This window comes from Bacteroides sp. 3_1_23 (assembly GCF_000162555.1).
Classification (GTDB): Bacteria; Bacteroidota; Bacteroidia; order Bacteroidales; family Bacteroidaceae; genus Bacteroides; species Bacteroides ovatus.
The window spans coordinates 49,339-107,009 of sequence record NZ_GG774955.1; the positions used below are offsets into that span (position 1 = coordinate 49,339).

51 protein-coding genes and 2 pseudogenes (1 of these 53 running past the window's edge) are annotated in these 57,671 nt (G+C 42.5%); 39 read left to right on the forward strand and 14 right to left on the reverse strand.

Going from position 1 to position 57,671, the window contains the following annotated elements; genetic code table 11:
* Nucleotides 1-220: pseudogene (locus tag HMPREF9010_RS26390) on the reverse strand (ISL3 family transposase); the annotation flags it as partial.
* Between the two features lie 479 nt (nucleotides 221-699).
* On the opposite strand from HMPREF9010_RS26390, the gene HMPREF9010_RS06415 reads away from it, so the two are divergent.
* The 11 genes from HMPREF9010_RS06415 (at nucleotide 700) to tsf (ending at nucleotide 17,489) form a co-directional block, all read left to right on the forward strand.
* Complete coding sequence (locus HMPREF9010_RS06415) at nucleotides 700-3,303, forward strand: DUF4962 domain-containing protein (RefSeq protein WP_008650434.1); 2,604 nt, start codon at nucleotides 700-702, stop codon at nucleotides 3,301-3,303.
* A gap of 26 nt (nucleotides 3,304-3,329) precedes the next feature.
* Entirely contained in the window at nucleotides 3,330-4,067 is a 738-nt protein-coding gene (locus HMPREF9010_RS06410) for a DUF3575 domain-containing protein (RefSeq protein WP_008650436.1), read from the forward strand.
* A 37-nt stretch (nucleotides 4,068-4,104) separates the two neighbouring features.
* Nucleotides 4,105-5,115 carry a DUF6562 domain-containing protein gene (locus HMPREF9010_RS06405; protein ID WP_004305572.1) on the forward strand — a complete coding sequence of 337 codons (1,011 nt, stop codon included), beginning with the start codon at nucleotides 4,105-4,107 and terminating at the stop codon, nucleotides 5,113-5,115.
* Between the two features lie 48 nt (nucleotides 5,116-5,163).
* Nucleotides 5,164-6,714, forward strand: a complete 1,551-nt coding sequence (locus HMPREF9010_RS06400) for a hypothetical protein (protein ID WP_008650439.1) — start codon at nucleotides 5,164-5,166, stop codon at nucleotides 6,712-6,714.
* 125 nt (nucleotides 6,715-6,839) lie between these two features.
* A complete protein-coding gene (locus tag HMPREF9010_RS06395) occupies nucleotides 6,840-9,386 on the forward strand; it encodes a DUF4962 domain-containing protein (protein ID WP_008650442.1) in 2,547 nt (848 codons plus the stop codon).
* A gap of 40 nt (nucleotides 9,387-9,426) precedes the next feature.
* Nucleotides 9,427-12,642, forward strand: a complete 3,216-nt coding sequence (locus tag HMPREF9010_RS06390; protein WP_032852870.1) for a SusC/RagA family TonB-linked outer membrane protein — start codon at nucleotides 9,427-9,429, stop codon at nucleotides 12,640-12,642.
* 21 nt (nucleotides 12,643-12,663) lie between these two features.
* On the forward strand, nucleotides 12,664-14,358 hold the full coding sequence (locus tag HMPREF9010_RS06385) for a RagB/SusD family nutrient uptake outer membrane protein (RefSeq protein WP_008650446.1): 1,695 nt from the start codon (nucleotides 12,664-12,666) through the stop codon (nucleotides 14,356-14,358).
* A 203-nt stretch (nucleotides 14,359-14,561) separates the two neighbouring features.
* On the forward strand, nucleotides 14,562-15,023 hold the full coding sequence (gene rplM / locus HMPREF9010_RS06380; protein ID WP_008650448.1) for a 50S ribosomal protein L13: 462 nt from the start codon (nucleotides 14,562-14,564) through the stop codon (nucleotides 15,021-15,023).
* Nucleotides 15,024-15,029: 6 nt separating this feature from the next.
* The gene (gene rpsI, locus HMPREF9010_RS06375; RefSeq protein ID WP_004297203.1) at nucleotides 15,030-15,416 is read left to right on the forward strand and encodes a 30S ribosomal protein S9; all 387 of its coding nucleotides are present in this window, start codon (nucleotides 15,030-15,032) and stop codon (nucleotides 15,414-15,416) included.
* A gap of 122 nt (nucleotides 15,417-15,538) precedes the next feature.
* Entirely contained in the window at nucleotides 15,539-16,375 is an 837-nt protein-coding gene (gene rpsB, locus HMPREF9010_RS06370; protein WP_004305566.1) for a 30S ribosomal protein S2, read from the forward strand.
* 121 nt (nucleotides 16,376-16,496) lie between these two features.
* Entirely contained in the window at nucleotides 16,497-17,489 is a 993-nt protein-coding gene (gene tsf / locus HMPREF9010_RS06365; protein ID WP_004305564.1) for a translation elongation factor Ts, read from the forward strand.
* 121 nt (nucleotides 17,490-17,610) lie between these two features.
* Here tsf and HMPREF9010_RS06360 read toward each other — a convergent pair.
* Together HMPREF9010_RS06360 and HMPREF9010_RS06355 are read right to left on the reverse strand one after the other, a co-directional pair.
* Nucleotides 17,611-18,120: pseudogene (locus HMPREF9010_RS06360) on the reverse strand (TlpA family protein disulfide reductase).
* Nucleotides 18,121-18,137: 17 nt separating this feature from the next.
* Nucleotides 18,138-18,488 (reverse strand): translation initiation factor, encoded by a 351-nt coding sequence (locus tag HMPREF9010_RS06355; protein WP_032852930.1) that lies wholly within the window; start codon nucleotides 18,486-18,488, stop codon nucleotides 18,138-18,140.
* Nucleotides 18,489-18,653: 165 nt separating this feature from the next.
* Here HMPREF9010_RS06355 and HMPREF9010_RS06350 point away from each other — a divergent pair, with 165 nt between their 5' ends.
* From HMPREF9010_RS06350 to HMPREF9010_RS06335, 4 genes are read left to right on the forward strand one after another with little or no spacing between them, the layout of a single operon-like run.
* On the forward strand, nucleotides 18,654-19,304 hold the full coding sequence (locus HMPREF9010_RS06350) for a redox-sensing transcriptional repressor Rex (protein WP_008650453.1): 651 nt from the start codon (nucleotides 18,654-18,656) through the stop codon (nucleotides 19,302-19,304).
* Entirely contained in the window at nucleotides 19,304-19,918 is a 615-nt protein-coding gene (locus HMPREF9010_RS06345; protein ID WP_004297209.1) for a fumarylacetoacetate hydrolase family protein, read from the forward strand. The genes HMPREF9010_RS06350 and HMPREF9010_RS06345 overlap by 1 nt, the downstream gene beginning before the upstream one ends.
* A gap of 39 nt (nucleotides 19,919-19,957) precedes the next feature.
* The gene (gene ispF / locus HMPREF9010_RS06340) at nucleotides 19,958-20,440 is read left to right on the forward strand and encodes a 2-C-methyl-D-erythritol 2,4-cyclodiphosphate synthase (RefSeq protein ID WP_004297210.1); all 483 of its coding nucleotides are present in this window, start codon (nucleotides 19,958-19,960) and stop codon (nucleotides 20,438-20,440) included.
* A gap of 19 nt (nucleotides 20,441-20,459) precedes the next feature.
* Complete coding sequence (locus HMPREF9010_RS06335; protein WP_008650456.1) at nucleotides 20,460-21,467, forward strand: metallophosphoesterase family protein; 1,008 nt, start codon at nucleotides 20,460-20,462, stop codon at nucleotides 21,465-21,467.
* On the opposite strand, the gene HMPREF9010_RS06330 is transcribed toward HMPREF9010_RS06335, so the two are convergent.
* Nucleotides 21,457-22,320 carry a hypothetical protein gene (locus tag HMPREF9010_RS06330; protein ID WP_008650458.1) on the reverse strand — a complete coding sequence of 288 codons (864 nt, stop codon included), beginning with the start codon at nucleotides 22,318-22,320 and terminating at the stop codon, nucleotides 21,457-21,459. The two genes, HMPREF9010_RS06335 and HMPREF9010_RS06330, sit on opposite strands and share 11 nt — an antisense overlap.
* A gap of 110 nt (nucleotides 22,321-22,430) precedes the next feature.
* On the opposite strand from HMPREF9010_RS06330, the gene mnmA reads away from it, so the two are divergent.
* From mnmA to HMPREF9010_RS06290, 8 genes are all read left to right on the forward strand, one after another.
* Nucleotides 22,431-23,516, forward strand: coding sequence for a tRNA 2-thiouridine(34) synthase MnmA (gene mnmA / locus HMPREF9010_RS06325; protein WP_004297213.1), 1,086 nt, complete (start codon nucleotides 22,431-22,433; stop codon nucleotides 23,514-23,516).
* A 24-nt stretch (nucleotides 23,517-23,540) separates the two neighbouring features.
* Nucleotides 23,541-24,908 (forward strand): S8 family peptidase, encoded by a 1,368-nt coding sequence (locus HMPREF9010_RS06320; protein ID WP_008650461.1) that lies wholly within the window; start codon nucleotides 23,541-23,543, stop codon nucleotides 24,906-24,908.
* Between the two features lie 12 nt (nucleotides 24,909-24,920).
* A complete protein-coding gene (xseA, locus tag HMPREF9010_RS06315) occupies nucleotides 24,921-26,210 on the forward strand; it encodes an exodeoxyribonuclease VII large subunit (protein ID WP_008650464.1) in 1,290 nt (429 codons plus the stop codon).
* Nucleotides 26,211-26,270: 60 nt separating this feature from the next.
* The gene (xseB, locus tag HMPREF9010_RS06310) at nucleotides 26,271-26,480 is read left to right on the forward strand and encodes an exodeoxyribonuclease VII small subunit (RefSeq protein ID WP_004297216.1); all 210 of its coding nucleotides are present in this window, start codon (nucleotides 26,271-26,273) and stop codon (nucleotides 26,478-26,480) included.
* Nucleotides 26,481-26,504: 24 nt separating this feature from the next.
* On the forward strand, nucleotides 26,505-27,551 hold the full coding sequence (locus HMPREF9010_RS06305) for a branched-chain amino acid aminotransferase (protein WP_083792394.1): 1,047 nt from the start codon (nucleotides 26,505-26,507) through the stop codon (nucleotides 27,549-27,551).
* Between the two features lie 45 nt (nucleotides 27,552-27,596).
* Nucleotides 27,597-28,214: a DUF975 family protein gene (locus tag HMPREF9010_RS06300; RefSeq protein ID WP_008650469.1), complete on the forward strand. Its 618-nt coding sequence runs from the start codon at nucleotides 27,597-27,599 to the stop codon at nucleotides 28,212-28,214.
* A 112-nt stretch (nucleotides 28,215-28,326) separates the two neighbouring features.
* Nucleotides 28,327-29,085, forward strand: coding sequence for a tRNA (guanosine(46)-N7)-methyltransferase TrmB (gene trmB, locus HMPREF9010_RS06295; protein WP_008650470.1), 759 nt, complete (start codon nucleotides 28,327-28,329; stop codon nucleotides 29,083-29,085).
* Nucleotides 29,086-29,175: 90 nt separating this feature from the next.
* Nucleotides 29,176-30,276 carry an Mrp/NBP35 family ATP-binding protein gene (locus HMPREF9010_RS06290; protein ID WP_008650472.1) on the forward strand — a complete coding sequence of 367 codons (1,101 nt, stop codon included), beginning with the start codon at nucleotides 29,176-29,178 and terminating at the stop codon, nucleotides 30,274-30,276.
* A gap of 307 nt (nucleotides 30,277-30,583) precedes the next feature.
* Here HMPREF9010_RS06290 and HMPREF9010_RS06285 read toward each other — a convergent pair whose 3' ends face one another.
* The 3 genes from HMPREF9010_RS06285 to HMPREF9010_RS06275 form a co-directional block, all read right to left on the reverse strand.
* The gene (locus HMPREF9010_RS06285; protein WP_008650474.1) at nucleotides 30,584-32,497 is read right to left on the reverse strand and encodes a TlpA family protein disulfide reductase; all 1,914 of its coding nucleotides are present in this window, start codon (nucleotides 32,495-32,497) and stop codon (nucleotides 30,584-30,586) included.
* A 189-nt stretch (nucleotides 32,498-32,686) separates the two neighbouring features.
* Nucleotides 32,687-34,504 (reverse strand): M56 family metallopeptidase, encoded by a 1,818-nt coding sequence (locus HMPREF9010_RS06280; protein ID WP_008650475.1) that lies wholly within the window; start codon nucleotides 34,502-34,504, stop codon nucleotides 32,687-32,689.
* An 18-nt stretch (nucleotides 34,505-34,522) separates the two neighbouring features.
* Nucleotides 34,523-34,888: a BlaI/MecI/CopY family transcriptional regulator gene (locus HMPREF9010_RS06275; protein WP_004305524.1), complete on the reverse strand. Its 366-nt coding sequence runs from the start codon at nucleotides 34,886-34,888 to the stop codon at nucleotides 34,523-34,525.
* Between the two features lie 398 nt (nucleotides 34,889-35,286).
* Between HMPREF9010_RS06275 and HMPREF9010_RS06270 the strand changes: the two genes are divergently transcribed.
* Complete coding sequence (locus HMPREF9010_RS06270; protein ID WP_004314733.1) at nucleotides 35,287-35,856, forward strand: porin family protein; 570 nt, start codon at nucleotides 35,287-35,289, stop codon at nucleotides 35,854-35,856.
* Between the two features lie 154 nt (nucleotides 35,857-36,010).
* Here HMPREF9010_RS06270 and HMPREF9010_RS06265 read toward each other — a convergent pair whose 3' ends face one another.
* The 5 genes from HMPREF9010_RS06265 to mdh form a co-directional block, all read right to left on the reverse strand.
* Nucleotides 36,011-37,270: an ABC transporter permease gene (locus HMPREF9010_RS06265; protein ID WP_004297229.1), complete on the reverse strand. Its 1,260-nt coding sequence runs from the start codon at nucleotides 37,268-37,270 to the stop codon at nucleotides 36,011-36,013.
* Nucleotides 37,271-38,452 (reverse strand): ABC transporter permease, encoded by a 1,182-nt coding sequence (locus tag HMPREF9010_RS06260; RefSeq protein ID WP_008650478.1) that lies wholly within the window; start codon nucleotides 38,450-38,452, stop codon nucleotides 37,271-37,273. It abuts the gene before it with no gap.
* Between the two features lie 2 nt (nucleotides 38,453-38,454).
* Nucleotides 38,455-39,447 carry an HlyD family secretion protein gene (locus HMPREF9010_RS06255; protein WP_008650480.1) on the reverse strand — a complete coding sequence of 331 codons (993 nt, stop codon included), beginning with the start codon at nucleotides 39,445-39,447 and terminating at the stop codon, nucleotides 38,455-38,457.
* A gap of 106 nt (nucleotides 39,448-39,553) precedes the next feature.
* The gene (locus HMPREF9010_RS06250; RefSeq protein WP_004305509.1) at nucleotides 39,554-41,017 is read right to left on the reverse strand and encodes a TolC family protein; all 1,464 of its coding nucleotides are present in this window, start codon (nucleotides 41,015-41,017) and stop codon (nucleotides 39,554-39,556) included.
* Nucleotides 41,018-41,289: 272 nt separating this feature from the next.
* The gene (mdh, locus tag HMPREF9010_RS06245; RefSeq protein ID WP_004297234.1) at nucleotides 41,290-42,231 is read right to left on the reverse strand and encodes a malate dehydrogenase; all 942 of its coding nucleotides are present in this window, start codon (nucleotides 42,229-42,231) and stop codon (nucleotides 41,290-41,292) included.
* Between the two features lie 885 nt (nucleotides 42,232-43,116).
* Between mdh and HMPREF9010_RS06240 the strand changes: the two genes are divergently transcribed.
* Nucleotides 43,117-43,989 carry a hypothetical protein gene (locus HMPREF9010_RS06240; protein ID WP_004297244.1) on the forward strand — a complete coding sequence of 291 codons (873 nt, stop codon included), beginning with the start codon at nucleotides 43,117-43,119 and terminating at the stop codon, nucleotides 43,987-43,989.
* Nucleotides 43,990-44,621: 632 nt separating this feature from the next.
* Here the strand turns inward: HMPREF9010_RS06240 and HMPREF9010_RS06235 are convergent.
* A complete protein-coding gene (locus tag HMPREF9010_RS06235; RefSeq protein ID WP_004305502.1) occupies nucleotides 44,622-45,491 on the reverse strand; it encodes an NAD kinase in 870 nt (289 codons plus the stop codon).
* Between the two features lie 148 nt (nucleotides 45,492-45,639).
* Between HMPREF9010_RS06235 and HMPREF9010_RS06230 the strand changes: the two genes are divergently transcribed.
* The 14 genes from HMPREF9010_RS06230 to folE all read left to right on the forward strand — a co-directional run bounded on the left by HMPREF9010_RS06230 (nucleotide 45,640) and on the right by folE (nucleotide 57,357).
* Entirely contained in the window at nucleotides 45,640-46,356 is a 717-nt protein-coding gene (locus tag HMPREF9010_RS06230; RefSeq protein ID WP_004297247.1) for a pyridoxine 5'-phosphate synthase, read from the forward strand.
* Nucleotides 46,353-47,069 carry a MotA/TolQ/ExbB proton channel family protein gene (locus HMPREF9010_RS06225; protein ID WP_004297248.1) on the forward strand — a complete coding sequence of 239 codons (717 nt, stop codon included), beginning with the start codon at nucleotides 46,353-46,355 and terminating at the stop codon, nucleotides 47,067-47,069. Before HMPREF9010_RS06230 ends, HMPREF9010_RS06225 begins: the two co-directional genes overlap by 4 nt.
* Nucleotides 47,070-47,076: 7 nt before the next feature.
* Complete coding sequence (locus HMPREF9010_RS06220; RefSeq protein WP_004305499.1) at nucleotides 47,077-47,493, forward strand: ExbD/TolR family protein; 417 nt, start codon at nucleotides 47,077-47,079, stop codon at nucleotides 47,491-47,493.
* 6 nt (nucleotides 47,494-47,499) lie between these two features.
* Nucleotides 47,500-48,375, forward strand: a complete 876-nt coding sequence (locus HMPREF9010_RS06215) for a cell envelope integrity protein TolA (protein WP_008650484.1) — start codon at nucleotides 47,500-47,502, stop codon at nucleotides 48,373-48,375.
* 27 nt (nucleotides 48,376-48,402) lie between these two features.
* Nucleotides 48,403-48,954 carry a DJ-1 family glyoxalase III gene (locus HMPREF9010_RS06210; protein WP_004297251.1) on the forward strand — a complete coding sequence of 184 codons (552 nt, stop codon included), beginning with the start codon at nucleotides 48,403-48,405 and terminating at the stop codon, nucleotides 48,952-48,954.
* A gap of 7 nt (nucleotides 48,955-48,961) precedes the next feature.
* Entirely contained in the window at nucleotides 48,962-49,621 is a 660-nt protein-coding gene (locus HMPREF9010_RS06205; RefSeq protein ID WP_008650485.1) for a 2-C-methyl-D-erythritol 4-phosphate cytidylyltransferase, read from the forward strand.
* Complete coding sequence (gene recG / locus HMPREF9010_RS06200; RefSeq protein ID WP_008650486.1) at nucleotides 49,622-51,718, forward strand: ATP-dependent DNA helicase RecG; 2,097 nt, start codon at nucleotides 49,622-49,624, stop codon at nucleotides 51,716-51,718.
* Nucleotides 51,719-51,941: 223 nt separating this feature from the next.
* A complete protein-coding gene (ndk, locus tag HMPREF9010_RS06195; RefSeq protein WP_004305483.1) occupies nucleotides 51,942-52,406 on the forward strand; it encodes a nucleoside-diphosphate kinase in 465 nt (154 codons plus the stop codon).
* 20 nt (nucleotides 52,407-52,426) lie between these two features.
* Entirely contained in the window at nucleotides 52,427-53,299 is an 873-nt protein-coding gene (locus HMPREF9010_RS06190; RefSeq protein ID WP_004297256.1) for a peptidoglycan DD-metalloendopeptidase family protein, read from the forward strand.
* 122 nt (nucleotides 53,300-53,421) lie between these two features.
* A complete protein-coding gene (locus HMPREF9010_RS06185) occupies nucleotides 53,422-53,964 on the forward strand; it encodes a DUF1599 domain-containing protein (RefSeq protein ID WP_004297257.1) in 543 nt (180 codons plus the stop codon).
* Nucleotides 53,954-55,312 carry a BT_3928 family protein gene (locus HMPREF9010_RS06180; RefSeq protein ID WP_004315468.1) on the forward strand — a complete coding sequence of 453 codons (1,359 nt, stop codon included), beginning with the start codon at nucleotides 53,954-53,956 and terminating at the stop codon, nucleotides 55,310-55,312. The genes HMPREF9010_RS06185 and HMPREF9010_RS06180 overlap by 11 nt, the downstream gene beginning before the upstream one ends.
* A 107-nt stretch (nucleotides 55,313-55,419) precedes the next feature.
* A complete protein-coding gene (tpiA, locus tag HMPREF9010_RS06175; protein ID WP_004297259.1) occupies nucleotides 55,420-56,175 on the forward strand; it encodes a triose-phosphate isomerase in 756 nt (251 codons plus the stop codon).
* A 140-nt stretch (nucleotides 56,176-56,315) separates the two neighbouring features.
* Nucleotides 56,316-56,759 carry an SPOR domain-containing protein gene (locus tag HMPREF9010_RS06170; protein ID WP_004297260.1) on the forward strand — a complete coding sequence of 148 codons (444 nt, stop codon included), beginning with the start codon at nucleotides 56,316-56,318 and terminating at the stop codon, nucleotides 56,757-56,759.
* A gap of 7 nt (nucleotides 56,760-56,766) precedes the next feature.
* The gene (gene folE / locus HMPREF9010_RS06165) at nucleotides 56,767-57,357 is read left to right on the forward strand and encodes a GTP cyclohydrolase I FolE (RefSeq protein WP_004297261.1); all 591 of its coding nucleotides are present in this window, start codon (nucleotides 56,767-56,769) and stop codon (nucleotides 57,355-57,357) included.
* A 29-nt stretch (nucleotides 57,358-57,386) separates the two neighbouring features.
* Here the strand turns inward: folE and dnaG are convergent, their stop codons facing one another.
* On the reverse strand, nucleotides 57,387-57,671 hold the final stretch of the coding sequence (gene dnaG, locus HMPREF9010_RS06160) for a DNA primase (RefSeq protein WP_004305478.1). The gene runs 1,797 nt beyond the window's last position; the window shows 285 of its 2,082 coding nt (coding positions 1,798-2,082); its start codon lies beyond the right edge, outside the window; the stop codon is at nucleotides 57,387-57,389.

The following is a 57,671-nucleotide window of genomic DNA, read 5'->3' on the forward strand; positions in this document are numbered from 1 at the left end:
TGTGCAATCGGTGACTGAAATGTCCGCAATAAGGACAGGAAGCCCCTTTGCCAGCCGTATGTAGAAAGACCGTCAATGAGCCAACAGCTTCAGAGATACCATCTTGTTGCAGATTATCGTAGCCAAGACTGAATCTGAAATCATGGAATAATCCCCTATTTGTAGGAGCATTTTCTTTTTTTGATGTATATTTGTACGTTGTAGATATGACTTGTTGCATTGTAACTCTTAATGATGTGGTGTCTTTAAAGTTACTAAAAAGCAAACATATCTACAACTTTTAATAGGATTAAGAAAGAAGAAGACAGTTGAAATAAAAAAGAGATTACCACCAAATTTGACGAAGAACCATTTTTTCAACTTTATGGTAGGAGGATTACGCATCAAAATTAGGGTCACCACTGTAAGTCATAAACCAAATTCACCTCTGTGTCCTCCGCGTCCTCTGTGGTGAAAACCTAAACAAGAACTAATAACCTTCATCTTTCTATCAATTCCAGTCATTCCGTTTTGGGGGCTATTTTACCCTTTTACCCTCTTTGTAGCTTCCTGTAACGCTTGTTTTGGACGAATTTTAAGTTGAAATGAACGAAAACAAAGTCCTGTTAGACAGTATCAGAGAAGGAAGAAATGAATTGAAAGTTCCGTTTCGGACGGTTTATCTACATTTGCCTACAGAAAAACCAATCATTTGATATCATGAAAAAAGTATTATTGATTTCATTCGTAATCTTGTCTGTGACTGCACAGATGACACATGCGCAAAAACAAGCAGTTATTAAGCTGACGGAGAAGACATTGATGCACGAAATGCGTGCCACTCCTTATCCTCTTGATAAAGCGGTGGTTAATGACCGCGCGGTTTCTTTCCAATGGCCGCTCCGTTCGGACATGAACTCGCAGGACAGTCCGTTGGATGGATTCGAACACAAAGTAAAGAAGGTAGATAAAACAAAGATTACCTATCGGTTACGTTATTCGCAGGATGCCGGATTGAAGTCGGGAGTTGTTCAAGTGGAAACTCGCTGGCCGTTCTATAATCCGGAACAACCGCTTGCACCGGGTGTATGGTACTGGCAGTTCGGTTATGTAGAAGACGGACAAGTGACTTGGGGAAGCACACAGCAAGTCACCGTAGAAGATCGTCCGGGCAAATTCTGTCCTCCTTCATTGAAAACAGTGTTGGCAAAACTACCAGCCGACCATCCGCGTGTGTGGATCATGAAGAACGAATGGAAGGACTTTATAAATCACAGCAAACAAAAGGCAGAAAGACAATGGTATCTTGAGCGTGCAGATCAGGTACTTCAGACTCCAATGAAATCAGTGAAAGATATTAATGTCTCGCAGGTGAAGAATCTGAAGAACGAGATGCAGATAAATTCATACCTCACTCGTGAAAGCCGTCGCATCATCGATGCGGAAGAGGGCAACACCGAAGCATTGATACGGGCCTGGTTGCTGACGCAGGATACTAAATATGCTGACGAAGCCATCAAACGGGTATTTATCATGGCCGACTGGGATAAAGATAAGAATGTGAAAGGAGATTTTAATGCTTCTAGCTTATTGTCTCTCTGCTCTATGGCTTATGATTCTTTCTACGACCGGTTGAATACATCACAAAAGAAAGCATTGCTGGAAGCCATCAAAAATAAAGGTGGTGAAATGTATGAGAACTTTAATAACCGGATGGAAAATCACATCGCCGACAATCATGTGTGGCAGATGACACTTCGCATCCTTACAATGGCGGCATTCAGTGTATATGGCGATCTGCCCGAAGCCAACACATGGGTGGATTACTGCTATAACGTCTGGTTGGCACGTTTCCCCGGATTGAACAAAGACGGTGGCTGGCACAATGGCGATTCTTACTTTACGGTCAATACCCGTACATTAGTAGAAGTACCTTACTATTATAGCAAACTGACCGGTTACGACTTCTTTTCCGATCCTTGGTATCAGGGAAATATCATGTATACCATCTTCCAGCAACCTCCTTTCTCCAAATCCGGAGGAAACGGAAGTTCTCATCAGAATGTGGGACGTCCAAACAGTATCCGTATAGGATATTTGGATGCGCTGGCACGCCTTACCGGAAACACTTATGCCGCTGATTTCGTCCGCCGCACATTGAAAGTGGAACCGGATTATATGAAGAAAGCCTTATTGAATAAGCCCGGTGATCTTGCCTGGTTCCGCCTGCAATGTGATAAACCTCTGCCGGAAGGTGAAGGATTGACTGCACTCCCTGCAGGATACGTCTTCCCCGCAACAGGACTTGCCTCTTTCCAGACGAACTGGGATAGAGTAGGTGGAAATGCGATGTGGAGTTTCCGGTCAAGCCCTTATGGTTCTACCTCTCATGCACTTGCCAATCAGAATGCTTTCAATACGTTCTATGGTGGAAAACCATTATTTTACAGTAGCGGACACCACATTGAGTTTACCGACGTACATAGTATGTTGTGCCATCGTGCCACACGTGCTCACAATACGATTCTGGTGAACGGTATGGGACAACGTATCGGTACGGAAGGATATGGATGGATTCCCCGTTATTATGCCAGCGAGAAGATCGGGTATGTGCTGGGTGATGCTTCCAATGCTTACGGAAAAGTGATTTCACCGCTTTGGCTGACACGCGGCGAACAGTCGGAGGTGCATTATACGCCCGAAAATGGCTGGGATGAGAATCATGTGAAAACTTTCCGCCGTCACATTGTCAATTTGGGAAAGACAGGACTCATCTTTATCTATGACGAACTAGTGGCAGACGAACCTGTAAACTGGAGTTATTTGCTGCATACCACAGAAAATCCCATGACAGTGGATAAATCGAATCATCGCTTCGTGCATATTCAAGCCACGAACCGCGGAGGAGCATCAGACGCTTATCTTTTCTCCACCGGAACATTGCAGACTGATACGACGAGCCGTTTTTTCTATCCGGCAGTCAACTGGCTACGTGCTGATGACAAAGGGGTGTTCAAGAAGTATCCTAATCACTGGCATTTCACCGCTACATCGGAAAAGGCACAAGTATATCGTTTTGCCACTGTCATCAATACACATGCACTGAAATATCCTGCCAAAGATCCCGAAATCTTGTCCGACGGACGTATCAAAGTAGGCGGATGGCTGATTAGTGTAAACCTGAAATCCGACGGTGCTCCTTCATTCTTTATCCGCAGCACTCAAGAGAAGGTGAATATCACTTATAAAGGTGAAGCTACTGTCATCAATGAGGATGGGTACGAAACGGTAATGAGGGATACAGTGCCCGAACTGGAAATCTAATCAATGAACATGAAAGATACGAATATATGAGACACTCTACTTTTAATATGAGAACTATATGTCTGTTGGCTGCATTATCGGGCATAACCGTCTTGTCGGCACAGACTCCCGGTAAACCCCGTGTACAGACTTCGGCAGCTCCGGAGGAAACTACGGTTTACAAGTCCGGCGGAAAAAAGCAGGAAACAGCAGTTGCGACTTCTTCAAAAAAGGAGGAGGATAAACGCCAATCCGGCAAAGAGAATACAGGAAAGAAAGCGGCTGCCTTTGATGGTCAACGCTATCTGGCACTGAAAACGAATGTAATATATGATGCTTGTGCTTTGCTGAACCTTGCCGTGGAAATGCAGGTACATAAAAAGATCACAGTAGAGTTGCCATTGACTTGCAGTTTGTGGGACTTGGGAGATAAGCACGGCGTGCGTACGGTAGCATTGCAACCTGAAGCCCGCTGGTGGATAGGAAATGAGACAGGACGGGGACACTTTGTCGGACTACACGCCCACGTGGCATGGTTTAACGTAAAGTGGAACGATGACCGTTATCAAGATACTGATCGTCCGCTGTTGGGAGCCGGAATAAGCTACGGTTACAAACTCCCCCTTTCCAAACACTGGGGAGCGGAATTTAATCTGGGAGTGGGATATGCCAACATGAAGTATAACACCTATTATAATGTAGACAACGGCGCACTGCTGGATACGCGTGTCCGTCATTACTGGGGGATACCCCGTGTGGGAGCATCGTTGGTCTACCGCTTCTAACCTAAGATAGGAACATACATATAAATAAGATAACAATATGAGAAGAAATTTATATATACTGGCACAGTGCACTTTCCTGTTGTTCATCACCCTGCTGGTGAATGGATGCAGCCTGCACGAAGAACCGGAAATGACTCCCGAAGGAGAACTGGGAGTGGACCCGACAGCTGTAACACTCAACCTTAATCTTGCAATGAATCTAAGTTTGGCAGAAAGAGCACCGGTGACTATCACCCGTGCGTCGGAAACCAACTATCTGCGTCGTTTCATCGTAGAAGCCTATCTGGATAGACAGGTGGCGGCACGGCAAACGGTATACGAAGAGGATTTTAACCGTGCCAGTCTGTCTGTTAGTATGAAGCTGCACGCCCGTAATTACCGCATCCTGGTGTGGGCCGATTATGTGAATGCGGAGACACCTGAACAGGGACTTGTTTACGATGCCAAGAATCTAGCTTTTATCCTTCCTGCCGGAAAGTATATAGGGAATAGCCGTTATAAAGATGTTTTTGCTGCTTCTGCTATGGCAGACCTGACTTCTTTCCGCAATCATTGGGGAGCTGAAACAAGTCTTGACGTTGAACTGTATCGCCCCGTAGCACGCTATGAACTGGTGGCTAAAGATGTGGCAACGTTCCTCAATAAACTGTCCACAGGCGGACTGAAAGGTGAAAGTTTTACCGCTCGTGTGAAGTACAGTGATTATTTGCCTACCGGCTACAATTTGTGGGACGATGTACCTAAGAACTCGCTCATGTACATGGAATATAAAGTGGCCTTTGAACGCCCTGCCGATGGTACGAAAGAGCTGATACTGGGATTCGACTATGTGTTAACCGATGCCGGAGAAACCGTTTCTATTCCTGTAGAACTGGAAATCTTGAATGAGAAGAATGAAGTGCTGGCACGTACTGCTTTCCGTATTCCTTGTGAACGGGGCAAAAACACAACGGTACGCGGTAACTTCCTGACTTCCGATGCCAATGGAGGAATAGGGATCGACCCCGATTATGACGGTGATCTGGAGGTAGACCTTGGAGAATTATAAAATAGACAAATCAATTAAGAATTGCTTAACCATAAAACAATTAAGATCATGAAAAAGAACTTATTTTATTCGCTAATGGCTTTGTTCGTAGTGCTTTTTGCATCCTGTGGACAAGAAGAAATCGTTTCGGACAACGGAACAGAAATCAATGCTCCTGTTACCATCTCTGTACAGGCTCCTGTAAATAACGTCTTTAGCCGTGCGGTTACCATCCCTGACGGTTATACGATGCAATGTATCATGCAATTACTGAATGCTGATGGCGATAAGATAGGCGATCAGGTAACTAAACCGGTTACAGACGGTAAGGTATCTTTCACTATTTCCGTAGATGAACAAAAAGAAGTGTCGAAAGCATTGTTCTGGGCTGAATACGTACCGGAAAGTGGTGCTGCTAATAAAGTATATAACACTGCTGATTTGAGAGCAGTAGGATATAATACTGCATCATTCGATCTTACAAATGATGCGTTGATGGCAGCCAGCGACGCTTTCTGCGGAAAATTGGAAACGATTGGCAATGCCAGTGTGACATTGAAGCGGCCGTTTGCCAATGTGAGCGTAAAACCGAAGAATCCGGAAGTAGCTGCGCAAGCTGATAAGCTGGAAATAACATACAACGCTTTGAGCGGATATGATATTTTAGAGGGTAAATGTTCTGCTACGACTCCTGTGACTTATACAAATGCAAATTTTGCTTCTGCGGATGGCAATTGGTTCGCTAATTTCTTTTTTGCTCCTTCAAATGTAGGTAAATTTACAGAAGAAATAACCATGGCATTGAGTGGCGGATATAGTAAAGAGATTAAAATACCGGCAAATACATTACCTTTGGATGCTAATATGCAGATTATGGCTAAATTTGAAATCGGAGATGGAAACTTTGACATTGAAGTAGGAGTGGATCCGGATTATGAAGCGTTGGAAATGAAGGTTGGTAGTTATATCAATGCAGAAGGTAGAGTGGTACGTGATGCAGCGGATGCTGTCGGTATTGTTTTCAAGATGGAAGCTATTGGTGATGATGTGCCGGCTAATTATCCTGTAGCACTTCAGGGCAAGACAATAGCCGGATATGCAGTAGCGATTGAAAATGTGGCGACTGGTCGTCAGACTCTTAATACGGAATTATTGACTACTTTGGCTGAAACAGCTGCAGGTATGACAAATGGAACACAGACTACGGAGGTTTTATTAACTAGTCTTGGAGATGTTGCGTTTAAAACAACTTATGAGAAATGGGTGGGAGAACATGCTCCTGCTAGTGAGAATTTGAGTGCATGGTATATTCCTACATTGTCGCAATTGAGTGCGTTTATGGGTACATTGTTTACAATGAAAGAGGTGCCTGCTACTGGTAGTGAGGACTTTAAAAATATTCCGGAGTTTGAATTTGTCAATGGCAAAATGTTTGATAGAACACCGATTAATACAGTGAATTATGCTTCCAGTACCATCAATAACCAAAATAATGTTTCTGGCGTACGTATTAATGTGACTGATGGTACCGTAACTAATGCACAGGAGGCGGGTATCAGTATTAAGACAGCTCTTAATCAACAAGCTCTTTGCCGTCCAATGATTACGATTTTTAAATAGTCACTATTCGACCTTACTCAATAGAAATTCAAGGAAAGTGGGATCCCCCATCCCGCTTTACCTTCTTCTTACATTGAAACTTTTGAAAATAGCCCTCTAATCTTATACCAAGAAAAGAAAATAATATGCACACCACATTTCGCCTATCGGTTTTTCTTTTGTTCATGGTACAGTTATTCTGTAGCTGTACATCTGACTCGCTGCCCGAACCGGACAGTACGCAGCCAGAGACGCCTGCCGGAATTCCCGATGCCTATCAGGATAAGATACGGACGCAACCTTATCCCAAAGCAGATAATGAATTGTATCTGAATCCTGCTCCTCTTATTGTTCCTCAAACCATGAAGACGGGCGAAAGACTGCAATTTTCCCTTTCACGTACTGAAGATTTCAGCAGTTCCGAAACGCTACTTTCCGAACCGCAGGAATGGTGTATGTATAATCTTCATCGTCGTTTGGAGGTCGGCACATGGTATTGGCGCTTTCGTTCCACCAACCTTAATGGAACTGCGCCCGGTGAATGGAGTGCTATCTATCGTTTTGAAGTGAAGAATGATACACCGGAATTTGTAACACCTCCTTTTCAGACATTCTTAGCAAATGCTCCCCGTCTGCATCCTCGTATTTACTGTTTTTTGGACGATCGTATCGGGGAAGCTCGTAACCGTGTGGCCTCACACCCTGAATATAAAGAACTGCAAAGCCGTGCTTCTTTGGCATTGAATGCCGAATACACCGGAATGACTGATTTATATAATCGTGCCGAAGAGCTCCGGCAACATGCCACTTATCTTTATCAGGCCTATCATCTAACCCAAAAAGAAATTTATGCCGAAAAGTTACGTCAGCTTCTCGAAGCGTTGATTGTCGCTCCCTCTGCTGATGGACAACTTTTTGCATCCAACTTTACTGCCAGCAACATCGCATGGTGTCTTGTTGCAGCCTACGATCTGCTTTATAATAACTTGTCTGCTTCCGATCGTACTGCTGCCGAAGAACTGATGATGCGTGTGGCACGTTACTATTACAAGGTAAATTGCGGTTTTCAGGAAAACCATCTCTTTGATAATCATTTTTGGCAGCAGAATATGCGCATCCTTTTTCAAGTGGCTTTGTCGCTTTACGACAAATCGGCCTATTCTTCCGAAGTGCTGCCCATGATGGAGTATTATTATGAATTGTGGACAGCCCGAGCTCCTGCCTCCGGCTTCAATCGTGACGGTATATGGCATAATGGCACAGGCTATTTCAGTGCCAATATCTTGACTTTGGCGTATATGCCGTCTCTTCTTTCATTCATCAGTCAGTACGATTATCTATCGCATCCGTGGTATCAGAATGTCGGACGCTCGCTGGTTTATACTTGTCCGCCGGGATCGAAAAGCAATGGCTTTGGTGACAATAGTGAAAAGGGTAGTGAACCCAACCGTCTGGTTGCCGCCTTTGCTGATTATCTGGCGTGTGAAACGGGTGATTCCTATGCCGGATGGTATGCCGGAGAATGTCGGGAGCTGTTGCGTCGGGATTATGAATTGCGTCTTTACCGGATGTGCACCGAGCAGGATTACAACACAGCTTTTCCTGCCGGGGCTGATAAAATGGTGTGGTATAAAGATGCCGGTGAAGTAGCCATGCACAGTGCACCGGAAGATGTAGAAAAAGATCTTGCACTCTCGTTCCGGTCCAGTACATTCGGATCCGGCAGTCACACTACTGCCAGCCAGAATGCTTTTAATCTGTTGTATAAGGGTGTCGATGTGTATCGCAGTACAGGCTATTATCAGAATTTCAGCGATGCTCACAATCTGATGTCCTATCGCCATACGAGGGCGCATAATTCACTGTTGGTAAACGGCATCGGGCAACCTTATTCTACCGAAGGTTATGGCAGTGTGATGCGTGCTATGGGCGGACAGCATATTAGTTACTGTTTGGGAGATGCTTCACATGCTTACAGAAGTATCAGCAATGACCCGATGTGGGTTGACTACTTCAAGCAGGCAGGTATTGAGCAGACGCCTGAAAATGGATTCGGTGCCACTCCGTTGACTAAATACCGTCGGCACGTGTTGATGCTTCATCCTCATACAGTAATAGTGTATGATGAATTGGAGGCATCGGAGGCTGTCCGCTGGGAGTGGCTGTTGCATAGTCCTACGGAATTTAAGATTGATGCGGTAAAGAAAACGTTGTCTACAGATAATAAGACCAAAGGATGGGTGGCTGTGACACAACTTTTTGGAGGACATGTTTTTACGCTGTCCCAAACGGATCGTTTTGTAGTGCCGCCCGCCATCACCGGAGCAGAGTATCCCAACCAGTGGCACTTGACTGCACGGGTTGACGGTTGTTCTGCCACCCGTTTCCTGGCTATTATTCAGGTAGGAGATGAGGCTGTTTCTATTATTAACCGTGACGGTGATACCTTTAACGTAGGCGACTGGACGATCAAAGCGGTTTTGGATGCTTCTAAGGCTCCGGAACTGACAGTGAGTCATCGTACCGAACAGGCGGTATTTAGTTATGGAACAGACAATCCTGCGTTGAATGGCAATTTTTACTCTCGACAATATACGGGTTCCTCGTTGCTTTACGACGAGATAGACGGAGCTTATCAGGTGGTAGAAATGACCGACCGGAGTCCTATATCTACCCGGGTAGTAAATCAATGATAAACAATGAAACATAGTGAATATAAATAACAAACAGAATATGATGAAAAGTAGAATTATTTGCATTTTGTTGCTTCTTGTCGGTGTATCCGGCATTTATGCCCAGAGTTTGACCGTTACCGGTAAGGTGGTGGACAACGAAGGCTTGGAAGTGATTGGAGGAAATGTGACCGTGAAAGGAAAACAAAACACGGGTACCATTACCGATATCAATGGTAAATACACCATTACCGTTAGTGATCCGCAGAAAGATGTCTTGGTTTTCTCTTTTATCGGACTGGAAAATATGGAAGTACCCGTGAAAGGAAGGAAACAGATTGATGTGACCATGAAAGCTGCGTCGGTATTGTTGGATGAGGTGGTAGCTATCGGTTATGCAACAGTAAAGCGTAAAGACCTGACCGGTTCCGTGGCTTCTGTGAGAAGCGACGATTTGCTCAAAGTTCCTTCGTCTGATGTAACCCAAGCCTTAGCGGGACGTATGGCAGGGGTACAGATTATACAGACAGACGGTCAGCCCGGTGCTACGATGTCAGTGCGTGTTCGTGGCGGTATATCAATTACGCAAAGCAACGAACCGCTTTATATTATCGACGGATTTCCGACGGAAGATGGTATGTCCAGCCTTGATCCTGCCGATATTGAAAGTATCGATGTGTTGAAAGATGCTTCGGCAACAGCAATTTATGGTGCCCGTGGAGCAAATGGCGTAGTGGTAATCACTACCAAAAGCGGTGCGAAAGGAGAAGGAAAAGCAACACTTACTTTCGATTCTTATGTAGGTGTGCGTACGCTTGCCAAACGGTTGGATGTATTAAGTGTAGAGGAATTTGTGTTGGCGGATTATGAAAGAACATTAGGCGATGCTACTGATCCCGAGGAAAGTATGCGGTCATGGCAAAATCGTTACGGTGGTTTTGTCGATCTTCATGAGAACTATGGCAATCGTAAAGGTATCGATTGGCTGGATCGTACGATGGGACGCACTACCGTTACGCAAAATTACCGGATAGGCGTCAACGGTGGTAATGATAAGTTGAACTACAATATGTCTTATGGTTACTTCAAGGATGAAGGTGCGATGGTATATAGCGGCAGCGACAAACATAATATTGCGCTTAGCGTGAAAAGCGAAGTGAATAAGCGGCTCTCCGTTACAGGACGTATCAATTTTGATTATTTGAAAGTGTATGGAGCAGGTGTTGCCGGAAATGGTACGAATGAGGGCGGAAGCAATGTAGATGCAAAGTTTAATAAAATGGTTCAGATTTTGCAATACCGTCCTACTATTGGTATACGTGGTAGTGATTCGGATTTGTTGGCAGGAGAAGATCCTGTATTAAGCGATGCGGATGGAAACGTGATGCAGAATCCATTGATTGCCGCCGCTGAAGAAAAGGATAATAAGGAAACACGCACTTTGCAAGCCAATGGCGGACTGACTTTCAAAATCATCAAAGGATTGACCTTCCGCAACAATACGGGTATGCGTTATCAACTTTATCGCCGGGAGCTTTTCTATGGCGACCAATCTATAATGGGAAGACGCAACGGTATTTACGGCTCTATCAGAAATACAGAGACCGGAAGTTTTCAAACCTCTAACGTCCTGACTTATGACAAACGTTTTCAGAAAAAACATAAAGTAGTGGTACAATTGGGACAGGAATTTGTAAAACGCTGGACTCGTGTGCTCGAATCCGGTGTCAGTGGGTTGCCTACCGATGAGTTCATTTTGGGAGATATGAGTCTGGGTACTCCGTCCGTTGCTTCGTCCGATGAAAACTATGATGATAATCTGCTCTCTTTCTTTGCTCGTCTCAATTATGACTTTACGGATAAGTATTTGTTTTCTGCGACGTTCCGTGCGGATGGCTCTTCTAAATTCGGAAAGAATAATAAATGGGGATACTTTCCTGCTGTATCGGCAGCATGGCGTGTAGGTGAAGAGGATTTTATAAAGAAACTGAATGTTTTTTCCGACTTGAAATTCCGTATCGGATACGGTTTGGCGGGGAACAACAGAATCGGTAGCTATAACAGCCTTGCTTTGATGTCTTCCATCATCACAGCTATGGGAGATCAGCTTACTCCCGGTTATGCTTCCAAGCAGATACCGAATCCCGACCTGAAATGGGAAGCGAACAAGACTTTTAATATGGGGGTCGATTTAGGATTTCTGAATCAACGCATCACTGTTTCGCCCGAATTCTATATAAATAGGAGTAGTAACTTGCTGCTTAACGCCCAGTTGCCTTATTCTTCCGGTTATCAGAGTATGTTGATTAATGCCGGAGAAACGAAGAATGTAGGTGTGGAACTGACTGTGAATACTGTGAATTTCTCTACAAAGAAGTTTAGTTGGAATACTACACTGACGCTGTCTCACAATAAAAATTCCGTGAAAGCATTGACCGGTGAGGCGGTGCAACTCTATGAAGCCAAGTTCGGCTTTAATCAAAATACCCATCGTATTGCTGTCGGAGAACCATTAGGACAGTTCTATGGTTACATCACCGAGGGGCTGTATCAGGTAGATGATTTCAATTATGATGCTTCTACGCAGACCTATACCCTGAAAGATGGTATACCTTATCATGGTGATAAAGGCCAGATTCGTCCGGGCATGTGGAAGTTTAAGAACTTGACCGGAGATGATAATGTGATTGATGAAAATGATAAAACGGTCATTGGTAACGCTCAACCGAAATTCTACGGAGGCTTGAACAATTCTTTTACTTACAAAGGATTTGATTTAAGTATATTCCTGACTTTCAGCTATGGCAACGAAGTGCTGAATGCGACCAAACTGGTTACCAGTAAGGTGGGTAGCCTGAACTACAACGCATTGGACGTGATGAATAGCTCTAATCGCTGGATGACCATCAATTCGGATGGACAGAAAGTGACAGATCCCGGAGAACTGGCTGCTCTGAATATTGGTAAAACCGTAGCCGCTTATCATGATGCTCAACAAGGAGATAATTATATTCATTCATGGGCAGTGGAGGACGCTTCCTATTTGAAACTAAGTAATGTGACTTTGGGATATACATTCCCTAAAAATCTGATTGCAAGGGTGGGATTGAAAAACTTGCGTTTGTATGTCACTGGTAATAATCTGTTGACTTGGACCAAGTATTCAGGTTTCGATCCGGAAGTCTCTACGATGAAAAGCGGTTTGACACCGGGTGTTGACTTTGGAGCGTATCCGCTTAGCCGTTCTTTTATTTTTGGTCTCAACGTAGCATTTTAATTCTTTAAATACATAGTAATCATGAAAAAGATACATCTATTATATGCCGTATTCGCTTTATTGGCAACAGGATTTTCCTCTTGCGAGGATTTGCTGACGGAAGAACCTAACTCAAAATATGACCGGGACCGTTATTTCGATTCAGAAGATAAAGCGGAAATGGCAGTGATGGGAATATATAGTTCATTGTCGGACTTTAATCATTACGGTTGGTACGAAATGGCTTCTCCCGCATCGGACGATACCTATTATACGGCTCGTACGCAGTCTGACAATCAGGTTCACGATATTGCACATTATCAGCTAAACTCCACGAACACATGGATTGAAAGTATCTGGAAACTGAAATATGAGGGAATCGACCGGGCTAACCTCACCATTGACGGAATCTGTGGCATGACAGGATACGCAGAAAATACCCGTCTGAAAGCATTGGAAGCAGAAGCTCGCTTTCTGCGTGCTTTCCTCGCATTTGATTTGGTGAGATATTGGGGAGATGTGCCTTTCAAAACATCTTATTCTTCATCTTACGAATCTGCTTTTGGTGAACGTGTGGACAGGGAAGTGATTTATGACGAGATTATATCTGACCTTACTTTCGCTAAGAACAATCTGGATTGGGCAACTGCTTCTTCCAGTCCCGAACGAGTGACGCAAGGAGCTGCCCGTGCATTGCTGATGCGTGTCTATTTGCAGCGTGCAGGATATAGCCTTCAGTCGAATGGACAGTTGAAACGTCCGGAGGACAGTAAGCGAATGGAATATTTCGATGCAGTGATAGAAGAGTGGGAGGCTTTTGAAAAGAAAGGGTACCATGATTTTTATGACGGTGGTTATGAGGCACTCTTTAAAAGCTACTCGCAGGGGGTACTGAATAATAAGGAGAGTCTTTGGGAGATTGCTTTCTATCATTCGCAAGGACGTCGTAATGGTGGAGCATGGGGGATTTATAACGGTCCGCAGGTGGCGGAACCTACCGGAGTTTCTGCATCTGAATCAAGTCAGTATATGGGACGTGCCAATGGTTTCTTTATAGTCGTTCCCGAATGGCGTAACTTCTTCGAAGCGAGCGATAAACGCCGTGATGTTGCTATTTGCACCTATCGTTATACCTGGAATGGTACTAAAAAAGAGCATGTAAAAGAAGAAAGAAGCGCAGGAAGCTGGTATGTGGGAAAATGGCGTCGGGAATGGATGCCGAAAGAATCGTGGAACAAGAATATCAATTATGCGGATGTGAACTATTGCCCTTTGCGTTATGCTGATGTGGTATTAATGGCTGCCGAAGCGTATAATGAAACGGGAACGGACAGACAGAAAGCATGGGATTTGCTGAATAGCGTACGTACACGTGCTGAAGCAACTTCTATTACAGAAGCGAATTATGATGAAATGATGAGCGCACGGAAAAAGACACATAACCTGACTTTCATCGATGATTCTACACCGGAAGGAAAGTTTCGTACAGTTCTTTACTGGGAACGTGGCTTTGAACTGGCTTTTGAAGGACAACGCAAATATGATCTGATACGTTGGGGAGTACTAGGCAAGGCTCTGAAACTGTTTGGTGAGATCAGTTCCGTCAATCAGAAAGAGAACAAACCATATCCGGCTTACCGGAATTTTACGGAGGGTAAACATGAACTTTTCCCTATCCCCCTGAAAGAGATACAAAGTAATCCGAAACTCAATGGAATGAATAATAACGGGTATTAAGAAGACTCTCAATAGAATAGGCGACTGGAAAAATATACAAAAATAGTTTGCCAATTCAAAGAAAAGCCGTACTTTTGCAAGCCGATTATTATCACAAAATGATAAGAGATTAATTCATAGCAAGTTAGTATTCCTTTGTCCGGGGAAGACTAATGAGTGGTGAAGAAAATTTTTAGTAGTAACATTTAAAAAACAAAATTAGAGTGGATACTTTAAGTTACAAGACCATTTCTGCAAACAAAGCGACTGTAACCAAAGAATGGGTTATCGTTGACGCTGCAGACCAGACTTTAGGTCGTCTGGGAGCAAAAGTTGCAAAATTGCTGAGAGGAAAGTACAAACCAAACTTTACTCCTCACGTAGACTGCGGTGATAACGTTATCATCATCAATGCAGACAAAGTAAAACTGACTGGTAACAAATGGAATGACAGAGTTTATTTGTCATATACTGGTTATCCTGGTGGTCAGAGAGAAATGACTCCTGCCCGTTTGATTACAAAACCGAACGGTGAAGAGAGATTACTGAAAAAAGTAGTGAAGGGCATGCTTCCTAAGAATATCCTGGGAGCTAAATTGCTGAATAACTTGTATGTTTACGCTGGTAGCGAACACAAACAGGCTGCTCAGAACCCGAAAATGATTGATATTAATTCATATAAATAAGATATAATGGAAGTAGTAAATGCATTAGGCAGACGTAAACGTGCTATTGCACGCATATTCGTAAGCGAAGGTACAGGAAAGATTACTATTAACAAGAGAGACCTTGCAGAGTACTTTCCATCAACTATTCTTCAGTATGTTGTAAAACAACCATTGAACAAGCTGGGTGCTGCTGAGAAGTATGACATCAAGGTGAACTTGTGTGGTGGTGGTTTCACTGGTCAGTCTCAGGCATTGCGTTTGGCAATTGCTCGTGCACTGGTTAAGATGAACGCTGAAGATAAAGCTGCTCTTCGTGCAGAAGGCTTCATGACTCGTGACCCTCGTTCTGTTGAACGTAAGAAACCGGGACAGCCGAAAGCTCGTAGAAGATTCCAGTTCAGCAAGCGTTAAAGTGCTGCCTGATAGAGGAATATGTTTAGTATCTAAACTACTGGGACTCTGCTCATAGACTACCCAGCGGTTGGTTTAAGAAAAAACAAAAAAGAAAGTAAACGATTTAAAGAAAAAACAAGATGTCAAGAACAAATTTTGATACATTATTGGAGGCTGGTTGCCACTTCGGACACCTTAAGAGAAAGTGGAACCCTGCAATGGCTCCTTATATTTTCATGGAACGCAATGGTATTCATATCATTGACCTCCACAAAACAGTTGCAAAAGTAGACGAAGCTGCTGAAGCTTTGAAACAGATTGCCAAATCTGGCAAGAAAGTTCTTTTTGTTGCTACTAAAAAACAAGCTAAACAAGTTGTAGCTGAGAAAGCTCAATCTGTTAATATGCCTTATGTAATCGAGCGTTGGCCGGGTGGTATGTTGACTAACTTCCCGACTATCCGTAAGGCTGTGAAGAAAATGGCTACTATCGATAAATTGACTAACGATGGTACATATTCTAACCTCTCTAAGAGAGAAGTTCTTCAAATTTCTCGTCAACGTGCAAAATTGGACAAGACTTTGGGATCTATCGCTGATCTGACTCGTCTGCCGTCTGCATTGTTCGTAATCGACGTAATGAAAGAAAATATCGCAGTTCGCGAAGCTAACCGTTTGGGTATCCCTGTATTTGGTATCGTTGATACTAACTCTGATCCTTCAAACGTGGATTTCGTAATTCCTGCTAATGATGACGCTACTAAATCAATAGAAGTTATCCTGGATGCTTGTTGCGCTGCAATGATCGAAGGTTTGGAAGAAAGAAAAGCTGAAAAGATCGACATGGAAGCAGCTGGTGAAGCTCCTGCTAACAAAGGCAAGAAGAAATCAGTAAAAGCTAGACTCGACAAGTCTGACGAAGAAGCTATCAACGCAGCTAAAGCTGCTGCTTTCATCAAGGAAGACGAAGAGGCTTAATATATAAAATGTGCCAATTTGCTAATGTGCAAGGGTATTGTTATACACTTGCATCTTGATTGGCAGATTGGCACATTTTTTGTTTCGAAAATTATTATTCATTTAAATAAAGGAAATTATTATGGCTGTAACTATGGCTGATATTACCAAGCTGCGCAAAATGACCGGAGCTGGTATGATGGATTGCAAGAATGCATTAACAGAGGCTGATGGCGATTACGACAAGGCAATGGAGATTATCCGTAAGAAAGGACAAGCTGTTGCTGCTAAGCGTTCTGAACGTGAGGCTTCTGAAGGTTGCGTTTTGGCTAAGACTACTGGTGACTATGCCGTTGTCATTGCTTTGAAGTGCGAAACTGACTTCGTAGCTCAGAATGCTGACTTTGTGAAACTGACTCAGGATATTCTTGATCTTGCTGTGGCTAACAAATGCAAGACATTGGACGAAGTAAAAGCATTGCCGATGGGTAACGGTACTGTACAGGATGCAGTGACTGACCGTAGCGGTATCACAGGTGAGAAAATGGAACTTGATGGTTACATGACTGTAGAAGGCGCAAGCACTGCTGTTTACAACCACATGAACAGAAATGGTCTTTGTACGATTGTTGCTTTTAACAAGAACGTTGACGAGCAGTTGGCTAAGCAAGTAGCTATGCAGATTGCTGCTATGAATCCGATCGCTATTGATGAGGATGGTGTTTCTGAAGAAGTGAAGCAAAAAGAAATCGAAGTAGCTATCGAAAAGACAAAGGCTGAACAGGTACAGAAGGCTGTAGAAGCTGCTCTGAAGAAGGCTAACATCAACCCGGCTCATGTAGACAGCGAAGATCACATGGAAAGCAATATGGCTAAAGGTTGGATTACAGCTGAAGATGTAGCGAAAGCAAAAGAAATCATTGCTACTGTTTCTGCTGAAAAGGCTGCACATTTGCCTGAACAAATGATTCAGAACATCGCTAAGGGTCGTCTGGCTAAGTTCTTGAAAGAAGTTTGCCTGCTGAACCAGGAAGATATCATGGACGCTAAGAAGACTGTAAGAGAAGTGTTGGCTGCTGCTGATCCTGAACTGAAGATTGTTGACTTCAAGCGTTTCACTTTGAAAGCTGAATAATCTGATTCAAATCTTGTTAAGTACTACTTACAAAGTCAGATTTATTATATGTAAAATTTGGGAAAAGAGTTCGGTATTGCACCGGACTCTTTTTTCTTTAAGGCATATCTTAGGATAGGGACTACTTCAATGCTTTATCTATTTGCTTCATCAGCGTATCTATGGCTCCATCTTCATAGCCGGTAGTAGCTGATATTACTTTTCCTTCTTTGTCTATTAAATAACTTCTGGGAATCATTTTGGTGGCAAATTTGCCTGTAACTTCCCGTTTGGGATCCGGGTAGAGGGGAAATGTAAATCCTTTCCTTTTATTGTATTCCGCTAATTAGTCGTCTGTATGTTCGCGACCGATCACTAACATGCAGAAATCCTTGTTGTTTTTATATTTAGGCCAAAGTATTTTCTGAACTTCAGCCAGTTCACTTTGGCAAGGGCCGCACCAGGTAGCGAAAATATTGATTAATACAACTTTCCCTTTTAGATCTGCAGAGTTTACGGTGCCGTTTGCTGTTGAATGAAGGGTGAAAGCAGGTATATTGTCACCTACCTTTACAATATCCGCATCACTTTCTTGTGCGAATGACAATAGTGAGAATAGTGTTGCCGCACAGAATAATATTACTTTTCTCATTTCTTGTATTATTTAATTTAACCTCCTATACCTTTGGTTTTAGTATATCCTTCTTTGATGAGTAGATCTATGATCTTGGTCTTGAAATCTCCTTGTACCATTATCTCTCCGTCTTTAGCTGAACCGCCTACTCCACATTTGCTTTTCACTAACTTGCCTAGCTCTTTCAAATCATTATCCGTACCCACAAATCCGGTAATTAATGTTACCACTTTACCACCCCGGTTCTTTTTGTCAATGGAAACTCGCAGGTTTTGCTTGTCTTTGTCGAGGGTAACCTGTTCTTCATCGTTATCCATTTCATAACCGAAGTCAGGATTCGTGGAGTACACAACGTTCAATCTATCTTTCCAATCATTATTTTTCATACTTGTCATTTTTAATCCTTTTCAAAAGTATTAAACTTATCGAAAAGAGCAAAATTTGAGTCTCTTTTCATCGTTTTGTTTAATCTCTATTAAGGTTTTCTGTTATAGGGTTGTCAGTCTCAAAAAATAATGTACTTTTGCAAAATACCAAATTTTGTAAGAAGTATGAGCACTTATATACGAAAAGAGGCGGATAAAGTGCCGGAGCCTACCTTGCGCAGACTTCCCTGGTATCTGTCCAATATAAAACTAATGAAAGAAAAAGGGGAGCAGTATGTCTCTTCTACACAAATCTCTAAGGAAATAAATATTGACGCTTCCCAAATCGCCAAGGATTTGTCATACGTCAATATCTCGGGGCGTACGAGAGTGGGGTACAATATTGATGCGCTGATTGAGGTGTTAGAGAGTTTTCTTGGATTTACCAATATGCACAAAGCCTTCTTGTTTGGTGTAGGTAGCCTGGGGGCTGCTTTGCTTCGGGATTCTGGTTTGCATCATTTCGGACTGGAGATTGTGGCTGCTTTTGATGTGAATCCGGAACTGGTGGGAAAAGACCTGAATGGTATTCCTATTTTTCATTCCGATGACTTTGAAGCAAAGATGAAAGAATACGATGTAAATATCGGTGTATTGACCGTACCTATTAATATTGCTCAGGAAATTACAGATAAGATGGTAGACGGAGGCATAAAAGCCGTATGGAACTTTACTCCTTTCCGAATCCGTGTACCCGAGAATATAGTGGTGCAGAATACGTCTCTATATGCTCATTTGGCTGTTATGTTTAACCGATTGAATTTTAACGAGAAATAATGAAGATTATTGCAGTAGGAATGAACTACGCCCAGCATAACAAAGAACTGGGACATACACAAGTAAATACGGAGCCGGTGATTTTTATGAAGCCTGATTCTGCTATTCTGAAGGATGGCAAACCGTTTTTCATTCCCGACTTTTCTAAAGAGATACATTATGAAACGGAGCTGGTGGTTCGTATTAATCGATTGGGGAAAAATATAGCTCCCCGCTTTGCTAACCGTTATTATGATGCAGTGACTGTAGGGATCGACTTTACGGCTCGTGACCTTCAGCGAAAGTTCCGTGAGCAGGGTAATCCCTGGGAGCTTTGCAAAGGTTTTGATTCGTCGGCTGCTATTGGAACTTTTGTTCCGGTGGAGCACTATAAGGATATTCAGAATCTTGACTTTCATTTGTTGATCGACGGTAAGGAAGTGCAGCGCGGTTGTACGGCAGATATGCTTTTCAAGATAGATGATATAATCGCTTATGTAAGCCAGTTTGTAACTTTGAAAATTGGTGACTTGCTCTTTACTGGGACTCCTGTGGGTGTAGGTCCTGTTAGTATCGGACAGCGTTTGCAAGGTTATCTGGAGGGAGAAAAACTGCTGGATTTCTATATTCGTTGATCTTTTTTTATTCATTAGTACTCATTTGTTATATAAAATATGAAGATAAGAGTAGGCTTTGGTTTCGACGTACATCAGTTGGTCGAAGGTCGTGAGTTATGGCTGGGTGGCATTCTTTTGGAACACACAAAAGGATTGCTGGGGCATTCGGATGCTGATGTATTATTGCATGCTGTTTGCGATGCTCTGTTGGGGGCGGCGAATATGCGTGATATTGGCTATCATTTCCCCGATACGGCAGGAGAATTTAAGAATATAGATAGCAAGATACTGCTGAAAAAAACAGTGGAGTTGATTGCTACCAAAGGATATAAAGTGGGCAATATCGATGCAACTATTTGTGCCGAACGCCCGAAGTTAAAAGCGCACATTCCTTTGATGCAGGAGACGATGGCAACTGTTATGGGGATTGATATGGATGATATTTCCATTAAGGCGACTACTACCGAGAAACTCGGTTTTACAGGTCGTGAAGAAGGTATATCGGCTTATGCTACTGTGCTGATAGAGAAGATTTCTTAACCCCCTAAAACAAATAATTATGATTCGTCTTTTTAAAATTTACTTAACACTTGCCTCCTTATTGGTAACGACTTTTTGTATGGCTCAAAAGAGTGAACTGAAATTTAGCAAAGATGGTAAATTCAAGATTGTACAATTTACCGATGTGCATTTTAAATATGGAAATCGGGCTTCAGATATAGCTCTGGAACGTATTAATCAGGTGCTTGATGACGAACGTCCGGATTTGGTGATATTTACCGGTGACGTTGTTTATTCTGCTCCGGCGGATTCAGGAATGTTGCAGGTACTGGAACCGGTAGTTAAACGTAAACTGCCTTTTGTGGTCACTTTTGGTAACCATGACAATGAACAGGGAATGACACGGGAACAGTTATATGATATCATCCGTCAAGTTCCCGGCAATTTATTGCCTGATCGCGGAACAGTTTTGTCGCCGGATTATGTGTTGACAGTGAAATCGTCTTCCAATCTAAAGAAGGATGCTGCTTTGCTATATTGCATGGATTCTCACTCTTATTCTCCTTTGAAAGATGTGAAGGGGTATGCATGGCTTACATTCGACCAGATAAATTGGTATCGTCAACAGAGTGCGGCTTATAAAGTGCAAAACGGCGGACAGCCTCTGCCGGCTCTTGCTTTTTTCCATATTCCTCTTCCTGAATACAATGAAGCTGCCCGTAGCGAAAATGCAATTCTTCGTGGAACTCGTATGGAGGAAGCCTGTGCGCCTAAATTGAATACAGGAATGTTTGCAGCGATGAAAGAAGCTGGTGATGTGATGGGTATGTTTGTAGGACACGACCATGATAATGATTATGCAGTGATGTGGAAAGATATCCTTCTGGCTTATGGACGCTTTACCGGTGGAAATACGGAATATAACCATTTGCCGAATGGTGCGCGTATCATCGTATTGGATGAGGGTGCCCGTACATTCACATCCTGGATTCGTCAGAAAGACGGTGTGGTGGATAAAATCTCTTATCCGGCAAGTTTTGTCAAAGACGATTGGACTAAACGTTGAGGCTTGCGAACTTCACATGGCTAAGGCGCGTGTATTTTGAACCATAGCTTTCGTATCGGCGCGATACTTTCGCCGATGCAACGTAGATAATATCTCCCAGTCGGTATTCATGTTCTATCCCGGATAGAGTGCATGAAACCGCACTGGGATTTTTTGATGGAATACTCATGGTGACTAAATTTCCACTGGCATCGGTCAAAGTCAGTACCTGCTTGACAAAAAACTGTGGGGTAGTGCCGTTCACTCTTGTTTTGTACGGATCGTCTTCCAATCTTACCCGGGTGACTTTTAATTTTAAGTCTGTCAGCTTTTCTCCTAATTCTCCCAGATAACGGCTGGATGAACGCTTCTCCCTCGATTTTCTTATCATTATATCCAGGTGTATGGAATGATAAGCTTGTGCTATTTTGACGAAACGTTCCTGTTTCGGTATTTGGGGAATGAATTTGTATGCTACCCAACTTAGGTAGGCGGGATCTATTTTGAGGATTTCATGTAGAAAATGTCCCCGGTATTTTCCGAAGAAGATAAGATCGTCACCGTTACTCTGCATTCTTTTCTCATTGTAATCTACCAGGATGATGCAACGCTTCGAATAATAAAACATCGTGCTGGCCATCCGCAGGGATTCGTTGATGTCTGGTGACAGGTCATGTATATAAAGAATGGATTGCTTTTCGGGCAGGGGAGAGTACAGCCAAAGGGAATAATTTGGTTTCCCCGGTCGGGGCAACACCACCAGGTAGACTCCTACCTCTTTAAAAGAGGCTCTGCCTCGGTTGTACTCATTCAATTTGGCATACAATAAGGCTTGCTCGTTTTCGGAAATGCCCGGTAATCTGGGGTTAGCCATAATTGTTCTCGCTTTTGGTATATTTCAAATATAAGGATTTTCTTTCAGAAAAGCAACTTTTCTCTTTGAAATCTCGTACATTTGTATCCATGTAAATTTTCAAAATTCGAATGGAAGAACGAAATAAGAGAGTATTGGTAGGTATGAGTGGTGGCATAGACAGCACCGCTACTTGCTTGATGCTGCAGGAACAAGGATACGAGATTGTAGGGGTTACCATGCGCGTATGGGGAGATGAGCCACAGGATGCCAGGGAGTTGGCTGAACGGATGGGGATCGAACATTATGTAGCAGATGAACGTATTCCTTTTAAAGAAACCATCGTAAAAAACTTCATAGACGAATATAAGCAGGGGCGTACACCGAATCCGTGCGTGATGTGTAATCCGTTGTTTAAGTTCCGTGTTTTGACGGAGTGGGCGGATAAGTTGAATTGTGCATGGGTGGCTACCGGACATTATTCACGATTGGAAGAGAAAAGCGGAAATATTTATATAGTAGCCGGAGACGATGATAAGAAAGACCAGTCGTATTTTCTCTGGAGATTGGGGCAGGATGTGCTGAAACGTTGTATTTTCCCATTGGGAGATTATACGAAGGTGAAGGTTCGTGAGTATCTTGCAGAGAAAGGATATGAAGCAAAGTCGAAAGAAGGAGAAAGTATGGAAGTCTGCTTTATCAAGGGGGATTACCGTGATTTTCTTCGTGAGCAGTGCCCCGAACTGGATAGTGAAATTGGACCGGGATGGTTTGTCAACTCTGAAGGAGTGAAGCTTGGGAAGCATAAAGGAGCACCTTATTATACGATTGGGCAACGAAAAGGATTGGAGATCGCTTTAGGAAAGCCTGCTTATGTGTTGAAAATCAATCCGCAGAAAAATACGGTGATGCTTGGAAATGCCGACCAGCTGGAAACTGAATACATGTTGGCGGAGCAGGATAAAATGGTGGATGAACGGGAATTGTTCGGATGTGAGAATCTGACGGTACGGATTCGTTATCGCAGTCGTCCGATTCCTTGCCGGGTGAAAAGATTGGAAGACGGACGTTTGTTGATACGTTTCCTTGAAATAGCTTCGGCCATTGCTCCCGGACAATCAGCTGTGTTTTATGATGGAAAACGGGTGCTGGGAGGAGCTTTCATTGCTTCCCAAAGAGGAATCGGGCTGGTGATTATGGAAAATGAAGAATTATGATTGATTAAAATAGAAAGATAACTTATGAAGAAGTTTATAGTATTGATTCTCGCTTTAAATATGTATTTGGGTGTGTTTGCCCAGTTTACTCCGGGAGATACCTTAAAATATCGAATTAGTCTGAAAGACAAGGCGGCTACTGACTATTCCTTGCAGAAACCGGAAAAATATTTGTCTATAAAATCTATAGAACGGCGAAAGAAACAAGGATTACCCATTGATTCCACCGATTTGCCGGTCTGCAAGAAATATGTAGATGCTATACGGAAGACGGGTGTTCATGTACTTGTGACGGGGAAATGGGATAATTTTGTTACTGTTTCTTGTAATGATAGTACTCTGATTGACGAAATAGCAAAGTTACCTTTTGTACATTCCACAGAAAGAGTGTGGAAAGGTATCACACAAAGAGCCTTTCAAAGAGATTCGCTAATAAATAAACCGGTGCGTACCGATAGCCTTTACGGTCCTGCAATAACACAGGCGACAATGAGTCGTGTTGATCTTCTGCATGATGCGGGCTTTAAGGGACAGGGAATGACCATTGCCGTGATTGATGCCGGATTCCATAATGTAGATAAGATTGATGCCATGAAAAATATCCATATTCTCGGGGTGCGTGACTTTGTGAATCCGGAGGCAGATATTTATGCGGAAAGCAGTCATGGAATGTCTGTATTGTCCTGTATGGCCATGAATCAGCCGCATGTGATGATTGGTACAGCTCCTGAAGCTTCTTATTGGTTGTTGCGTAGCGAGGACGAATATTCGGAGAATCTGGTAGAACAGGATTACTGGGCGGCAGCCATTGAGTTTGCGGATAGTGTAGGAGTGGATTTGGTGAATACATCGCTTGGATATTACTCATTTGATGATCCTGCGAAGAATTATAGATATCGTGACTTGAATGGTCATTATGCGTTGATGTCTCGTGAAGCTGCGAAGGCAGCCGATAAAGGAATGGTCGTTGTTTGTAGCGCTGGAAATTCGGGTGCAGGTTCGTGGAAGAAGATTACTCCTCCGGGAGACGCAGAGAATATAATAACGGTAGGAGCTGTCAATAAAAGGGGAGAATTGGCGCCGTTTTCTTCTGTTGGGAATACGGCTGACGGACGTGTGAAACCGGATGTAGTGGCTGTCGGTCTGAATTCGGATGTGATGGGAACGGATGGTAATCTTCGCCGTGCCAACGGAACTTCTTTTTCTTCTCCGATTATGTGCGGTATGGTAGCTTGTCTGTGGCAGGCTTGTCCGAAGCTGACAGCGAAGCAGATTATTGATTTGGTACGTCAATCGGGGGATAGAGCCGATTTCCCGGATAACATATATGGATATGGTATTCCTGATTTGTGGAAGGCTTATCTAAACTCTTCTTCCAAGGAAAAGAAATAAGGTGACTGTTGTATGATAAACGCTATAAACAAGTTGAAGCAATCTGACTCACCCTCTTTGGGAGAGGGTGGGGAGAGGCTTTCTCTTTTAGAACTGAATGCACTCGTGCGCCGTAGTCTGGAGCAATGCCTGCCCGATGAATATTGGATACAGGCAGAGTTGAGCGATGTCCGTTCCAATACGACAGGGCATTGTTATCTGGAATTCGTGCAGAAAGATCCTCGCAGCAACAATCTCGTAGCCAAGGCACGCGGTATGATTTGGAATAATATCTACCGCTTGTTGAAACCTTATTTTGAGGAAACCACAGGGCAGCTATTTACTTCCGGCATTAAGGTGTTGGTGAAAGTAACAGTTCAGTTTCATGAGCTATACGGTTATAGTCTGACGGTACTTGATATTGATCCTGCTTATACATTGGGAGATATGGCTCGTCGCCGTCGGGAAATATTATTGCAGTTGGAAGAGGAGGGAGTGTTGACGCTGAATAAAGAGCTTGAGATACCGATTCTTCCCCAGCGTATTGCTGTCATTTCTTCGGCTACTGCGGCCGGATATGGAGATTTCTGTCATCAGTTGCAGCACAATTCGGGCAGGTTCTTTTTCTATACGGAGCTTTTTCCGGCTTTAATGCAGGGAAATCAGGTGGAGGAATCCGTGTTGGCTGCTTTGGATCGTATTAATGCCCGCATCAATGAATTTGACGTAGTAGTCATCATTCGTGGCGGTGGAGCTACTTCCGATTTGTCCGGCTTTGATACTTATCTATTGGCAGCTGCATGTGCGCAATTTCCATTACCTATTATTACCGGTATTGGGCATGAACGCGATGATACAGTGCTTGATTCCGTGGCTCATACCCGGGTGAAAACTCCTACGGCTGCTGCCGAACTCCTGATTCATCAGGTGGCGGAAGTCGCGGAGCATCTGGAAGAATTATCTATGCGGATTCAACAGGGAGCTTATATGCTTCTTGATCTGGAACGACGAAGGTTGGAAACTCTCCAAACCCGTATTCCCAATCTTGTTCATCGCAAACTTGCGGACGCCCGTTTTTCTTTGCTGGCAGCAAAGAAAGATTTGTCACAGGTGACGAAAGCATTGGTGGCCCGTCAATCTCACCGGTTGGAACTTTTGCAACAACGAATAGCGGACGCTTCTCCGGATAAACTTTTGAGTCGGGGATATAGTATTACAATAAAGGATGGGAAAGCGGTGACGGATGCTTCTTCACTGAAGCCGGGAGACCATTTGATAACCCGGCTATCGAAAGGAGAAGTTCGATCGGTGGTAGAAAAGTAGCTATCCGTCAAACGTGTATTTGTAAAAACATTCATTATTAACCATTAAATATCAATCATCGTGGCAGCAAAAAAAGAAACATATTCCCAAGCAATGGAACGTCTTGAAAAGATCGTTCGCCAGATAGATAATAACGAACTGGATATCGACATTTTGAGTGAGAAAATAAAAGAAGCCAATGAAATTATAGCCTTTTGCAAGGATAAACTAACAAAAGCCGACCGGGAAGTCGAAAAATTATTGCAAGAAAAGAGGCAATCTGAAGAATAAAAGTTATTTTTGCGTTTCAATGCAATGGAAAATAAACTAATACATAACAATATGAAAGAAATAGACTGGGCGAATCTGTCGTTCGGATACATGAAGACAGATTACAATGTGAGAATCAACTTCCGTAATGGTGCATGGGGAGAATTAGAGGTCAGTAGTGATGAACACCTCAATTTGCACATGGCGGCAACCTGTTTACACTATGGTCAGGAAGCTTTTGAAGGACTGAAAGCATTCCGTGGAAAAGATGGTAAAGTACGTATTTTCCGTTTGAAAGAAAACGCTGCCCGTCTGCAATCTACTTGCCAGGGAATCCTGATGGCAGAACTTCCGACAGAACGGTTTAAAGAAGCAATCTTGAAAGTCGTAAAACTGAATGAACGTTTTATTCCTCCTTATGAAACTGGTGCTTCTCTTTACATCCGTCCGCTGTTGATCGGAACAAGTGCCCAGGTAGGTGTACATCCTGCTGAAGAGTATATGTTTGTAGTGTTCGTAACTCCGGTAGGTCCGTATTTCAAAGGTGGTTTCTCTACCAATCCGTACGTTATCATTCGTGAGTTCGATCGTGCCGCTCCTCATGGAACAGGTATTTATAAAGTGGGTGGTAACTATGCAGCCAGTCTTCGTGCTAACAAGAAAGCACATGATCTGGGCTATTCCTGCGAGTTCTACCTTGATGCAAAAGAAAAGAAATATATTGATGAATGTGGTGCTGCCAACTTCTTCGGTATTAAGGATAATACTTATATCACTCCGAAATCATCTTCTATCTTACCTTCTATTACCAATAAGAGCTTGATGCAGTTGGCAGAAGACATGGGGATCAAGGTAGAACGCCGTCCGATACCGGAAGAAGAACTGGAAACATTTGAAGAAGCTGGTGCTTGTGGTACTGCTGCAGTAATCAGCCCGATTCAACGTATCGATGATTTGGAAAACGGAAAATCTTATGTGATCTCTAAAGACGGTAAGCCGGGACCTATCTGTACGAAATTGTACAATAAGCTGCGTGGAATTCAGTATGGCGACGAGCCGGATACACATGGCTGGGTGACGATTGTAGAATAACTATATATTATGAAATAACACATTTATCAATTAATATTATTCACTATGTTAAAACAAAATTCAGAATTACGTGCTCAGGCGCGTGAGGCACTTCAAGGTAATTGGGTGATGGCAGCTGTAGCTGCTTTAATTTATTCAGCTATTGTTAGTGCAACAAGTTATTTACCTTTGGTAGGTACATTGCTAGTGGGTTTGCCGGTGGCATACGGATTCACGATTCTTATGTTTAGCGTGATAAAAGGGGCAAAAGACATTGACTTGGGAGTCTTGTTTGAAGGATTCAAAGATTACAGTCGAATCATGGGAACCGTAGTTTTAGTGTTTATTTATACTTTCTTGTGGTCATTGTTACTAATCATTCCGGGCGTCGTAAAACATTATTCATATGCGATGACACCGTATATTTTGAAGGAAGAACCCGAAATGAAAAACAATGCAGCCATCGAAAAGAGCATGGTCATGATGGATGGTAACAAGATGAAGTTGTTTCTGCTCGATTTGAGTTTTATAGGTTGGGCTATTCTTTGTCTCTTTACTTTCGGTATCGGATTTTTCTTCTTGCAACCTTATATGCAGGCTTCTCACGCTGCTTTCTATGAAGATTTGAAAGCACAACAAGGCGGAAGTGTAGAGGTAAACGTTGAAGTGAATGTTGAGATTTAATTAGACGAATCATTCGGTACTATAGAAGAATGGAGCATGGAGAAATCTGTGCTCCATTTCTTTTTGTCGGTTGCATCAAAATCAGTACCTTTGCGACCTAATCAGGATTGATATGGGAAAGAATAAATTAGAAAAGTTTGCCGATATGGCGAGTTATCCGCACGTGTTCGAATATCCTTATTCGGCGGTAGATAACGTGCCTTTTGACATGAAAGGGAAATGGCACAAGGAGTTTTTTAAAAACGATCATCCGATTGTGCTCGAGCTGGGTTGCGGACGTGGTGAGTATACCGTCGGCCTGGGTAAGATGTTCCCCGAAAAGAATTTTATAGCAGTGGATATAAAAGGCGCCCGTATGTGGACAGGAGCAACGGAGTCATTACAGGCCGGAATGAAGAATGTCGCTTTCCTGCGTACCAATATTGAAATCATCGAGCGTTTTTTTGCTGAAGGCGAAGTGAGTGAAATATGGCTTACCTTCTCTGACCCGCAAATGAAGAAAGCAACCAAGCGACTGACTTCTACCTATTTTATGGAAAGGTATCGCAAATTCTTGCAACCGAATGGTATTATCCACCTGAAAACGGACAGCAACTTTATGTTTACCTATACAAAATACATGATTGAGGCGAACAAACTTCCGGTTGAGTTTATGACTGAAGATTTATATCATTCTGATCTGGTAGATAATATTCTCGGTATTAAAACCTATTATGAACAACAATGGCTGGATCGTGGTTTAGATATAAAGTATATTAAATTCCGGCTTCCGCAGGAAGGTAAACTGCAAGAGCCGGATGTAGAAATAGAGCTTGATCCCTATCGTAGCTACAACCGCAGCAAGCGTAGCGGTCTAAGCACAAGCAAATAGCTTGCCGGGACAATCACCCTAAAGTGAACCGGCAGCCACCTGAACAGTGACTTTAAATAGTAAATTGTAAATCGTCAAATAGTAAATAAAATGACTCTCTATCCTAAATTGATATTGGATGCATTGGCAACGGTGCGTTATCCCGGTACGGGAAAGAATTTGGTGGAAGCGGAGATGGTTGCCGATAATCTCCGTATTGATGGTATGACTGTCAGCTTTTCATTGATCTTTGAGAAACCGACTGATCCGTTTATGAAATCAATGTTGAAAGCTGCGAAAACAGCTATTCATACGTATGTCTCTCCTGATGTGCAGGTAACAATCACAGCAGAGAGTAAGCAAGCCGCTCGTCCGGAAGTTGGCAAGCTCCTTCCACAAGTGAAGAATATAGTCGGTATATCTTCCGGTAAAGGTGGAGTAGGTAAGTCTACGGTGTCTGCGAACTTGGCAGTTGCTTTGGCTAAATTAGGCTATAAGGTTGGTTTGCTCGATGCTGATATTTTCGGTCCTTCCATGCCTAAGATGTTTCAGGTGGAGGATGCACGCCCCTATGCTGAACGTATAGATGGTCGTGACATGATTATTCCGGTAGAGAAGTATGGCGTGAAATTATTGTCTATCGGTTTCTTTGTCGATCCGGATCAGGCAACTTTGTGGCGTGGCGGAATGGCAAGTAATGCGTTGAAACAGTTGATAGCTGATGCAGCCTGGGGAGATTTGGATTATTTCCTGATAGACCTTCCTCCCGGAACCAGTGACATTCATTTGACGGTTGTTCAAACATTAGCCATGACAGGAGCGATTGTTGTCAGCACTCCGCAAGCGGTTGCTTTGGCAGATGCCCGTAAGGGAATCAATATGTTCACCAACGATAAGGTAAATGTACCTATTCTCGGTTTGGTTGAGAATATGGCTTGGTTTACTCCCGCTGAACTACCCGAGAATAAATACTATATCTTTGGTAAAGAAGGTGCCAAGAAACTGGCTGAAGAAATGAATGTTCCTTTGTTGGGGCAGATTCCTATCGTGCAAAGCATCTGTGAAGGAGGAGATAATGGTACTCCCGTTGCGTTGGATGAAGACTCCGTGACCGGACGCGCTTTCTTATCCCTGGCTGCCAGTGTTGTTCGTCAGGTAGATCGCCGGAATGTTGAGATGGCTCCGACTCAAATTGTGGAAATGCATAAATAAATGGAATCTGGAGTTGGATAGCTTTGCAGTAAGTTATCCATAGGATATAGAGCGAGCCTCTGTAGTCTTTTCAAAGACTATGGAGGCTCGTTTATTTATTAGGATCATATAGAATCCGTTGTTGGCGGATTCTCTTCTACAAAATAGTGACGCTATCCAATATAAATAGTGACGGTATATGACAACGATACCGTCACTATCCTAAGCATATACCGTCACTATTTTTTCTATATCAATCAGGAGTCTTGCATTTATTTATGGCGTATATCAACAACGATTTCTGCTTGATCTATTTTTTACGTTTGAATTATTTATTCAAAGCTTTCATGAGTTCTTTTTTCATGGTGTCTACTCCGGGAAATCCAGTTTGTTTGAAGGTGATATTACCCTCCGGATCAACAACAAAATAAGTGGGAACTCCTCGGATATTGAAGTTGGACATTAGAAAGCTCCATTGCTCATTTGTCACACGGAAATGCTCACCATGAATATCGGTAATCATGTTTTCCCAGGTACCTTTGGGGGAAGTTTCGCCTGTGATGTAGAGGTAGATAATATCCTTGTCTTTTAATTCCTCTTTCATTGGAGTGATGGCTTTATTAGCTGTGCGACAAGGGCCACACCATGTTGCCCAAAAATCAACTAACAGTGTGTGTCCCCGGAATTTAGAGATAATGGATGGGAATAAATCTTCATTGGAGACTTGTCCAGTCTCGTTAACAGTGAAGCCTGTCTTTCTTTTGTTTAATTCTATCTTTTTTATTATCTCTTTGTTAACTTGAGTAAGCATCTCTGCATATACCGGGGAAGAAAAAGTCTTTAATTCAACATTCTGTTCTGCTGTTAACGGGGTAAAATCCTTAATGGATTGATATAGCTTATTAAATTTAATGTTATCGAATAGAGGTCCCTGTCCCGTTCTTAGTGTCTCTTTAAGTACATCTAAAGAATTCGGCAGAAAGTTTATTAAATATATCGTTGACGCGTAATATTTGCCGTATAAAGCTTTAAGAGTGTTGATAGAACTGAATTCCTTCAGTATGTCATAGTAGCCTTTAGGAGTATCGATGCGGGTATTATAAAAATAATCATCAGCCTGCTCTCTATTCAGTTTGTTAACGGTAATATGTGCTGATTTTAGTTCTCTCTCCGTCATGGCGATTTTGCCGGTCGCATCCAGGTCTACCAGGATATTTAATAGCTCTTTGCACGCATTGCTGTATGGGGATTGCGCAATTTCTTTTCGAACGGATGGAAGGCGCTCAAGTACATAAGCTTTATATTCATCTGCACTTTTCCCGACAATGTCATTGTACATATCCATGTAATAAACGCTTTTTAATACAATATCTATATCTACTGAAGCTAATTCTTGTTGTAGGCTAGCCAGATAACCATTGAAGTATACAGGCTCTCCATACGTTTTATCTTTTCTTTGTAGATGTGCTTGTCTGCGGCAAAGTTCCTTTGTATTTATAATGAGTGATGTCTCTTCATTGGGAGCTATCAGACATTCAATCCAACCAAAAGGAAATTCCAATGCTACGCTTGTGACAGATGCAACCTTTACTTCCGCCAGGAAAGTGCCGTCCTCCTTGATTTTTATGATATTCTGTTCGTTGTGGATATTCAGTGCAGGACTTTCTATGTGCATCTTCACTTGCTTTATCATCTCTTTTTGATAGTCCAGTATTTTTCCTTTAAGGGTGGCAGTTCCATAGACTAACTTAGGAGTCGGCAATATCGCTTTCTTATTTATTTTGTGCACGACTGCTTCTTTGGGAAGTTTCTGTTTATAGAATGCGTCCTTATCCAGTTGTATGCCCCATATCTTATATGCTCCGTCAAAATCTCCTTCCGAGAAGTCCAGACTGGTTACATTTTCGGGTATGGGAGGAAATTGTAATTGGAATTCCGCTTCTCCTGATTCCGGCATCCAGAACTCTTTATCTAATGTGATTCCAACTCCTCTTCGAATGGGATAAAGCATTCCATTGTTGTCTTTCAGGAAACTGCCCGTAGCTATTTTTATCCAATATTTAGGATGATAGAAAGCCTTTATATACACTGTTGTCACTGTATCACTCATGACAATTTTATCGACCTCAATACTATTGGAACTCCATGCAAGAAAAGGAGGACGCTCGATCACTCTGTCTTTGGCTTGTATGGTGCAGGTTATGCAGAATATCAAACCGATAATCCATACGAATCTTTTCATGTGAATAATGTTTTATTACACGAACAAATATAAGGATCTTTTTATAACTATCCTTGTAAAAAACTAAAAAAGAAATGATTTTTTTGTACTGGAGAAGGATATATCCGGCTCCGGGGAGAAAGGTGTTTCCCACCGATGAACGCCCCGTTCCTCACCGATGAGGAAAGGGGGCGGCACCGGAGAGAGAAATTACTGTAACCTGAATACGATAGGAATGGTATACTTGACAGAAACAGGTTGTCCTTTTTGCATTCCTGGTTCCCATTTAGGCATATTACCCACTACGCGTACGGCTTCTGCATCCAGTGACGGAGATACACTGCGTAAGACTTTGATATTCGACAAACTTCCGTCTTTACTAATAACCATCTGTATGATGACTCTGCCTTGCTCCTTACTTTTTTGAGCGATGACGGGATATTTGATACTTCTAGCCAGATATTGGAACAGACCGGCTTGTCCTCCCGGAAATTTAGGCATTACTTCTACCATGGTGAATACTTCGTCTTCATTTTCTCCTTTTACACTGCCTCCCTCTGGAGTTGGATCATCTTTTGCAGCATAGCCCACCACCACTACTTCATCCATGTCGGACTGCTTTACTTCTTCTGCTTTGGGAAGTTCAGGACCGGATAGCCGGAAAGCAACAGGAACTGTAAATTTCACGTTCACTGCTTCCCCCCTTTGTTTGCCGGGTTTCCATTTGGGCATGGCGGCAATTACACGCATGGCTTCCTTGTCGAGATACGGATTGACACTTCGCTCCACTTTCGTATCGGCTATGCTTCCGTCCTTTTTGACAGTAAAGCTTACAATCACACGTCCTTGTGCACCGATTGCATGTGCTTCAGCCGGATATCTGACGTTCTTCGATAAGTAGTCCATCAGTGCCTGTACTCCTCCCGGAAAATCCGGCATTTCTTCTACAACCTGGAAGACAACGGAATCTGGTACACTTTTGATTTGAGTTTCCGCCATTTCCTTTTCTTGCTTATCCCGTGGAAGTGTAGTTCCTTGAATATCTTCTGTAGGAAGTTCCGGAATATCCGTAGTTTCAGCTTGCATGGCAACTTCTTTTGTTGCTTGTCCCATCATTTCTTTGGCAAATTTTTCAGTGGTACGTGCTACCATTTCGATGTTACTGACAATCATTAAGATAGCAGCCAAGGGAAGAAACATCAGATATTTTGTCCTTCCTATTTCTTTCGTTCTTCGTTTATTCATCATTTTAATACGATTTTTGAGTGGTAAAACATTGAAACTATTTGATAAATTTGCTGCAGCCTTGTGATGTGCCAGTCCCAACAAATGGTACTGGTATGATTTACTATCATGCCCCGTCTCTAATACACGGTGATCTGCCATGTATTCGAGGTTTCCTCTGACTTCCCGTTTCATCAGCCAGATAAATGGATTGAACCAGCAAAAGATACACATTATCTCGCTGATAAGCACGTCTACCGAATGGTATTGACGGGCGTGGGTCTCTTCATGAGTAATAATTTCACTGATTTCAGATTCCGTATGTGATTGTGGGTGTATGAATATCCAGTGGAAGAAAGAAAAAGGGCCGGTTTCTTTCTTTAATAGATGTACACGTACTCCTTGTATCTTGCTTTTTGAGCATTGGAAGTGTAACCGGATGATGCTGCCCAGTTGTACAAAGAAACGTGTGGCTAGTAATAACATTCCGCTCCAATAGATAACTTTCGCGAGCTGCATGATAAACTCTTGCCAGTTCATTGCAGGCTCTTGTAAAGGAGTAACTACTTGCTCCGGAAGGATGATGGTTGCATAAAGATCTGCCATTGCCACCATTGGTTCGTGAGCTTTTATCCATCCCTGAATATTCAGTAAAGGATAAAGCATGGAGATGACAAAGAAACATAGCAAAGCCATCCTACGCCAATGGAAGAAGGTGTCTTTATGGAAAAACAACCGATAGAATGCATAGAACAGAGCTATCGCTACATTTATCTTTAGAAAATAAGCTAGTTCCGGAGTCATGGTGATGAATGTTTTCTATTAATTTTCTTTTCCTTTTTCAATGAGTTCGATAATATCTTTGAGATCATCGGTCGAAATTTTCTGGTCTTTGGCAAAGAAAGAAACCATTTCTTTGTAAGAGTTCTCAAAGTAGTTACGAACTACGCCACTCATAAAATGGCGTTTATATTCATTTTCGCGAATGGCAGGAGTATATTGGTAGGTATTACCCACACGTTTCGGTGTGACATATCCTTTCCGCTCGAGGTTCTTTACGATAGATGCTACTGTGGTATAAGGAGGTGCCGGTTGCGTATACTTTGCAACAATGTCTTTTACGAAACAGCATTGTAACTCCCAAATGTAGATCATTACTTCTTCTTCTTGTATAGTTAACTTTTCCATGGAGATGTTGTTTAATTACGAATACTTCGCAAATCTACGAATATTTCGTAAACGAGCAATAGCTAGTCGGTTAATAATTGTAAATGTATAAATCTTGCAAGAATATTTTAATTGCATTGTTATTCGGAAATTATTTAAGCATAAAAAAAGACCGGATGAACATTATTTTTTTCTATATAGTCACTCTTTAATAACCTTTATGCAAAAAATAGACTATCAAGGATTTTTTTATATAAAATAAATGAAATATATTTGCGGCTACAAAACATACGTTAAATACGGAAGGGTGTGTTTCAATACTTTAATCGGTTGCGAATAATTCCCCACACTTCAAACAGAACTATTAACTAACAATGCCAACCAAAGGGAAGAGGAAGGCAAACTAAAAAATGAATGATATGAAAAAAGGTTTGATTTTTGTGCTATTTGCACTTGTTTCTATCGTTTCTTATTCTCAGATTTCTTGGAATGCCAAAGTTGGTATGAACATGAGTAACTTTACTGGGGATATGGATACTGACATGAGGATTGGATTCAATGTAGGCGTTGGCATGGAATATCAGTTCTCTGATATGTGGTCTATTCAACCTTCGTTGATGTTCACTCAAAAAGGTGCTAAACAGGATGAAGTGAAAATGAATCCAATGTATTTGGAGATTCCGGTATTGGCTGCTGCAAGATTTGCAATTGCTGATAACCAGAATATTGTAGTGAAAGCTGGTCCTTATTTTGCATTTGGTATTGCTGGTAAGTGTAAAATTGGTGATGAAAAAATTGATTTCTTTGGTGACGGTGATGATCAATTTGGAGCAAAAAGATTTGATGCAGGTCTCGGTGTAGGCGTTGCTTATGAAATTAATAAATTCTTTATTGACTTATCAGGAGAATTTGGTTTGGCTAAATTGGCTGATGGTGACGGTGCACCGAAGAACATGAACTTCTCTATTGGCGTAGGTTACAAGTTCTAAACTTATTATACTCTCTTTATAATATCTCTAAAATCCCTCGTTCTATACTCTCTTGGAACGGGGGATTTTTTTATATCCTTATTAATAAAAAGAAAAACGGCATATCCCATTGAAAGGATACACCGTTAATTCTCTCTCTTGTAATTCTTACTCATTAATCACTTATCTGCTTGGATAAGTTTGCTTTCTCTTTTAATTCTTTGTATCTCTCTATTGCATGTTTGCGACTCATCAGTATTTGCCAGCGGTATACCCAACAGGTGGTCAGGAAATAAATGCCGGCTTGCAACCACAAAGCCTTATATTCAAAAGCTACTTCACTAAGAGTGGCTCCCATATTGTTGATTTTTACAAAGCCGTTAATTCCAAACGTTGAGGGGAAGATGTAGGATACATACTTCCAAAACGGAGGAATAGCTGCTCCCGGCCAGGAAATTCCTGAAATAAATAACAGGGGGACTGATGTGAATACAAAAATCAGCATACACGTTTCCCGATTGCGAATGGCAATAGAAGCTGTCATCGCAAAGAAGATACAAGCCGCAAGATAGGGGACAACGAATAATATTAATGAACTGGGTTGCCCAATTTGGTTGAGGCTAAACAATCTTGGAACGACATAAAGTACGTAGAAAGCTACCAATATATAAACTAGGAAATAACTCAATCCTTTTCCTAATACAATTCGTAACGTCCCGTTATAGTGACGATTAATAGGTACAAGATCCTTAAATCTGTTGTTCTCACGAGCAGTTCCTGCAGCGAGACCGATGCCGAGCAATAATGTCTGTTGGATAATCAATACCAATACAGCAGGAATCAGGAAAGCGGCGAACCCGGCAGTGGGGTTGAAGATGGAGATTTCTTCATATTCTATCGGATAAGCAGTGATTTCATCCTGACGGTCGGTCGTGTTTCCGCTACGTGCAATTTTGATATCCCTGTTCATATCCAGAGAAACGGCAGTGTTGGCAAGAAGCATCGATTTATAGTATAACAATCCGCTCATGTCGCAATAGATACTGACTTGTGTCTGTTTTCCTTTGGCAATATTGTCGCTGAAATCCGAAGGGATATAAATGATACCATACGCACGCCGGTTCTTTAGCATTTGTTTGGCTTCTTCCATATCAGCACAGTAAGAGACGATTTGAATATCGGGTGTGGCATCTACCTTACGGAGATATTCACGACTAAGAGATGAATGTGAATCGTCTACAACAACGGCAGGAACTTCACGCACTACTTCGTTGTCATAAATGAAACTATACAACAACGGATAACCTAATGGGACGAGTATGAAAAATATCAGCACCCCCTGGTCGCGGAAAGTTGTCTGAAACTCCCGCTTCCAGATATAAAACAGGTCATTGATGCCTTGGGCTATCTTGTCTTTTAATTTTATATCTTTCATTTAGGGTATATATTTATAGTAAACCAATGCTTCCTTCAGGCGATGAACCACCAAGAAGGGGAGCATCATAAATATTAATAGTGCCATATAGTTGGTCCATGAGTAAGCCATACTATATCCGTTGAGTGCTTGATCGACGTAAATCAGGAAATAATGCCGCAACGGGAATAGATTACTCAAAGCCTGTAGAACAGGATGCATAGCCATGACCGGGAATGAAAAACCGGAAATGGAGAACGATATGACTCCCCACAGGGAAGCAAAACTTAATCCGAGTCGTAGAGTCGGCAGAGTTCCTATCATAACAATACCACAACATTGAGATGCTAGTACGAGACACAGTGTGGCGAATATCATCGGGAATATGCCGCTATTGCAAGGAAAATGCAGAAATCCATACAGGTATACATTATAAAATATACCCATAATGAAAAAGACTATTGTGTGGGGAAGCAGTTTTCCTGCCAATGCAATGTAAATGGAGTTGTTACTCATTCGTAGCCATTCGCGGGCAGTGCGATCCTTGATTTCCACACCGATTGAATAAACGGTAACCATAAATATTAATAGCATGAGTACTCCCGGTATCAGTGTATTACATAAGTATACTGAATAGTTCAGCCACGGATTATTTAGTGGGTGTGTATCAATTACGATCGGTTGCAGATAAGCCATAGCCTGATCCTCTGTCGCACCTTTGGCATACAGCATCGTCCGGGCTGCAGCTCCGGAGGTGAGTTCTCCCATCATTTTCATATCCCTGAACAATAGAGAGCCTGCAATCAGGTATGAGTAATTGGTATAGAAAGAGATCGTTGGCTGCCGTTGGCTTTGTGCCTCTGCCGATAAACCCTTGGGGAGATAGAAGAACCCGTAGATTTTTCCCTCCTGCATGGCAATACGCGCATCTGTTACATTGCTGTAATGAGCTACAACCCCTGTCTGCGAAAAAGCATCCAGATTGCGGACAATATTACGGGAAGTAGACGAATCATCCATGTCCACCACTCCCGCAGGAAGATCCTTGGGAAGCCCCGAATCCATTAAAGTGGTGAAGAATATATAACAAAACAGCGGGGCAATGACCATACAGAAGAGATAGAGCGGGCGTGATACCAATCGCCGGCACTCTCTTTGCATAACCTGCCACAAAGCTATATATTTCTTTTCTCTCTCTTTCATGGTTACTTGTCAATGATAACAGACATACCCGGACGGAGATTTTCCACTTTCTCTACCGGAAAAGCTTTCACCTCGAATGTTTTCAGATCAAATTGTCCGGTCGTTTTGGTTGCTTTCCAGGCAGCATAAGTGCCTAGGTCTTTCAGATAATATACTTTGAGCTGGATCTTTTTATTATCCAGAGCAGGAATGATAGCTTCGAACTCCGACCCCATCGTCAGGTTCTTGAGCAAATCTTCGCGTACATTGAATGTTACCCACATATCGTTGAGTTCAGCGATATTCATGATAGGAGCACCGGTACCAACCAATTCGCCTACCTTCGGGAATATTTCAGAAACTTCCCCGGCAGCCGGAGCAATGAGATAAGTCTCCTTAATATACGATTCAACTTCGGCAACAGCTCCTTTCGCCCGGTTTACCAAAGCTTCCGCAGCCATCTTATCTTCACGTTCCGCTCCATTCTTCGCCATGGTATATTGTGCTTTGGCAGCTTTCTCTGTTGCAATACTTGCGTCCCGTTGCGCAGTCACTTCATCCAGTTTCTGTGCAGGCATCACTCCCTGTTCGTAGAGATTCTTGATGCGTTGATATGATTTCTCGGCAATGGTAACGCCTGCCTGGGCTTTTTGCCACATTTCATAAGCCGCCTGGATTTGTTCCTCACGCGCGCCTTTGATTGCTTTTGCGTTTTGTGCCTGTGCGGCAGCTTCAGCAGCACGTGCCTGTTCCATTTTTGCTACCACGTCAGGAGCTTCCAAAATGGCCAGCGTATCTCCGGCATTGACACTTTGGCCTTCTTTCACGCGAAATTCCAGTATACGTCCCGGAACTTTACTTGAAACGCGATATTCGGTAACTTCAGCCTGTCCCTGTATAATTTCAGGACCTTTGCGGAGCATGAAGAAACCAACGACTGCAACGATTGCAATAACTCCCAACAGAGTAAGGAATGCAAGAAGCATATTGCTGTTTTGTGATTTTATAGGTGCCATATGATTTATGAATTATGATTTATGGATTGTGATTTATAGATTGTGAGTTGGTTAGAGATTGGGTTGTTTCTGATTGGGTTCTTAACTTTATTTTTCCGAATCTTATTTATTTCAGCGTTCCCAAAGACTTCTTCAGATAGATTTCCGTCAGCTTCACATCTATTTGCGCGTCAATCTTTTCTGAATGAGCAGACAACCATGCTGTTTGTGCTTCAAGAACATTGCTGGTGGCAATCACTCCTTCTTTAAAACCAAGTGTTGCATAGCGTAGATTTTCTTCCGCTTTTTCCATGTTTTTAGAAGACATTACCAGTTTCTTACCAGCTTCTTTTACCTTGAATGCAGCCTGATTGACCTGCAACTCTATTTTTTCACGAGCATCCTGAAGTTGGTACTGTGCAATACGAGCTTCGGCTTTTGCCGCTCTGGTTTTATAAATACCTTCTCCCCAGTGCCATATAGGTATCTGTACCATAACTCCCACATTCCACATACCTTTGAACTTGTTTTCAAAGCTGTTGAAAACAGAGGGATTGGTTACCATATAATTCCCCATCAATGCGATGGATGGAAGATGCTCCGCACGGGTTACATTTACTTTCTGTTTATAAATCTGCGTTGCCAATTCGAGGCTACGTATCTCCGGACGATTCTCATAAGCGGTGGATAGATCGAAATGAGGGTCCGTTGTCAGTAATGGAATGTCTTCCATATTTTCGTCTGCCAGTGTGATGGGAGAACTAAGATCAATACCACATAGTTGACACAGCAACATTCGCGCAAGACTCAATCCGTCTTCCACTTTAGTCAGTGTCATTTCGGCTTCATTTACCTTGACGCGTACAGACAAACCATCCGCTTTGGTGGCTACTCCTTCATTAATCATTTTCTCTACATCGCTGTCCAGCTGTTGCAGAAGCTTTAGATAACCTTCCGCCAACTTCTTCTTATTAACCAGTGAAATGACTTGCCAATAGGCTTGGTCCGTACTCATGATTACTTCCTGCATACCGCCGTGATGTTGTTCTTGAGCCAACTCTTCGGCATACTTTGTTATTTTGTTGTACGCCCGGATTTTCCCGCCCATGTATAAAGGTTGTGTCAATGTAATGGCACCTGCATAGACATTTCGGGTGTCTGTACGGAGTGCATCCACTAAAGAGTTTCCCGCTTGATCGAGGGCGGGCAGCACCGCTCCTAATTTTCCACTTAAGGAAGAAATAAGTGGTGCCAAGTCAGGATGTGCTGTTGCAATCTCGGTTGCAGCTTGTTGGATGGGGCCAGCCAGATTCGTTCCTAACCCTGAAAGCGCGGCTTTCTGGTCATTGTTTAATAATGAAAACTCTTTCTGGTTCCTCATGTAAGCTCCCGTTGCCGAGAAATTAGGCAAATAATTTGTAAATGCAGCTTTCCGTTGATAATGAGCCGCACTTATTTTTTCATTGCTTATCAACAAATCTTTGTTGTTGGCAAGAGCTAATGCGCGGCAACTATCCAGACTTAGAAAGCTCTGCGCTTTTACTGTAAAAGTGAAACTTAACAGAAATGTCAGAAGAAAAACTTTTTTCATCGCATCTTGCATATTAATAAGGTGGTACTTCTATTTTAAATAACCCTGTTCTTATGCAATTTGTTTATTAAAGTAGTCTGTTTTTTTGTACTTGTTTACTTAAACAATAATTGCATAAACAACGATGCAAATGTATGTGCTTTCTGTGAGAACTCAAAACGAATTAGCTTTTTTTAGAAATATAGTGGGGATGGATTCTGTTGAAAAGAAAGAAGGCTATTCCTCATGGCGAGGAACAGCCTTTCTTGATATATAAAGTAAGGGGATTTTAATTACAGAGCACCTACTTCTTTCAAAGCAGCGTTAGTTCCGTGAACAGCTTTTGCGCTAGCTGCGAACTTAGCTTTTTCGTCTTCGTTCAGGTTCAGTTCAACGATCTTTTCGATACCATTCTTGCCAAGGATTACAGGAACACCGATGCAAAGATCTGATTCGCCGTATTCACCTTCCAATAATACAGAACAAGGAACCATCTTCTTTTGGTCGTGAAGGATAGATTCAACTACGAATGCTCCTGCTGCACCCGGTGCATACCATGCAGAAGTACCTAGCAATTTAGTCAGCGTAGCACCACCTACCATAGTAGCAGCAGCAACTTCTTCCAATTTCTCTGCAGAGATGAAATTAGCTACAGGCATACCTTTGTAAGTAGCGAAACGAGTCAAAGGAATCATCGTAGTATCACCGTGACCACCGATAACCATACCTTCTACTTCGTTAGCGTTGCAACCGATAGCTTGAGACAAGAAATATTTGAAACGAGAGCTATCCAGAGCACCACCCATACCGATAACACGGTTTTTCGGCAAGCCCAGAGCTTTCAATGCCAAATAAGTCATTGTATCCATTGGGTTGGAGATAACAACGATGATAGCGTTAGGAGAATATTTCAACAGGTTTTCTGCTACCGATTTAACGATACCAGCGTTCACACCGATCAGTTCTTCACGAGTCATACCCGGTTTACGAGGAATACCTGAAGTAATCACAACAACGTCAGAGTTAGCAGTTTGAGCATAGTCGTTCGTGCAGCCTACCAATGTAGTGTCGAAACCCAACAATTGAGCTGTCTGCATCATATCCATTGCTTTACCTTCTGAAACGCCTTCTTTAACGTCCAGCATTACTACTTCGTCTGCTACTTCATTAAAAGCAAGTACATTTGCACATGTAGCACCTACGTTACCTGCGCCTACTACGGTTACTTTTGACATAATACTATATATTTAAAAAGTTGATAATTTGTTTTATCTTTTAGCGCGACAAAATTACAACGATAATCCTGATTAAAGAAATTTTTCCGTAATAATTTTAGTTAAAGGTCTAAGTTCTCCGGAATGGATAGCTATCATGAAAAAAAAGTGGTCGAACAAGCCGTTGGCAAGCGTGGAAGAGAAGCGGAGAATAAACAACGAAAACGATGCAAAAACGAGGGTGTTTGGAGAGGGGGTTACAAAGCGCTGAAACGCCCGCCAGTAAAGGGGAAAAACCCAATGAAAACCAGTAGAGTAGAGAAGAGTAAAGTAAAGAAGAGTAAGTAAAAGTATTATTTCTGTTATAAACAACAGCAATAATACAGGGCAGAGAAGATGGCTTTGGTTGCTGCCGTTGTCGGTTCGGATCACTTCGTCGGTGCCGTTTCTGTTCCCGTGTCCCTCATGAACTGTTCGTCCGGCAGATGACCGACTTTTGTCTGGTAGGTTGTTGATGCTCGCCCGGTGGGTAACGGACATTCACACGGTAGATAACGTACGTTTGTACGTTAGGTAAATTCTATATTATTTCTCGGGCTACCGCTTCACTAAAAAATAATTTCAATACTGGTTTGCTAAAGTGTCATTTGCTTCAAAACCAGTACGCAAACGAGGTAAAAGTCGCAAATAAGGCTGCTCCGATCAGGTAATGCCAGTGGCCGCTTAGGATCATAAAGGAGAATCAGTCGGGGTACTTTGCGTCTGTCGGTTCGGCCTGGTTGACTGGTTAATAAATTAAAATTGCATAGATTAGTCGGGAGTTTTTCAAAAACTCTCACTTTTTATACTTGACTTCTGTTGCGAAATGATTACTTTTGCGCACGTTATCAATTCACAACTGAAACTATGAGTAAAAAAAGCCTTCTTATTGCGGCCGTGGCTATCTTGGTGATAGCTATTATTGGTATTACTTATTTATTGTTTACCGAAAAACAAGCTAACCGGGAGTTAGTGCAGGAATTCCAATTAGATAAGGAAGATCTGGAAAACGAATATACCCGTTTTGCACAACAATATGATGAGTTAAAGATGACGATTTCTAATGACTCTTTATCTCAATTACTGGAACAGGAACAATTGAAAACTCAACGTCTCTTGGAAGAACTTCGTACAGTGAAGAGCACGAATGCTACAGAGATCCGTCGTTTAAAGAATGAGTTGGCTACTTTGCGTAAGGTAATGATTGGGTATATTAATCAGATCGACTCTCTGAATAAACTGACTGCACAGCAGAAACAGGTCATAGCTGAAGTGACTCAAAAGTATAATCAGGCTTCACGACAGATCGATAACCTTTCTGAAGAAAAGAAGAATCTGAATAAGAAGGTGACGCTAGCCGCACAACTCGATGCAACTAATATTCGTATCGAACCACGCAATAAACGTGGTAAAGTGGCGAAGAAAGTGAAAGACGTGGTGAAGTTAGCCATCAGTTTCACGGTCGTGAAGAATATAACCGCCGAAAACGGTGAACGTACCATCTATGTACGTATAACCAAACCCGATAATGATGTACTGACCAAGAGTGCATCCAATACTTTCCCTTATGAAAACCGTACATTGGTTTATTCAATTAAGAAGTATATTGAATATAACGGAGAAGAACAGAATATCAATGTGTTTTGGGATGTAGAAGAATTCTTGTATGCCGGAAACTACCGTGTTGATATCTTCGAAGGTGGTAATCTGATTGGTTCGCAGACCTTTATGTTAGATTAATATCGGGGTATTCTTTTTCTCTACCGATATTCTATTTTCTTCTATATTAGCTAACCCGATGGTCTGTTTTTAATATTTCTTCGGGCAACAGTTGTTCTTTTATGGATGAACTGGGGAAAGAACTGCATAAATAATTGCAATAATATACAGAAAATAGGGCGAGCGTAGCATGAATTTGCAGACAATATGCGGCTTTTTAATCATGGAAGCCTTCGTTGGATTAAAACCAACGAGATGTCCCTCACCGAGGAAGGATAAGTTCCTCGGTGAGGGACATCTCATTTCTCGGCGAGGAACTCATATAGGAATGATTGGAAGCTATTTTTTTCTCTAGTTTGTATGTAAATAAAGGTAAGGAGAAACTGATAAAATGAATGACTGTTGTCTATAAAAGAATGATTTGCAAGTGTAATCAGTATATTTTAATCTTATTGAGTAAATATAGGGGAAAATAATGTTAATCTGATTTCTGAAGATAGTAAATCCCGGCCCCTTTTCTCTTTAGTTGGAATCTATACCCAATTTGTTGCATTCCCAACAGCTTGAATGTCCCTTTTTTTAGAAGTTCTATTTTTAAGTACCGTATAGTTGAATCGGGTGATGAGGAATAACGGTTGCATAATGTGGACTGCTTACCGTCTTCCGTCAGCTCCCCACATCATCTTGCTGCGGAGTGTATCAAAAAAAATGTGATTAAAACGTTTCACTACCTTTACGCTGTAATCTGCCCGGCGAATGGTTAGTTGAGTCGTTTCTTTGCAAGTTTCGCTCCTCCCGTCAATGGCGACGAGGAAGTTGTGACTTCTGCTTTCTACATCTAATGTAATCTCCCAATCATCCCGAATAACGATAGGGCGGACGTTGAGACTATGTGGAGCCACCGGAGTGATGGCAATAGTGTTGGAATGAGGAACGATGATCGGGCCTCCTACACTCAAAGAGTAGGCTGTGGAACCTGTTGGAGTGGCAATTACTAATCCGTCAGCTTGATAAGTATTCAGATACGCGCCATTAATTGCTGTCCGGATACTGATCATTGAGGAGCTGTCCCGTTTGAGAATAGCTATTTCGTTGAGGGCATAAGGAGAATCTTGGAGATGTTTGTCGTTGCAGATTAACTGAAGTACGCTCCGTTCCTCCACACTATATCTGCCGTTTTGGATTTCATCAAATGTTTCCTCCATTTCTTCCGGTGAAATATCTGCCAGAAATCCTAAACGTCCTGTGTTAATTCCCAAAATAGGGATCCCTTTTCTTCCTACGCGGCGGGCAGCTTTCAGAAACGTTCCGTCGCCTCCGATGCTGATTACCATATCGGCAGTAAAATCATCACCATCAAATAATTGATCTGCTTCAATATCCATATTTTCAGAAACTAGGAATTGATAAAATTCCCTGCACATACCAATCTCTGCTCCTTGTTTCTTTAAAAGTTTAAACAAGGTGACAGCATGAGAAGACTTTTTAGCCTGATAAGTATTTCCAAAAATGGCAAATTTCATAAGCAACATCATTAGTTCAGGATGCAAATTTGGCATTTTTTCTTGGATTTCTACTTTAAATAACCAAAAAAGAGTAGAGAATGCGTTTCGTATTATTAGGCAACTAATAATAATATTTGTATTTTTGCGGCAAATATAACGTAGAACTATGACTAAATTAAGTGTAAACATAAACAAGATTGCTACACTAAGAAATGCTCGCGGGGGAAATGTGCCCGATGTAGTAAAGGTAGCGCTTGATTGTGAATCTTTTGGGGCTGATGGTATCACCGTTCATCCCCGTCCTGACGAGCGTCACATTCGTCGTTCTGATGTATATGACTTGCGTCCTCTGTTGCGGACTGAATTTAATATTGAAGGTTATCCGTCTCCGGAATTTATTGACTTGGTGTTGAAAGTAAAACCTCATCAGGTTACTCTAGTTCCCGATGATCCTTCACAGATCACCTCCAATTCCGGTTGGGATACGAAAGCAAATCAGGAATTCCTGACGGAAGTTCTCGATCAGTTTAACAGTGCCGGCATTCGTACTTCCGTTTTTGTGGCAGCCGATCCTGAAATGGTGGAATATGCAGCAAAAGCAGGGGCGGATCGCGTCGAACTGTATACTGAACCTTATGCGACGGACTATCCGAAGAATCCGGAAGCAGCTATCGCTCCTTTTATCGAAGCTGCAAAGACTGCCCGTAAACTGGGTATCGGATTGAACGCCGGTCATGATTTAAGTCTGGTGAATTTAAATTATTTCTATAAAAACATTCCTTGGGTGGATGAAGTGTCTATCGGACATGCGTTGATTAGCGATGCACTGTATCTGGGACTCGAACGTACCATTCAGGAATATAAAAACTGTTTACGCTCATGAATGCAATGATCTTGTTAGCCCAAGGGGCTATGAATATGGCCGACTCACTGGCTACTGCCAACCCCGTGCTGACGGAGGTAAACGCTCCAGAAATGAACATGCTTGATATGGCTGTCAAGGGTGGATGGATTATGATTGTATTGGGCGTACTGTCGGTTATCTGTTTCTATATCCTGTTTGAACGTAACTACATGATTCGCAAAGCAGGAAAAGAGGACCCTATGTTTATGGAACGGATTAAAGACTATATTCATAGTGGAGAGATCAAAGCGGCTATTAACTATTGCCGTACGATGAATACCCCTTCGGCACGTATGATAGAAAAAGGAATCAGCCGTCTGGGACGTCCTATTAACGATGTGCAGGTAGCTATTGAGAATGTGGGTAACATTGAAGTTGCAAAGTTGGAAAAAGGACTGACTGTGATGGCAACTATTTCCGGAGGTGCTCCAATGCTCGGATTTCTCGGTACGGTGACCGGTATGGTACGCGCATTCTACGAAATGGCGAATGCCGGAAGTGGAAACATTGATATCACTTTGCTTTCGGGAGGTATCTATGAAGCTATGATTACAACGGTCGGTGGTCTGATTGTCGGTATCATCGCTATGTTTGCCTATAATTATCTGGTGATGCTGGTAGACCGTGTGGTAAATAAAATGGAATCTCGTACAATGGAGTTCATGGACCTGTTGAACGAGCCTGCAAAATAATTGGCAGATGGGATTAAAAAGAAGAAATAGAGTATCGCCCAATTTCAGCATGGCCTCCATGACGGACGTCATCTTCCTGTTGCTGATATTCTTTATGATAACCTCTACGGTGGTGTCGCCCAATGCCATAAAGGTATTGTTGCCTCAAGGCAAGCAGCAGACTTCGGCCAAGCCGCTGACAAGAGTGGTTATCGATAAGGACTTGAATTTCTATGCCGCTTTCGGCAATGAAAAAGAGCAGCCGGTGGCGCTGAACGATCTGACTTCATTTTTGCAGAGTTGTGCAGAGAAGGAACCGGAAATGTATGTGGCATTGTATGCAGATGAATCGGTACCTTATCGTGAGATCGTAAGGGTATTGAACATTGCAAACGAGAATCATTTTAAGATGGTGCTGGCTACCCGCCCGCCTGAAAATAAATAAGAAACAATGGACAGAAGAAAAAAGGGTGAATACATAGGAGCGCTCGGTGCACTGTTGGTGCATGTGGCAGTGATTGCTCTTTTGATTCTGGTGAGCTTTACTGTCCCCCAACCGGATGAAGATGCAGACGGAGTGCCTGTGATGATGGGGAATGTGGATACAGCGAGCGGCTTTGATGATCCTTCTCTGGTAGATGTGGATATTATGGATGAAGATGCGGCAGCACCGCCTGCGGAAACAGAACCGCAACTCCCTTCTGAACAGGATTTACTGACACAGACTGAAGAGGAAACGGTCACTTTGAAGCCTAAGACGGAAGAACCGAAAAAAGAGACGGTGAAACCTAAAGAGGTGGTCAAGCCGAAAGAACCGGTGAAGAAGCCGGAAAAAACGGAAGCGGAAAAAGCTGCAGAAGCGAAACGACTGGCAGAAGAAAAAGCGGAACGTGAACGTAAGGCTGCCGAAGAAGCTGCCAGAAAGAGGGTGTCCGGTGCGTTTGGAAAAGGAGCGCAAATGACAGGAAATAAAGGAACAGCGGCTAGTGGCACGGGAACCGAAGGTAGCAAGGAGGGTAACTCTTCTACCGGAGCGAAGACCGGAACTGGTGGTTATGGAACATTTGACCTTGGCGGACGTTCTTTAGGTACGGGTAGTTTGCCGAAGCCTGCATATAACGTGCAGGAAGAAGGACGTGTAGTGGTGAATATCACTGTGAATCCCGCAGGACAAGTAGTGTCGACCAGCATTAGCCCTCAAACGAACACTGTAAATTCTGCTTTACGTAAGGCAGCGGAGGATGCAGCTAAGAAAGCCCGTTTTAATACGATCGATGGAGTGAATAACCAGACAGGGACAATCACCTATTATTTTAACTTGAGATAGTATCATTAACCAAATATATTAAGCATTATGGGAACTGTATACGCTTTTTTTGCAGATGGTTTTGAAGAAATTGAAGCCTTTACTGCTATTGACACGTTGAGACGTGCCGGACTGAATGTAGAAATCGTATCCGTTACACCGGATGAAATTGTAGTAGGAGCACATGATGTATCCGTTCTTTGCGATATCAATTTCGAGAATTGTGATTTCTTTGATGCTGAACTTTTGTTGTTGCCGGGAGGAATGCCGGGAGCTGCTACACTTGACAAGCACGAAGGATTGCGCAAATTGATCCTTGATTTTGCTGCAAAAGGTAAACCTATTGCTGCCATTTGTGCTGCTCCGATGGTGTTGGGTAAACTGGGACTGCTGAAAGGAAAGAAGGCTACCTGTTATCCGAGTTTCGAACAATATCTGGATGGTGCCGAATGTGTAAATGCACATGTCGTACGTGATGGAAACATCATTACGGGTATGGGACCAGGTGCTGCTATGGAATTTGCCTTGACAATCGTTGACCTGTTGGTAGGTAAAGAAAAAGTAGACGAACTGGTAGAAGCGATGTGCGTTAAACGCTAAACCGTCCATGAAGAAATATGTAATCATTGTCGCCGGTGGAAAGGGCTTGCGAATGGGAAGTGATCTTCCCAAACAATTCCTTCCCATGGGTGATAAACCTGTGTTGATGCATACCCTGGAAGTCTTCAGGAAATATGACGAGGCACTTCAAATCATATTGGTGCTTCCGCAGGAGCAACAAAGTTTCTGGAAGCAACTTTGCGATGAACATCATTTTACGGTAAAACATGTCCTTGCAGAAGGAGGTGAAACACGTTTCCATTCCGTAAAGAGCGGGCTGGCACTGGTGCAAGAGCCGGGATTGGTGGGAGTGCATGATGGAGTACGCCCGTTTGTATCAGTAGAAGTGATTCGCCGTTGTTATGAGTTGGCAGAGGTGCAAAAAGCAGTGATTCCTGTGGTGGATGTAGTAGAGACGCTTCGCCATTTGACAGATGCCGGAAGTGAAACAGTCAGCCGGACTGATTATAAACTGGTGCAAACGCCGCAAGTGTTTGATGTAGGGTTGCTGCAACAAGCCTATGCCCAGGAATTTACCCCCTTCTTTACAGATGATGCTTCCGTTGTGGAAGCGATGGGAATGCCCGTTTATCTGGCAGAAGGCAACCGTGAAAATATAAAAATAACAACTCCTTTCGATTTAAAAGTAGGGAGTGCTCTTTTATAAATGTTCGATTTAGCCACACGCGACATAAAATTTATCTCCGGTGTAGGCCCTCAAAAAGCCGCTGTATTAAATAAGGAGTTGGAAATCTATTCCTTGCACGATTTAATTTATTATTTCCCTTATAAATATATTGACCGGAGCCGCATCTATTACATTCATGAAATAGATGGCAATATGCCGTATATCCAGTTGAAAGGAGAAATCCTCGGTTTCGAGACCATTGGTGAAGGACGGCAGCGCCGTCTGACAGCGCATTTTTCGGATGGTACAGGAGTCGTGGATTTGGTGTGGTTTCAAGGTATAAAGTACATCTTGGGAAAGTATAAACTTCACGAGGAATATATTATTTTCGGCAAACCTACTGTTTTCAACGGACGTATCAATGTGGCGCATCCTGATGTAGACAAACCGGATGATTTGAAACTTTCCTCGGTGGGGCTGCAACCTTATTATAGTACGACGGAGAAGATGAAACGCAGTTTCCTCAACTCTCACGCGATTGAGAAGATGATGGCAACGGTGATTCAGCAGATACAGGAGCCTCTACCTGAAACACTTTCTCCCAAGTTGCTGGCGGAGCATCATTTGATGCCTTTGACGGAAGCGCTCCGGAATATCCACTTCCCAACCAATCCTGACGTCCTCCGTCGGGCACAATACCGTCTTAAATTTGAAGAACTGTTTTATGTTCAGTTAAACATTCTCCGATATGCCAAAGACAGGCAGAAAAGGTATCGTGGATACATCTTTGAAAAAGTGGGAGATGTGTTCAATACATTTTATACAAAGAATCTTCCTTTCCAACTGACGGGTGCGCAGAAACGGGTGTTGAAAGAGATACGGAACGATGTCGGCAGTGGCAGACAGATGAATCGCCTTTTGCAGGGAGATGTAGGAAGTGGAAAAACACTGGTTGCCTTGATGAGTATGTTGCTGGCATTGGATAATGGCTATCAGGCTTGTATGATGGCACCTACCGAAATCCTGGCAAACCAGCACTACGAAACCATTAAGGAACTGCTTTTTGGCATGGATATTCGTGTTGAGCTACTGACAGGTTCTATTAAAGGAAAAAGGAGAGAAGCAATTCTGGCCGGATTGCTGACAGGAGATGTGCAGATATTAATAGGAACACATGCTGTTGTTGAAGATACTGTCAATTTCTCTTCTTTAGGCTTCGTTGTGATTGACGAACAACATCGTTTTGGCGTGGCTCAACGTGCCCGTCTTTGGAGTAAGAATGTTCAACCTCCGCATGTGCTTGTAATGACTGCCACTCCCATTCCCCGTACGTTGGCGATGACTTTGTACGGTGACTTGGACGTGTCTGTTATCGATGAACTTCCACCCGGAAGAAAACCGATTACTACCATCCATCAATTCGACAATCGCCGGGAAAGCATGTATCGTTCGGTACGTAAGCAGATCGACGAAGGACGCCAGGTTTATATTGTCTATCCGCTGATTAAAGAGAGCGAAAAAATTGATTTGAAGAATCTTGAAGAAGGGTATCAGCATATTCTGGAAGAGTTTCCGAAGTGTACGGTTTGTAAAGTGCATGGTAAAATGAAACCAGCCGAGAAAGATGAGCAAATGCAGCTTTTTGTCTCGGGGAAAGCGCAGATCATGGTAGCTACCACCGTCATTGAAGTGGGAGTGAACGTTCCGAATGCTTCGGTTATGATTATTGAAAATGCAGAACGTTTCGGGTTATCACAGTTACATCAGTTGCGCGGTCGGGTAGGGCGTGGAGCAGAACAGTCTTATTGTATTCTGGTGACGAATTACAAGTTGACGGAGGATACCCGGAAACGATTGGAAATCATGGTGCGCACCAATGATGGTTTTGAAATAGCGGAGGCCGATTTGAAACTGCGTGGTCCCGGTGATCTTGAAGGTACACAGCAAAGCGGTATCGCTTTCGATTTGAAGATCGCGGATATTGTCCGCGACGGTCAACTGTTGCAATACGTTCGTGCTATAGCTGAAAGTATTGTAGAACAAGACCCTGCAGCACAAAGTCCGGAGAACGAAATCTTATGGCGACAGCTTAAAGCCTTACGGAAAACGAATGTTAACTGGGCTGCCATAAGCTGAAAAACGGTTAAACATGCAGTTTATTTGCGTAAATGTGTTGCAAAACATATTTCGGCTCTATTCTCCCTATTTATAGGAGTTTAACGACCTGATTCCTCTTCCTTTTCGTTCTAAGCTTCTGAAAAATAGTTAATAACTTCCTTGCCATTTCGTAGGAAAACACTATCTTTGGAAGAATTTTTTTAGTAAATGTATTGTTTAACCATTTGCAAAGTCGAGTATTATGCTTGAAAAAACGCTGGTCATTTTAAAACCGTGTACCCTTCAACGGGGATTGGTTGGTGAGATTACTCATCGCTTTGAGCGTAAAGGATTACGGTTGGCTGGCATGAAGATGATGCAACTGACTGATGAATTGTTGAGCGAACATTATGCCCACCTTAGCGGCAAATCCTTCTTTCAGCGTGTGAAAGATTCGATGATGACAGCTCCTGTCATTGTTTGTTGTTTCGAAGGTGTGGATGCTATTCAAACAGTCCGTACGTTGGCGGGACCAACTAATGGACGTCTGGCTGCCCCGGGTACCATTCGTGGGGATTACAGCATGAGCTTTCAGGAAAATATAGTTCATGCTTCTGATTCTCCGGAGACTGCGGCTATTGAATTAAAGAGATTTTTTAAACCGGAAGAAATATTCGATTACAAGCAGGCGACATTTAACTACCTGTATGCAAATGACGAATATTAAATAGAATTGATAAAAAAGGAATGAATTTCAATTGCATTATTAAAACAGGATTGGTCGCTGTTGCGGCTATGGTCAGCTTGAGCTCTTTCTCACAAGACCTGATTGCCCGCCAGGCACCGATAGACAAAAAATTAAAATCAGTAGATTCTTTGGCATTGCAGAAGCAAATCCGTGCCGAACAATCCGAATATCCCGCTTTAAGTCTTTATCCGAATTGGAATAATCAATATGCGCATTCTTATGGAAATGCGATTATTCCGGAAACATATACAATTGACCTGACGGGTTTTCGTATGCCGACTCCGAGTACAAAAATAACTTCGCCTTTTGGCCCGCGTTGGAGAAGAATGCATAATGGCCTTGATTTAAAAGTTAATATCGGTGATACGATTGTTTCTGCTTTTGATGGTAAGGTACGTATTGTGAAATATGAACGCAGAGGGTACGGTAAATATGTAGTCATTCGTCACGATAATGGATTGGAAACTATATATGGACACTTGTCTAAGCAGTTGGTTGAAGAAAATCAGTTGGTAAAAGCTGGTGAACCGATCGGGTTGGGTGGTAACACCGGACGTTCTACAGGTTCGCATCTTCATTTCGAAACCCGCTTCCTGGGAATTGCAATTAATCCGATTTATATGTTTGACTTTCCAAAACAGGATATCGTTGCCGATACTTATACGTTCCGCAAAACAAAAGGTGTGAAACGTGCAGGCTCTCATGATACCCAAGTGGCTGACGGTACTATCCGTTATCATAAGGTGAAGAGTGGCGATACATTGTCCCGCATTGCTAAATTGCGTGGCGTATCAGTCAGCACGCTTTGCAAACTGAACCGTATCAAACCGACCACTACTTTGCGTATCGGACAGGTTTTGCGTTGTTCATAAAAAATATAGCTTATAAAACAGTAATACAATATCTTTAGGAGAGGGCACTTTAATATAATTTAGAGTGCCCTCTTTCTGTTTTTACTTAATTATTGTTACCTTTGCGCACTATTTGGAAGAAGATGAAAGATACCAAGCAACAATTTGAACATGTCATCGCTTTGTGCCGTGACTTATTTTCCAAGAAGCTGCACGATTACGGGCCTGCATGGCGTATCCTGCGTCCGGCTTCGGTGACTGACCAGATTTTTATTAAAGCCAATCGGATTCGTAGTATTGAAACCAAAGGAGTGACCTTGATTGATGAGGGAATCCGTGCTGAATTTATTGCGATTGTCAATTATGGCATTGTCGGGCTCATCCAGTTGGAACTGGGTTATGCCGAGTCTGCCGACATCAGCAATGAAGAAGCGATGGCTTTATACGATAAGTATGCAAAAGAGGCATTAGACCTGATGCTTGCCAAAAACCATGATTATGATGAAGCCTGGCGGAGCATGCGTGTCAGCTCTTACACAGACTTGATCTTGATGAAGATTTACCGTACCAAGCAGATTGAGAGCCTGGCCGGCAACACATTGGTGTCAGAGGGAATTGATGCCAATTATATGGATATGATTAATTACTCTGTTTTCGGACTGATTAAGATAGAATTTGAAGGATAAGAACTTACATATCATTCAGGAGGTAGTGGCGAATACGTGTCGCTTTCTTTTGGCGGCATCGTTCATCTTTTCCGGATTTGTAAAGGCAGTTGATCCACTGGGGTTCCAGTATAAGATCCAGGATTATCTGACCGCATTCGGAATGGCTTCCTGGTTCCCTTCATTCTTCCCTTTATTGGGAGGCATCATCTTGTCAGCCGTTGAGTTTTTTATCGGTATCTCCTTATTTTTTGCTACCAGAAGAACATTGGCTACTTCGTTGGCTTTGATGCTGATGATTTTCATGACACCACTGACCTTGTATCTTGCCATCTTTGATCCGGTTTCGGACTGTGGCTGTTTTGGAGATGCCTGGGTGTTGACGAACTGGGAGACATTCGGTAAGAATATAGTTCTGCTGTTTGCAGCAATGATGGCTTTCCGTCACAGAAGGATGCTGGTTCGTTTTATCAGTGTGAAAATGGAGTGGCTGGTTTCTCTCTATACGTTGTTCTTTGTATTTACTTTGTCGTTCTATTGTCTGGACCGTCTGCCTGTTTTAGACTTTCGTCCTTACAAGATCGGAAAGAATATTCTGGAAGGAATGACAATGCCCGAAGGAGCGAAACCGAGTGTATATGAAAGCATCTTTATCTTGGAAAAGAACGGAGAGAAGAAAGAATTTACGTTGGATAACTATCCGGATAGTACCTGGACATTTGTCGACACACGGACAATCCTGAAGGAAAAAGGATATGAACCGGCTATTCACGATTTCTCTATGATTGATCTGAATACGGGCGAGGATATAACAGACGATGTATTGACGGATATAGGATACACCTTCCTGTTGGTTGCCCATCGGATTGAAGAGGCGGATGATAGTAACATTGATTTGATTAATGAGATATATGACTATTCGGTGGAGCATGGCTATAAGTTTTATTGCCTCACTTCTTCACCGGAAGAACAGATCGAATTGTGGAAGGACAAGACGGGAGCCGAATATCCTTTCTGTCAGATGGATGATATTACATTAAAGACGATGGTTCGTTCCAATCCGGGATTGATACTGATTAAGAACGGAACAATTTTGAATAAATGGAGCGATGAGGATATACCGGATGAATATGTGCTGACGGACAAACTGGAAAATCTGCCGTTAGGAAAGCAGAAGGTGAGCAGTGACACTCATACGGTAGGATATGTATTCTTATGGTTTGTTATTCCATTGTTGTTAGTGCTTGGGGTGGATGTTTTGGTCGTTCGTCGCAGAGAACGGAAAAACGCGAAGCGGAAGCAACAAGAGGAAGAGATGAAAAGCAAAGAATTAAAAACGGAGAATCCGAAAATAGAAGAACAAGAATAAAAAAAATAAATGATAACGAGCGGCCTCTGTAACGAACGCTAATTCCGATCGTTCAATTGTCAATCGTGAAATCGTAAATTTATTAACCCTTTAAAATAAAAAACAAAATGAGAAAGAACATTGTTGCAGGAAACTGGAAAATGAACAAAACCCTTCAAGAGGGTATCGCTTTGGCTAAAGAATTGAACGAAGCATTGGCTAACGAAAAGCCTAACTGTGATGTAATCATCTGTACTCCGTTTATCCACCTGGCTTCTGTTACCCCGTTGGTAGACGCTGCAAAGATCGGTGTAGGTGCTGAAAACTGTGCAGACAAAGCTTCAGGTGCATATACAGGTGAAGTTTCAGCTGAAATGGTTGCTTCTACAGGTGCAAAATATGTAATTCTGGGACACTCTGAACGTCGTGCATACTACGGTGAAACAGTTGCTATCCTGGAAGAAAAAGTAAAATTGGCTTTGGCTAACGGTCTGACTCCGATTTTCTGTATCGGTGAAGTGTTGGAAGAACGCGAAGCTAACAAGCAGAACGAAGTGGTAGCTGCACAGATGGAATCTGTATTCTCTCTGTCTGCTGAAGACTTCTCTAAGATTGTATTGGCTTACGAACCGGTTTGGGCTATCGGTACAGGTAAAACTGCTTCTCCTGAACAAGCACAGGAAATCCATGCTTTCATCCGTTCTATCGTAGCTAACAAGTATGGTAAAGAAATCGCAGACAATACTTCTATCCTTTACGGTGGTAGTTGCAAACCTTCTAACGCTAAAGAACTGTTCGCTAACCCGGACGTTGATGGTGGTTTGATTGGTGGTGCTGCTTTGAAAGTATCTGATTTCAAAGGTATCATTGATGCCTTCAATTAAATGATAGTTGATAAATGATAGTTGATAGTTGCTATGTAGTATAGCCTGCTATCGACTATCGTTTATCTTTTCAACTATCATTTTCCGACTGTTATTCTCTAACTGTCATTTATCATTTATCAACAATCAACTGTTTAATAATGAAAGTTTTACTTACCCTATTGTTTGTTTTGACAGCTACTTTTGCGCAAGCGCAAAGTATTATCAAGAGTTTGGAACGTAACATTCCGGGGCAAGGAAAGGTGACTATCCATCAAGATCCCCGCATCGAGGCTCTGATAGGTATGGAACGTCCTGCAACAGGTGAACAGAAAGTAATAAAGACTTCCGGATTCAGAATCCAGGCGTATGCCGGTAACAATACTCGTCAGGCGAAGAATGATGCTTATCATGTAGCATCGCGTGTGAAAGAGTATTTTCCTGAATTGACGGTATATACTTCGTTCAATCCGCCTCGTTGGCTTTGTCGTGTAGGTGATTTCCGTAGCATTGAAGAAGCGGACGCAATGATGCGTCGGTTGAAAGCTACCGGTGTGTTTAAAGAGGTTTCTATTGTAAGAGACCAGATCAATATTCCTTTATAATTGTATCATGTTAGAAAAAGAAGAAATTGTTTCTCCGAATCTGGAGGAGTTAAAGAGTCATTATCGTAGTATTATAACTTTGTTGGGTGAAGATGCCGAAAGGGAAGGGTTATTGAAAACTCCGGAACGGGTGGCTAAGGCGATGTTAAGCTTGACGAAAGGGTATCACATGGACCCTCACGAAGTGCTTCGCTCCGCTAAATTCCAGGAAGAATATAGCCAGATGGTGATTGTGAAAGATATCGATTTCTTCTCTCTTTGTGAACATCACATGTTGCCGTTCTACGGAAAGGCGCACGTGGCTTATATTCCTAATGGCTATATCACAGGGTTGAGTAAGATTGCCCGTGTAGTCGATATATTCTCTCATCGTCTGCAAGTGCAGGAACGCATGACACTGCAAATCAAAGAGTGCATTCAGGAAACGCTGAATCCACTGGGAGTAATGGTGGTGGTGGAAGCCAAACACATGTGTATGCAGATGCGTGGTGTAGAAAAACAAAACTCTATTACTACTACTTCTGACTTTACCGGAGCTTTCAATCAGGCAAAGACTCGTGAAGAGTTTATGAATCTGATTCAACACGGAAGAGTATAATCTATTTTCTGCTCACTAAACAAATAAGTTTATCGTAAAACGACGCGATCTCCCAACCGCTTTGCCATGATGCTTTGTACGGTTCTCAACTCATTATAGCGTTGCATAAGTGAGTCGCATTTCTCATTATCATGGGCAAGAGCAGGATCTTGGAGGGCATAAAGCATGTGCTTCAATTCCTCTGTTACGATTGCATACTTGAAGTTAATCATTAACATCGGAACCATTTCATAGAGCCGCTCTTCATCCGTCACAATCTTTTGGGACTTGGAGTGATACTTACTAAGCTGATAACGCACATTAATCAAGTCTAC

Coding starts and splice junctions, on each gene's coding strand:
- HMPREF9010_RS06415 (WP_008650434.1), top strand. CDS start 700: ATGAAAAAAGTATTATTGATTTCATTCGTAATCTTGTCTGTGACTGCA.
- HMPREF9010_RS06410 (WP_008650436.1), top strand. CDS start 3,330: ATGAGACACTCTACTTTTAATATGAGAACTATATGTCTGTTGGCTGCA.
- HMPREF9010_RS06405 (WP_004305572.1), top strand. CDS start 4,105: ATGAGAAGAAATTTATATATACTGGCACAGTGCACTTTCCTGTTGTTC.
- HMPREF9010_RS06400 (WP_008650439.1), top strand. CDS start 5,164: ATGAAAAAGAACTTATTTTATTCGCTAATGGCTTTGTTCGTAGTGCTT.
- HMPREF9010_RS06395 (WP_008650442.1), top strand. CDS start 6,840: ATGCACACCACATTTCGCCTATCGGTTTTTCTTTTGTTCATGGTACAG.
- HMPREF9010_RS06390 (WP_032852870.1), top strand. CDS start 9,427: ATGATGAAAAGTAGAATTATTTGCATTTTGTTGCTTCTTGTCGGTGTA.
- HMPREF9010_RS06385 (WP_008650446.1), top strand. CDS start 12,664: ATGAAAAAGATACATCTATTATATGCCGTATTCGCTTTATTGGCAACA.
- rpsI (WP_004297203.1), top strand. CDS start 15,030: ATGGAAGTAGTAAATGCATTAGGCAGACGTAAACGTGCTATTGCACGC.
- rpsB (WP_004305566.1), top strand. CDS start 15,539: ATGTCAAGAACAAATTTTGATACATTATTGGAGGCTGGTTGCCACTTC.
- tsf (WP_004305564.1), top strand. CDS start 16,497: ATGGCTGTAACTATGGCTGATATTACCAAGCTGCGCAAAATGACCGGA.
- HMPREF9010_RS06355 (WP_032852930.1), bottom strand. CDS start 18,488: ATGAAAAATAATGATTGGAAAGATAGATTGAACGTTGTGTACTCCACG.
- HMPREF9010_RS06350 (WP_008650453.1), top strand. CDS start 18,654: ATGAGCACTTATATACGAAAAGAGGCGGATAAAGTGCCGGAGCCTACC.
- HMPREF9010_RS06345 (WP_004297209.1), top strand. CDS start 19,304: ATGAAGATTATTGCAGTAGGAATGAACTACGCCCAGCATAACAAAGAA.
- ispF (WP_004297210.1), top strand. CDS start 19,958: ATGAAGATAAGAGTAGGCTTTGGTTTCGACGTACATCAGTTGGTCGAA.
- HMPREF9010_RS06335 (WP_008650456.1), top strand. CDS start 20,460: ATGATTCGTCTTTTTAAAATTTACTTAACACTTGCCTCCTTATTGGTA.
- HMPREF9010_RS06330 (WP_008650458.1), bottom strand. CDS start 22,320: ATGGCTAACCCCAGATTACCGGGCATTTCCGAAAACGAGCAAGCCTTA.
- mnmA (WP_004297213.1), top strand. CDS start 22,431: ATGGAAGAACGAAATAAGAGAGTATTGGTAGGTATGAGTGGTGGCATA.
- HMPREF9010_RS06320 (WP_008650461.1), top strand. CDS start 23,541: ATGAAGAAGTTTATAGTATTGATTCTCGCTTTAAATATGTATTTGGGT.
- xseA (WP_008650464.1), top strand. CDS start 24,921: ATGATAAACGCTATAAACAAGTTGAAGCAATCTGACTCACCCTCTTTG.
- HMPREF9010_RS06305 (WP_083792394.1), top strand. CDS start 26,505: ATGGAAAATAAACTAATACATAACAATATGAAAGAAATAGACTGGGCG.
- HMPREF9010_RS06300 (WP_008650469.1), top strand. CDS start 27,597: ATGTTAAAACAAAATTCAGAATTACGTGCTCAGGCGCGTGAGGCACTT.
- trmB (WP_008650470.1), top strand. CDS start 28,327: ATGGGAAAGAATAAATTAGAAAAGTTTGCCGATATGGCGAGTTATCCG.
- HMPREF9010_RS06290 (WP_008650472.1), top strand. CDS start 29,176: ATGACTCTCTATCCTAAATTGATATTGGATGCATTGGCAACGGTGCGT.
- HMPREF9010_RS06285 (WP_008650474.1), bottom strand. CDS start 32,497: ATGAAAAGATTCGTATGGATTATCGGTTTGATATTCTGCATAACCTGC.
- HMPREF9010_RS06280 (WP_008650475.1), bottom strand. CDS start 34,504: ATGACTCCGGAACTAGCTTATTTTCTAAAGATAAATGTAGCGATAGCT.
- HMPREF9010_RS06275 (WP_004305524.1), bottom strand. CDS start 34,888: ATGGAAAAGTTAACTATACAAGAAGAAGAAGTAATGATCTACATTTGG.
- HMPREF9010_RS06270 (WP_004314733.1), top strand. CDS start 35,287: ATGAAAAAAGGTTTGATTTTTGTGCTATTTGCACTTGTTTCTATCGTT.
- HMPREF9010_RS06265 (WP_004297229.1), bottom strand. CDS start 37,270: ATGAAAGATATAAAATTAAAAGACAAGATAGCCCAAGGCATCAATGAC.
- HMPREF9010_RS06260 (WP_008650478.1), bottom strand. CDS start 38,452: ATGAAAGAGAGAGAAAAGAAATATATAGCTTTGTGGCAGGTTATGCAA.
- HMPREF9010_RS06255 (WP_008650480.1), bottom strand. CDS start 39,447: ATGGCACCTATAAAATCACAAAACAGCAATATGCTTCTTGCATTCCTT.
- HMPREF9010_RS06250 (WP_004305509.1), bottom strand. CDS start 41,017: ATGAAAAAAGTTTTTCTTCTGACATTTCTGTTAAGTTTCACTTTTACA.
- mdh (WP_004297234.1), bottom strand. CDS start 42,231: ATGTCAAAAGTAACCGTAGTAGGCGCAGGTAACGTAGGTGCTACATGT.
- HMPREF9010_RS06240 (WP_004297244.1), top strand. CDS start 43,117: ATGAGTAAAAAAAGCCTTCTTATTGCGGCCGTGGCTATCTTGGTGATA.
- HMPREF9010_RS06235 (WP_004305502.1), bottom strand. CDS start 45,491: ATGAAATTTGCCATTTTTGGAAATACTTATCAGGCTAAAAAGTCTTCT.
- HMPREF9010_RS06230 (WP_004297247.1), top strand. CDS start 45,640: ATGACTAAATTAAGTGTAAACATAAACAAGATTGCTACACTAAGAAAT.
- HMPREF9010_RS06225 (WP_004297248.1), top strand. CDS start 46,353: ATGAATGCAATGATCTTGTTAGCCCAAGGGGCTATGAATATGGCCGAC.
- HMPREF9010_RS06220 (WP_004305499.1), top strand. CDS start 47,077: ATGGGATTAAAAAGAAGAAATAGAGTATCGCCCAATTTCAGCATGGCC.
- HMPREF9010_RS06215 (WP_008650484.1), top strand. CDS start 47,500: ATGGACAGAAGAAAAAAGGGTGAATACATAGGAGCGCTCGGTGCACTG.
- HMPREF9010_RS06210 (WP_004297251.1), top strand. CDS start 48,403: ATGGGAACTGTATACGCTTTTTTTGCAGATGGTTTTGAAGAAATTGAA.
- HMPREF9010_RS06205 (WP_008650485.1), top strand. CDS start 48,962: ATGAAGAAATATGTAATCATTGTCGCCGGTGGAAAGGGCTTGCGAATG.
- recG (WP_008650486.1), top strand. CDS start 49,622: ATGTTCGATTTAGCCACACGCGACATAAAATTTATCTCCGGTGTAGGC.
- ndk (WP_004305483.1), top strand. CDS start 51,942: ATGCTTGAAAAAACGCTGGTCATTTTAAAACCGTGTACCCTTCAACGG.
- HMPREF9010_RS06190 (WP_004297256.1), top strand. CDS start 52,427: ATGAATTTCAATTGCATTATTAAAACAGGATTGGTCGCTGTTGCGGCT.
- HMPREF9010_RS06185 (WP_004297257.1), top strand. CDS start 53,422: ATGAAAGATACCAAGCAACAATTTGAACATGTCATCGCTTTGTGCCGT.
- tpiA (WP_004297259.1), top strand. CDS start 55,420: ATGAGAAAGAACATTGTTGCAGGAAACTGGAAAATGAACAAAACCCTT.
- HMPREF9010_RS06170 (WP_004297260.1), top strand. CDS start 56,316: ATGAAAGTTTTACTTACCCTATTGTTTGTTTTGACAGCTACTTTTGCG.
- folE (WP_004297261.1), top strand. CDS start 56,767: ATGTTAGAAAAAGAAGAAATTGTTTCTCCGAATCTGGAGGAGTTAAAG.